The organism is Chitinophaga silvisoli, from assembly GCF_003412465.1.
Taxonomy (GTDB): domain Bacteria; phylum Bacteroidota; class Bacteroidia; order Chitinophagales; family Chitinophagaceae; genus Chitinophaga; species Chitinophaga silvisoli.
On the sequence record NZ_QTJV01000016.1, the window covers coordinates 57115 to 114300 of the forward strand.

58 protein-coding genes (2 of these 58 cut by a window edge) are annotated in these 57186 nt (G+C 45.8%); 17 read left to right on the top strand and 41 right to left on the bottom strand.

The window, feature by feature from the left end:
- From DXN04_RS30245 to DXN04_RS30270, 6 genes are all read right to left on the bottom strand, one after another.
- Positions 1-34: the 5' portion of an MFS transporter gene (locus DXN04_RS30245; RefSeq protein WP_116857163.1), read on the bottom strand. Its footprint begins 1319 nt before the window's first position; the window shows 34 of its 1353 coding nt (coding positions 1-34); it begins with the start codon at positions 32-34; the stop codon falls past the left edge of the window.
- A gap of 2 nt (positions 35-36) precedes the next feature.
- The gene (locus DXN04_RS30250; protein ID WP_116857164.1) at positions 37-606 is read right to left on the bottom strand and encodes a Crp/Fnr family transcriptional regulator; all 570 of its coding nucleotides are present in this window, start codon (positions 604-606) and stop codon (positions 37-39) included.
- A 136-nt stretch (positions 607-742) separates the two neighbouring features.
- Positions 743-1927, bottom strand: coding sequence for a tyrosine--tRNA ligase (tyrS, locus tag DXN04_RS30255; protein WP_116857165.1), 1185 nt, complete (start codon positions 1925-1927; stop codon positions 743-745).
- A gap of 219 nt (positions 1928-2146) precedes the next feature.
- Positions 2147-3394 carry a PQQ-dependent sugar dehydrogenase gene (locus DXN04_RS30260; protein WP_116857166.1) on the bottom strand — a complete coding sequence of 416 codons (1248 nt, stop codon included), beginning with the start codon at positions 3392-3394 and terminating at the stop codon, positions 2147-2149.
- Between the two features lie 206 nt (positions 3395-3600).
- Positions 3601-4323, bottom strand: coding sequence for an SDR family oxidoreductase (locus tag DXN04_RS30265; protein WP_116857167.1), 723 nt, complete (start codon positions 4321-4323; stop codon positions 3601-3603).
- A 30-nt stretch (positions 4324-4353) separates the two neighbouring features.
- Positions 4354-4875: a Crp/Fnr family transcriptional regulator gene (locus tag DXN04_RS30270; protein WP_158569238.1), complete on the bottom strand. Its 522-nt coding sequence runs from the start codon at positions 4873-4875 to the stop codon at positions 4354-4356.
- Between the two features lie 25 nt (positions 4876-4900).
- Between DXN04_RS30270 and DXN04_RS30275 the strand changes: the two genes are divergently transcribed.
- The 4 genes from DXN04_RS30275 to DXN04_RS30295 all read left to right on the top strand — a co-directional run bounded on the left by DXN04_RS30275 (position 4901) and on the right by DXN04_RS30295 (position 9831).
- Entirely contained in the window at positions 4901-5590 is a 690-nt protein-coding gene (locus DXN04_RS30275; RefSeq protein ID WP_116857169.1) for a DUF434 domain-containing protein, read from the top strand.
- Between the two features lie 215 nt (positions 5591-5805).
- Positions 5806-6384, top strand: coding sequence for a TMEM175 family protein (locus tag DXN04_RS30285; RefSeq protein WP_116857171.1), 579 nt, complete (start codon positions 5806-5808; stop codon positions 6382-6384).
- Positions 6385-6559: 175 nt separating this feature from the next.
- A complete protein-coding gene (locus tag DXN04_RS30290; protein WP_116857172.1) occupies positions 6560-8908 on the top strand; it encodes a TonB-dependent receptor in 2349 nt (782 codons plus the stop codon).
- A gap of 32 nt (positions 8909-8940) precedes the next feature.
- On the top strand, positions 8941-9831 hold the full coding sequence (locus DXN04_RS30295) for a dienelactone hydrolase family protein (protein WP_116857173.1): 891 nt from the start codon (positions 8941-8943) through the stop codon (positions 9829-9831).
- A 75-nt stretch (positions 9832-9906) separates the two neighbouring features.
- On the opposite strand, the gene DXN04_RS30300 is transcribed toward DXN04_RS30295, so the two are convergent.
- From DXN04_RS30300 to DXN04_RS30320, 5 genes are all read right to left on the bottom strand, one after another.
- Entirely contained in the window at positions 9907-10776 is an 870-nt protein-coding gene (locus DXN04_RS30300; protein WP_147320102.1) for a helix-turn-helix transcriptional regulator, read from the bottom strand.
- Between the two features lie 148 nt (positions 10777-10924).
- Positions 10925-11995 (bottom strand): L-dopachrome tautomerase-related protein, encoded by a 1071-nt coding sequence (locus tag DXN04_RS30305; protein WP_116857175.1) that lies wholly within the window; start codon positions 11993-11995, stop codon positions 10925-10927.
- A gap of 28 nt (positions 11996-12023) precedes the next feature.
- Entirely contained in the window at positions 12024-12602 is a 579-nt protein-coding gene (locus tag DXN04_RS30310; RefSeq protein ID WP_116857176.1) for a UbiX family flavin prenyltransferase, read from the bottom strand.
- A 165-nt stretch (positions 12603-12767) separates the two neighbouring features.
- Positions 12768-13487 (bottom strand): DUF554 domain-containing protein, encoded by a 720-nt coding sequence (locus DXN04_RS30315; RefSeq protein WP_116857261.1) that lies wholly within the window; start codon positions 13485-13487, stop codon positions 12768-12770.
- A 61-nt stretch (positions 13488-13548) separates the two neighbouring features.
- The gene (locus DXN04_RS30320) at positions 13549-15039 is read right to left on the bottom strand and encodes a UbiD family decarboxylase (RefSeq protein ID WP_116857177.1); all 1491 of its coding nucleotides are present in this window, start codon (positions 15037-15039) and stop codon (positions 13549-13551) included.
- Positions 15040-15207: 168 nt separating this feature from the next.
- Between DXN04_RS30320 and DXN04_RS30325 the strand changes: the two genes are divergently transcribed.
- Positions 15208-16104 carry an AraC family transcriptional regulator gene (locus tag DXN04_RS30325; RefSeq protein WP_116857178.1) on the top strand — a complete coding sequence of 299 codons (897 nt, stop codon included), beginning with the start codon at positions 15208-15210 and terminating at the stop codon, positions 16102-16104.
- A 37-nt stretch (positions 16105-16141) separates the two neighbouring features.
- Here DXN04_RS30325 and DXN04_RS30330 read toward each other — a convergent pair whose 3' ends face one another.
- From DXN04_RS30330 to DXN04_RS30365, 8 genes are all read right to left on the bottom strand, one after another.
- Positions 16142-17524, bottom strand: coding sequence for an alginate export family protein (locus DXN04_RS30330; protein ID WP_116857179.1), 1383 nt, complete (start codon positions 17522-17524; stop codon positions 16142-16144).
- 217 nt (positions 17525-17741) lie between these two features.
- On the bottom strand, positions 17742-19454 hold the full coding sequence (locus DXN04_RS30335) for a discoidin domain-containing protein (RefSeq protein ID WP_116857180.1): 1713 nt from the start codon (positions 19452-19454) through the stop codon (positions 17742-17744).
- Between the two features lie 100 nt (positions 19455-19554).
- The gene (locus DXN04_RS30340; protein ID WP_158569240.1) at positions 19555-22011 is read right to left on the bottom strand and encodes a WG repeat-containing protein; all 2457 of its coding nucleotides are present in this window, start codon (positions 22009-22011) and stop codon (positions 19555-19557) included.
- Between the two features lie 258 nt (positions 22012-22269).
- Positions 22270-23784: a family 43 glycosylhydrolase gene (locus tag DXN04_RS30345; RefSeq protein ID WP_116857182.1), complete on the bottom strand. Its 1515-nt coding sequence runs from the start codon at positions 23782-23784 to the stop codon at positions 22270-22272.
- A 112-nt stretch (positions 23785-23896) separates the two neighbouring features.
- Entirely contained in the window at positions 23897-24898 is a 1002-nt protein-coding gene (locus DXN04_RS30350) for an ABC transporter permease (RefSeq protein WP_233525724.1), read from the bottom strand.
- Complete coding sequence (locus DXN04_RS30355; RefSeq protein WP_199415174.1) at positions 24840-25853, bottom strand: ABC transporter ATP-binding protein; 1014 nt, start codon at positions 25851-25853, stop codon at positions 24840-24842. The genes DXN04_RS30350 and DXN04_RS30355 overlap by 59 nt, the downstream gene beginning before the upstream one ends.
- A 6-nt stretch (positions 25854-25859) precedes the next feature.
- Positions 25860-26699: a COG1470 family protein gene (locus DXN04_RS30360; protein WP_116857185.1), complete on the bottom strand. Its 840-nt coding sequence runs from the start codon at positions 26697-26699 to the stop codon at positions 25860-25862.
- Positions 26700-26834: 135 nt separating this feature from the next.
- The gene (locus tag DXN04_RS30365) at positions 26835-27182 is read right to left on the bottom strand and encodes a winged helix-turn-helix transcriptional regulator (protein WP_116857186.1); all 348 of its coding nucleotides are present in this window, start codon (positions 27180-27182) and stop codon (positions 26835-26837) included.
- Between the two features lie 104 nt (positions 27183-27286).
- Here DXN04_RS30365 and DXN04_RS30370 point away from each other — a divergent pair, with 104 nt between their 5' ends.
- Positions 27287-28291, top strand: coding sequence for a zinc-dependent alcohol dehydrogenase family protein (locus DXN04_RS30370; RefSeq protein ID WP_116857187.1), 1005 nt, complete (start codon positions 27287-27289; stop codon positions 28289-28291).
- 343 nt (positions 28292-28634) lie between these two features.
- Here DXN04_RS30370 and DXN04_RS30375 read toward each other — a convergent pair whose 3' ends face one another.
- The 7 genes from DXN04_RS30375 to DXN04_RS30405 all read right to left on the bottom strand — a co-directional run bounded on the left by DXN04_RS30375 (position 28635) and on the right by DXN04_RS30405 (position 33374).
- A complete protein-coding gene (locus DXN04_RS30375) occupies positions 28635-29612 on the bottom strand; it encodes a hypothetical protein (protein ID WP_116857188.1) in 978 nt (325 codons plus the stop codon).
- 73 nt (positions 29613-29685) lie between these two features.
- Positions 29686-30177 (bottom strand): hypothetical protein, encoded by a 492-nt coding sequence (locus DXN04_RS30380; protein ID WP_116857189.1) that lies wholly within the window; start codon positions 30175-30177, stop codon positions 29686-29688.
- A 9-nt stretch (positions 30178-30186) separates the two neighbouring features.
- Complete coding sequence (locus tag DXN04_RS30385; protein WP_199415175.1) at positions 30187-30507, bottom strand: antibiotic biosynthesis monooxygenase family protein; 321 nt, start codon at positions 30505-30507, stop codon at positions 30187-30189.
- 115 nt (positions 30508-30622) lie between these two features.
- Entirely contained in the window at positions 30623-31153 is a 531-nt protein-coding gene (locus DXN04_RS30390) for a hypothetical protein (protein ID WP_116857191.1), read from the bottom strand.
- A gap of 12 nt (positions 31154-31165) precedes the next feature.
- Positions 31166-31939 (bottom strand): exodeoxyribonuclease III, encoded by a 774-nt coding sequence (xth, locus tag DXN04_RS30395; protein ID WP_116857192.1) that lies wholly within the window; start codon positions 31937-31939, stop codon positions 31166-31168.
- On the bottom strand, positions 31936-32433 hold the full coding sequence (locus DXN04_RS30400) for an FUSC family protein (RefSeq protein ID WP_116857193.1): 498 nt from the start codon (positions 32431-32433) through the stop codon (positions 31936-31938). The genes xth and DXN04_RS30400 overlap by 4 nt, the downstream gene beginning before the upstream one ends.
- Before the next feature lie 14 nt (positions 32434-32447).
- Positions 32448-33374, bottom strand: a complete 927-nt coding sequence (locus DXN04_RS30405) for an alpha/beta hydrolase (RefSeq protein WP_116857194.1) — start codon at positions 33372-33374, stop codon at positions 32448-32450.
- Positions 33375-33447: 73 nt separating this feature from the next.
- Here DXN04_RS30405 and DXN04_RS30410 point away from each other — a divergent pair, with 73 nt between their 5' ends.
- On the top strand, positions 33448-34479 hold the full coding sequence (locus DXN04_RS30410; RefSeq protein WP_116857195.1) for a metallophosphoesterase: 1032 nt from the start codon (positions 33448-33450) through the stop codon (positions 34477-34479).
- On the opposite strand, the gene DXN04_RS30415 is transcribed toward DXN04_RS30410, so the two are convergent.
- Genes DXN04_RS30415 through DXN04_RS30425 form a run of 3 tightly spaced genes read right to left on the bottom strand, consistent with a single transcriptional unit; the run spans position 34426 to position 36495 of the window.
- Positions 34426-35646 (bottom strand): RNA polymerase sigma factor, encoded by a 1221-nt coding sequence (locus tag DXN04_RS30415; protein WP_116857196.1) that lies wholly within the window; start codon positions 35644-35646, stop codon positions 34426-34428. The two genes, DXN04_RS30410 and DXN04_RS30415, sit on opposite strands and share 54 nt — an antisense overlap.
- Entirely contained in the window at positions 35646-35996 is a 351-nt protein-coding gene (locus DXN04_RS30420; RefSeq protein WP_116857197.1) for a YciI family protein, read from the bottom strand. The genes DXN04_RS30415 and DXN04_RS30420 overlap by 1 nt, the downstream gene beginning before the upstream one ends.
- A 22-nt stretch (positions 35997-36018) precedes the next feature.
- Entirely contained in the window at positions 36019-36495 is a 477-nt protein-coding gene (locus tag DXN04_RS30425) for a carboxymuconolactone decarboxylase family protein (RefSeq protein WP_116857198.1), read from the bottom strand.
- A 95-nt stretch (positions 36496-36590) separates the two neighbouring features.
- On the opposite strand from DXN04_RS30425, the gene DXN04_RS30430 reads away from it, so the two are divergent.
- Positions 36591-37199 carry a hypothetical protein gene (locus DXN04_RS30430; RefSeq protein WP_116857199.1) on the top strand — a complete coding sequence of 203 codons (609 nt, stop codon included), beginning with the start codon at positions 36591-36593 and terminating at the stop codon, positions 37197-37199.
- A 91-nt stretch (positions 37200-37290) separates the two neighbouring features.
- On the opposite strand, the gene DXN04_RS30435 is transcribed toward DXN04_RS30430, so the two are convergent.
- Positions 37291-37677, bottom strand: coding sequence for a winged helix-turn-helix transcriptional regulator (locus DXN04_RS30435; RefSeq protein ID WP_116857262.1), 387 nt, complete (start codon positions 37675-37677; stop codon positions 37291-37293).
- Positions 37678-37802: 125 nt separating this feature from the next.
- Here DXN04_RS30435 and DXN04_RS30440 point away from each other — a divergent pair, with 125 nt between their 5' ends.
- Together DXN04_RS30440 and DXN04_RS30445 are read left to right on the top strand one after the other, a co-directional pair.
- Positions 37803-38597 (top strand): SDR family oxidoreductase, encoded by a 795-nt coding sequence (locus tag DXN04_RS30440; protein WP_116857200.1) that lies wholly within the window; start codon positions 37803-37805, stop codon positions 38595-38597.
- A gap of 18 nt (positions 38598-38615) precedes the next feature.
- Complete coding sequence (locus tag DXN04_RS30445; RefSeq protein WP_116857201.1) at positions 38616-38933, top strand: nuclear transport factor 2 family protein; 318 nt, start codon at positions 38616-38618, stop codon at positions 38931-38933.
- A gap of 208 nt (positions 38934-39141) precedes the next feature.
- Here the strand turns inward: DXN04_RS30445 and DXN04_RS30450 are convergent, their stop codons facing one another.
- Together DXN04_RS30450 and DXN04_RS30455 are read right to left on the bottom strand one after the other, a co-directional pair.
- Entirely contained in the window at positions 39142-39873 is a 732-nt protein-coding gene (locus DXN04_RS30450) for a LytR/AlgR family response regulator transcription factor (protein ID WP_116857202.1), read from the bottom strand.
- A 52-nt stretch (positions 39874-39925) separates the two neighbouring features.
- Positions 39926-41047, bottom strand: coding sequence for a sensor histidine kinase (locus DXN04_RS30455; protein ID WP_233525725.1), 1122 nt, complete (start codon positions 41045-41047; stop codon positions 39926-39928).
- A 197-nt stretch (positions 41048-41244) separates the two neighbouring features.
- On the opposite strand from DXN04_RS30455, the gene DXN04_RS30460 reads away from it, so the two are divergent.
- Both DXN04_RS30460 and DXN04_RS30465 read left to right on the top strand, forming a co-directional pair.
- A complete protein-coding gene (locus DXN04_RS30460; protein ID WP_116857204.1) occupies positions 41245-41631 on the top strand; it encodes an HPF/RaiA family ribosome-associated protein in 387 nt (128 codons plus the stop codon).
- A gap of 156 nt (positions 41632-41787) precedes the next feature.
- Positions 41788-42738, top strand: a complete 951-nt coding sequence (locus DXN04_RS30465) for a YeiH family protein (protein WP_116857205.1) — start codon at positions 41788-41790, stop codon at positions 42736-42738.
- A 39-nt stretch (positions 42739-42777) separates the two neighbouring features.
- Here DXN04_RS30465 and DXN04_RS30470 read toward each other — a convergent pair whose 3' ends face one another.
- Complete coding sequence (locus DXN04_RS30470) at positions 42778-44601, bottom strand: M2 family metallopeptidase (protein ID WP_116857206.1); 1824 nt, start codon at positions 44599-44601, stop codon at positions 42778-42780.
- 183 nt (positions 44602-44784) lie between these two features.
- Here DXN04_RS30470 and DXN04_RS30475 point away from each other — a divergent pair, with 183 nt between their 5' ends.
- Together DXN04_RS30475 and DXN04_RS30480 are read left to right on the top strand one after the other, a co-directional pair.
- Complete coding sequence (locus tag DXN04_RS30475; RefSeq protein WP_116857207.1) at positions 44785-45255, top strand: Panacea domain-containing protein; 471 nt, start codon at positions 44785-44787, stop codon at positions 45253-45255.
- 12 nt (positions 45256-45267) lie between these two features.
- Positions 45268-45624 (top strand): hypothetical protein, encoded by a 357-nt coding sequence (locus DXN04_RS30480; protein WP_147320103.1) that lies wholly within the window; start codon positions 45268-45270, stop codon positions 45622-45624.
- A 123-nt stretch (positions 45625-45747) separates the two neighbouring features.
- Here DXN04_RS30480 and DXN04_RS30485 read toward each other — a convergent pair whose 3' ends face one another.
- Positions 45748-47352: a Na+/H+ antiporter gene (locus DXN04_RS30485; RefSeq protein ID WP_116857209.1), complete on the bottom strand. Its 1605-nt coding sequence runs from the start codon at positions 47350-47352 to the stop codon at positions 45748-45750.
- Between the two features lie 121 nt (positions 47353-47473).
- On the opposite strand from DXN04_RS30485, the gene DXN04_RS30490 reads away from it, so the two are divergent.
- Together DXN04_RS30490 and DXN04_RS30495 are read left to right on the top strand one after the other, a co-directional pair.
- Positions 47474-47920 carry an ATP-binding protein gene (locus DXN04_RS30490; RefSeq protein WP_116857210.1) on the top strand — a complete coding sequence of 149 codons (447 nt, stop codon included), beginning with the start codon at positions 47474-47476 and terminating at the stop codon, positions 47918-47920.
- A gap of 32 nt (positions 47921-47952) precedes the next feature.
- Positions 47953-48720, top strand: a complete 768-nt coding sequence (locus tag DXN04_RS30495) for a tRNA(His) guanylyltransferase Thg1 family protein (protein ID WP_116857211.1) — start codon at positions 47953-47955, stop codon at positions 48718-48720.
- A 3-nt stretch (positions 48721-48723) separates the two neighbouring features.
- On the opposite strand, the gene DXN04_RS30500 is transcribed toward DXN04_RS30495, so the two are convergent.
- The gene (locus DXN04_RS30500; protein WP_116857212.1) at positions 48724-49320 is read right to left on the bottom strand and encodes a DNA-3-methyladenine glycosylase; all 597 of its coding nucleotides are present in this window, start codon (positions 49318-49320) and stop codon (positions 48724-48726) included.
- Positions 49321-49497: 177 nt separating this feature from the next.
- Positions 49498-50088, bottom strand: coding sequence for a carboxypeptidase-like regulatory domain-containing protein (locus DXN04_RS30505; protein ID WP_147320104.1), 591 nt, complete (start codon positions 50086-50088; stop codon positions 49498-49500).
- 181 nt (positions 50089-50269) lie between these two features.
- On the opposite strand from DXN04_RS30505, the gene DXN04_RS30510 reads away from it, so the two are divergent.
- Entirely contained in the window at positions 50270-51343 is a 1074-nt protein-coding gene (locus tag DXN04_RS30510) for an acyltransferase family protein (protein WP_116857214.1), read from the top strand.
- Positions 51344-51382: 39 nt separating this feature from the next.
- Here the strand turns inward: DXN04_RS30510 and DXN04_RS30515 are convergent, their stop codons facing one another.
- The 5 genes in view from DXN04_RS30515 to DXN04_RS30535 are tightly spaced (at most 26 nt apart) and all read right to left on the bottom strand, a layout consistent with a single transcriptional unit that may run on beyond the window.
- Complete coding sequence (locus DXN04_RS30515) at positions 51383-53107, bottom strand: cytochrome-c peroxidase (protein WP_116857215.1); 1725 nt, start codon at positions 53105-53107, stop codon at positions 51383-51385.
- Entirely contained in the window at positions 53104-54666 is a 1563-nt protein-coding gene (locus DXN04_RS30520; protein WP_116857216.1) for a purple acid phosphatase family protein, read from the bottom strand. Before DXN04_RS30520 ends, DXN04_RS30515 begins: the two co-directional genes overlap by 4 nt.
- 26 nt (positions 54667-54692) lie before the next feature.
- Positions 54693-55505: a glycerophosphodiester phosphodiesterase family protein gene (locus DXN04_RS30525; RefSeq protein WP_116857217.1), complete on the bottom strand. Its 813-nt coding sequence runs from the start codon at positions 55503-55505 to the stop codon at positions 54693-54695.
- Positions 55505-56188 (bottom strand): glycerophosphodiester phosphodiesterase family protein, encoded by a 684-nt coding sequence (locus DXN04_RS30530; protein WP_116857218.1) that lies wholly within the window; start codon positions 56186-56188, stop codon positions 55505-55507. Before DXN04_RS30530 ends, DXN04_RS30525 begins: the two co-directional genes overlap by 1 nt.
- 13 nt (positions 56189-56201) lie before the next feature.
- A protein-coding gene (locus tag DXN04_RS30535; protein WP_116857219.1) for a SusD/RagB family nutrient-binding outer membrane lipoprotein crosses the window boundary here: on the bottom strand, positions 56202-57186 show its 3' portion. It continues 473 nt past the right edge of the window; only the last 985 of its 1458 coding nucleotides appear in the window; the start codon falls outside the window, past its right edge; it ends in the stop codon at positions 56202-56204.

Consider the following 57186-nt stretch of genomic DNA (forward strand, 5'->3'; position numbering starts at 1 on the left):
TAACGGCGGTGATCCATCTAAAACTGGTGCTCATGGTTAAAGGAGAGATTTTCTGATGCGGCTTAATGACGAGGGTGTGATACCAAGATAAGAGGCAAGCATGGCCTGTGGCACCCTGTTCGCTAACCCAGGGTAGTATTCTATAAAATGTAAGTAACGGGACTGTGCATCCTGTACCAGCATATTGCTGGCGGCTTTCATCTTGTTTTCCAAAACGGAAGCGGTGATCCTGGCAAAGATATCTTTCCAGCCGGGAACCGCTTGATCGAGCGCGTTGAAGTTTTCTTTTGAAAATACGAGGAGGGTACAATCTGTCACGGCCTCGATGTATTCGGAGGCAGGAAGCGCATCGCGGAAACTGCTGAAGTCTGCCGCGAAGCGATCTTCGTATACGAAATACCGTGTGAAGCCCTCACCTGATTTGTTGTAATAACAGATCCGACAGACCCCTTCCGTGACGTACCCGATTTCTTCGGATACCTTGCCGGCTTCGGAGAAGCTGGTTCCTTTAGGGAGCTGCTTCCATTGTGCTTTATTTTTGATAAGGGCGATCTGTTGTTCAGTCAGGTACCCGAATTGCAGCAGGTACGTAATGAGTGCTTCCATTCCTGCAAAATTAAGGCAAGGAGGGATAACCTGTATTGTCAATTGACAAGTTATTATTTGGTCCGGAATCCGGGCGGATGCCGGCACTCCGAACGGCGGCTTCCCGTTGCCGGGGATGCATGTAGGTGCCTTCCTTCTAAGGCACCAATTCTACTAATAAGCGCTTGCCCAATTTCAGCTTTGTTCCTGCTGTCACCTTTATCACCTGATTGGGATCCATCATTTTCTCGTTATTCACCCAGACCCCTCCCCCGCTTATTAGTCTCCTGATATTACTTTTTGTTTCCTCTTTCTTCAACAGGTGACATAATTCCAGCAGGGTCATTTGCTCCTTAATAAGCCCCAAATCCCTTATTGCTACCGGCTCAAAATTCTTCTCATCAAAGACTTTGTTCTGGAACTGCTGTACAAAGAATTGTTCCGCTGCTTCAGCTGCCGCTGCATCATGGTACTGCTCAATGATATTCCTGGCGATTCGTTTTTTAAGATCCATGGGATGATTGATCTGCTTCACTTCTTCTATTTGCGCCAGGGTGAAGTTCGTTGCTAAAGTTAAAAACTCCGGTATCAATGCATCGGGTATTGACATTACTTTTCCAAACATCTCGTTTGGCGCATCGGTCAGACCGATGGTATTATTCAGCGACTTACTCATCTTCTCTTTCCCATCCAGTCCTTTCAACAAAGGCATACACATTACAACCTGTGCTTCCATGCCATGCGCTTCCTGCATTTGACGGCCCATGCTGCAGTTGAATAACTGGTCTGTACCTCCCATCTCAATATCCGCTTTAATTTGCATGGAGTCAAAGCCCTGTAAAATGGGGTACATTAATTCATGCATGGCGATGGGTGTATTCTCAGTAAAGCGTTTATTGAAATCATTCCTGTGCATGAGTTGTGCGACGGTGATTGTAGAAAGTAATTGAAGGATTTCTTTGAAAGTCAGGTCATCCAGCCAGTCGCCGTTAAAACGAACCTCGCATTTATGGATCTCAATTACCCTGGAGAGTTGTTGTATATAAGTATCTGCGTTTGCCAGTACTTCCTCTTTGCCCAGAGGTTTCCTGCTTTTATTCTTTCCTGTAGGATCGCCTATCTGAGCGGTAAAGCTCCCTACTATAATCACGATCTGATGACCGAGGTCCTGGAACTGCTTTAGCTTCTTTAATACGACTGCATGCCCCAGGTGCAGATCAGGAGCTGTAGGGTCAAAGCCTAATTTAATGACCAGAGGTCTGTTCAATGCCAGCTTTTGTTGCAGGCCGTCTTCAGGTAGCATGATCTCTACATGCTCCTTTAATAATGAAAGTGTTGTCATGATGATATAAATGAAAAAGCCCCGGACAAATGATTTGTCCGGGGCTCATATGAAGAATATGAAATGATACTTATACTGGATAGTACAGTGCATACGCCTCCCGGACAGGAATATTATAGTAATAATAATATGCTGTGAAGAATGGAAGACGTAATATGCTGTTTAAAGATTTCATTGCATGGCAAAGATAGGTTTTTTATCCGGATAAAGGTATATGAACTAATCATGCTTTATTCTCCATACCCTGTTTTCCTTATCATCTGTAATAAACAGCTCTCCCCTGCGGGTCACGGTTATACCGACGGGTCTACCGCGAACGGTGCCGGCTACGCTATCTTTGACAAAGCCAGTGAGAAAATCTTCGCCCGGTCCTGCTGGTTTACCATTCTTAAAAGGGATGAATATCACCTTATAACCAGATACCGGTTTTCTATTCCAGGAACCATGTTGCGTAATGAATGCACCATTCCGGTATTTTTCCGGGAAGCTTTTTTCTGTATAGAATGCCAGGCCAAGATTCGCACTATGCGCAGGCAATGGCAGATCAGGAACAATTGTTTTCTCCACCAGGCCGGGGGGGGCGGCTGGTACACGGGGATCGATGTGTTGTCCGAAGTAACTATAAGGCCAGCCATAAAACCCACCGCGTTTTACATGGGTAAAATAATCGGGAACGAGGTCATTGCCCAGTTCATCTCTCTCATTTACGATGGCCCACATATCTTCTGTACCGGGTGCCCATGCAATGGTTACAGGATTCCTGATACCGGAGGCATACACTTGCAGGCCACTACCATCCAGGTTCATTTCAAGAATGGCTGCCCGCAGTTGTTCTTTATCGATTCCTTTTTCGGCATGATCATCTCCTGATCCTACTGCTACATACAATTTTGTATGCGCCCGGTTTAACAGCATATTTCTCGTCCAGTGACGGTTCACTTTGCCGGCAGGCAGATCAGCGATTTTCACACCCGGCGCTGTAATAGCTGTAGCCCCCTCTTTGTAGGGAAATCGCCATATAGCGTCCGTATTTGCCACATAGAGCTGGTCGCCTATGAGGAGCATACCGAAGGGTTGATGTAAACCTGACAGGAAAATGTTTCGGGTTTCAGGGATGCCATCATGGTCAGCGTCCCTGAGCAGGGTGATGCGGTTGGCACTATTCTTTACGCTATTGGAATGGGTAGCACCAATGATGGCGGCACCTATCTTTTTAAAAAATCCAAAATGACTGTTGGACTCGGCTACCAGCAGATCTCCATTGGGCAATTCATAGATCCAGCGGGGATTCTGCAGGTCTTTCGCAAATAAGCTTACAGTAAAGCCTGCCGGTGCTACCGGTGTTTCATTCTCTCCCCAGCCTTTGACCTTGCTGTATTTCGTTACGGATTTCGTAGCATGCGGCGGCGGCAATTGCTGCGCATAATTCATAAGGGGCAAACACAGCAGCAACAATAATATTCTCATAACAGTACATTTCTTTCTGGCTGTTATGCAAAACATCTGCCGCAATAAGAGGATGCATCAAAAGTAAAATTTCCGGTGTTTAACCGGGATACCAGACGGAGAGAATTTTTGTTAACATTATTCTCAATGCCCTCAATTTACTTTTGATACATTCTTTAATTATCATTTCATCATCGCATCTGCCCTTATTGAAACAGCAGATTTATTTAGATCATCAGCGCACCTCCATCGACGGTTACTACTTCTCCGCTGCTATATGACTGTTTCATGAGGTAGATGTAAGTAAGAGCGATATCGTCAGGGTAGGCGACATATTTTACCGGCAATGCCTGGGCGAAGGTATCGAACAGCTGATCTTTTACAGCAGGGTCCATGCTATCCCAGAGATTTGACCTCACCAGACCCGGACGTACCAGGTTTACCCTCACAGGAGCCAATTCCAGGGCCATAACGCGGGTAAAACCTTCCATTGCGGCACAGATACTACTGCCGATACTCCAGCTGATATTGGGCTTTACAGCGGCAGTTCCGCTGGTCAGGGTAATTGAGCCCCCGGGATTGATAAGGGGAGCACCATATTTTACAGCGGCGACGGCACCCCAGTAGCGGATATCGAAGTATTTACGGCTATCGGCAAGGTCCATGTCTTTGATGACAGAGAGGGAGAGGTTTTCACCTGCGGTGTAGACGAGGTGATCGAAGTGGCCAAAGCCGGCGAAAAATGACCGGATCGCCTGTTCGTCACTGAGGTCAACGCTATGTGTACCTGCAGTGGGAGGCAACTGTTGCGCGGCTTCATTCAACCTGTTTTGATTGCTGGATACGATTGTTACGATAGCCCCTTCTGCGGCGGCGGCTTTTGCAGTAGCTAGTCCTAGTCCTGTGCTTCCTCCAAGAATGAGCACTTTTTTGTTTGCTAAATTTTCCATGAGGTAAAACTAGCCAGCCGCTCAGCCAATCTATTTACCATTTGGTAAATTCCTGCGGATGCGGCTCAGGGATTGCAGGGTAATGCCCAGGTAAGAAGCGATGTATCCTAATTGAACACGGGCAGCGATATCAGGGAGTCTTTCGAGGAACAGGCGGTAACGGGTACTGGCATTATGGCCATGCAGCATATTCTTGAACCGGATCTTCTGCAGTAAGCCCTGGGTGGTATACAGGTCAAAGGTCTTTTTGAAGGCAGCATCTTCCAGCATCAATTGGTTGAACTCATCTTTGCCAATGACCAGGACTTCTACATCAGTGGCAGCCTGTATGCCTTCCAGTGCAATGGTTTGTTCTAAAAAGCTACCTAGTATGGTACAGAAATAATTCTCTTTCAGGAAATAATGGGTAATGTCTTCACCCTTATCCGACACGGACATAATGCGTACTACACCCTGGTTGATATAATACAGGTGCCTGCAAATACCACCGGGAGCAAAGATAATTGCTCCTTCTTTGAAAAATTGCGTTTCAAACCGGCCTTTCCAATCCATGCTACAAATATAGTAACTTGCCTGCATGAGAACCAATGAACAGGATAATGCCTTATTTGAAGACGGGAATAAATTTAAACTGGCTGTAGCGGATATGTATTATTTGCTTTCGAGGGAGTATCCTGCCAAGGCGGCGCTGGCACTGGTAGGCAACCGGTATGAAATGGTGAAGAAACAACAGGCGGCGTTGCTGGGAATGGTTTGTTCTGAGCAGGAACTGCAAAACAGGCGGGCGAAAGAACTGGCTGCGGGGCAGTTAAAAGATAAGATCCTATACATTGATGGCTTTAATATATTGATCCTGTTAGAAACCCTGCTCGCCGGCGGTGTTGTTTTTAAAGGACTGGATGGCTGTTACAGGGATATTTCTTCTGTACATGGGACCTATAAACAGGTAGAGCAGACAGAGGCCGTGTTGTTATTAGCAGGCCGCACACTACAAGCCCTGGGATTGCAGCAGGTGGTATGGGTGTTTGACTCACCGGTATCTAATAGTGGGAAGTTAAAAAGCTATTGTTATGAGCTGGCCGCGAAGTATAACTTTCCCTGGGAGGTTGTGCTGCACCAGCACCCGGATCAGTACCTGATTGAAAATAAGGTATGGGCATGTAGTGCGGATGCATTTGTTTTGAATGAATGTAGGGCCTGGTTTAATTTAGCTGGGTATATCATTGCGCAGCATCAATTTGCAAAGCGGATTGTATCTGCCCAATAGACCATTTGTTTTGTTTTGAAATCTTCCATGGAGACATGGAGGTAAAATACTTTCTTCCTGGCAGGGATTCTTTTTTTTGTAAAGACAAAAAACAATAAGATGATAATTGGATAAAGCCAGAGCGCCCCTAACAGGATATAGAAATGCATGGTATATGGGAATAGATTATTTACGGGATAAATATATGTAAATTCGTATCAAATATTGCGCGCACAATGAACAAAAGCAGGCTCGAAGCTTTCAGCGATGGTGTACTTGCCATCATCATCACCATTATGGTACTGGAAATCAAAATTCCACACGGCACTGACCTCTCAGCCATCAAACCCCTTATCCCTGTTGCCCTCTCCTATTTATTCAGCTTTATTTATGTAGGTATTTACTGGAACAATCACCACCACCTCTTCCAGGTGGTGAAGGAAGTAAACGGGGCTATCCTCTGGGGTAATCTGCACCTGCTGTTCTGGATTTCGCTGCTTCCATTTGCGACCGGGTGGATAGATGAAAACCATTTTGCCTCGCTTCCTGTTGCCTTCTATGGCTTTATCCTTTTCATGTGTGGTGCCTCCTGGAAGTTACTGACGATTATTATTATCAAACATGAGGGAGAAAATTCCCGTCTCAAACAGGCGTATAAAAGTGATTATAAAACCTATGTGTCTATTGCGCTGTATATTTCCGGTATTTCAGTCGCATGGCTCTATCCCATTGTCAGCGTGCTCTTTTATGTCATGATTGCTGTGATCTGGTTCATTCCTGACAGGAGGATTGAACGCAATCTTAAAAGCCACTAATCAATTTTCCTAAATTTCATCGCTCAAAAGCGATTTATTCTAAGCCCTAATTTTTCCGGAATTCGTAAACCGGCTAGTTTCCTATTGCCTAATTTTGAGCCCGCCACTTTTGTATGCGTCTATTCGAACCAACCTATTATGTCCATTAAGCACATTCTAAACCAATATTTATATAATGCTTAAAAGCACGTCTATTCTGGCTGTACTAACCATTTGCAGCCTCGCCGTGATGGCCCAGCATGGCATCATTACAGGTGTAGTCAGCACTGCCGACGGCAAGCCCGCCCCTTTTGTTGACATCACCCTGCAACCCGGCAATACAGGCACCTCCGCTGACCGGCAGGGGCATTACCAGATCAATAATATCAAAGCCGGTAAATATACTGTTGTCGCCAGCTTTACAGGCTTGAAAGCACAGTTCCAACAGGTAGAAGTAGGAAATGATCAAACCGTGACAGTCAATTTCTCACTAAGTGAAGATAACCATACCTTACAGGAAGTTACTGTTTCATCCGGGTATAATAAGTTCGCGAAGAAGGAGACTGAAAACATTGCCCGTATGCCACTGAAGAACCTGGAGAATCCGCAGGTGTACAATGTGGTACCTAAGGAGTTGTTGCAGGACCAGGTGATTGTGAGTTATAATGACGTGCTGAAGAATGTAACCGGTGTGAGTCAGTCGCTGGTCAATGGTTCGAACTCCTGGAACCTAAGAGGATTTTCCACCTCCAGTTACCTGCGCAATGGTCTGCAGGACTATAAAGGTAACAGCATCGAAATTGCAAATATTGAGCGTATCGAAGTACTGAAAGGGCCTTCTGCTACTTTGTTCGGGAGTTCTCTCACCTCCTTTGGCGGTCTGCTGAACAGGGTGACGAAGAAGCCTTATGAAACATTCAACGGAGAAGTGAGTTATACGCTGGGGGGCTTTGGCCTGAGCAGGGTGACCGCTGATTTTAACACACCACTGAATAAGGAGAAAGACCTGCTGCTTCGTACCAACGTTGCTTACCATGATGAAGGTAGTTTCCAGGATGCAGGCTTTACTAAACGCTTCTTTATTGCCCCTTCTCTCTTATACAAGGTAAATGACAGGTTTACGGTGACGCTGGATGCAGAGGTGTATAGCCAAAAGGCCAATGACTTCAACCGCCTGTTTCCACAAGCCTCTTTTACTAAAACAAATCCACGCGACCTGAGTGTCAACTGGAAACGATCATACAGCAACAATGACCTGTACCTGACCACTCCCTCTGTAAGTTTGTATGGTGCGGCTACCTACAAGATCTCTGACCAGTGGACTTCACAAACCACTTTCTCTCATACCAATTCTTCCATCCAGGGGTATTATAGCTGGAACAGCATTCTGGGTGATACTGCAGTATCCCGCAACCCCGGTTATGAGCACGTACAATATAATTATACAGAAGTACAACAAAACTTCAATGGGGATTTCAAAATTGGTCAGCTCCGCAACCGTGTGGTATTAGGACTCGACTACCTGAATGGCAATAATAACAGTACGACTGTCAGCTACATTGGATTTGACCAGGTAAAGATTGCAGGTCATGACCCTAAATATAATGAACTGACCTTACCTGCCTTACAACAGGCGCTGGCGAATTTGCCATATGCCAAAACCCGGACTCAGCAAAGCGTGTATAGCGCCTATGTATCCGATGTATTGAATATCACCCCGGACCTGCTGGTAATGGCGAGTCTGCGTGTAGACCATTTTGTCAACAATGGTACCTACAATGCCAATCTCGATACCACTACCGGAAAATATAACCAGACTGCTCTTTCCCCTAAGTTAGGATTAGTATACCAGCTGGTACCGAAACACTTGTCCCTGTTTGGTAACTATATGAATGGCTTCAGTAATAATGCGCCGGCGCAACAACCGGATGGTCAGTTCAGGACCTTCAAACCGAGCCATGCCAACCAATGGGAAACGGGTGTAAAACTTGAGTTCTTCAATGGTAAACTGAATAGTACCCTGAGCTACTACCACATCAAGGTAGACGATGTGATCCATGCGAGCTTTGATCCAACACAGGTGGGTTACTCTGTACAGGATGGTGGCAAGCTGAGTAAAGGCTACGAAGCAGAAATTATTGCCAACCCTGTAAAAGGGTTGAACATCATTGCCGGCTATGCTTACAATGATATTTACACTATCAATACCAACCATGATGTGGATGGTCTTCATCAATGGACCGGCCCTGCACAGATGGCTAATCTGTGGATCAGTTACCACCTGTTCAACACTGCCCTGAAAGGTTTGGGATTGGGTATTGGTGGTAACTACAATGGTAAAGCATATATCACGCAGTCCCGCGCTGCAGGTGAATTCCACCTCCCTTCCTATACTGTACTGAATGCCGTACTGAGTTATGAACGTGCTGTATACCGGATCAGTATGAAAATGGATAACCTGACAAACGAAGTATACTGGGGTAGCTATGTGAGCCAGATGATGCCTCGTCGTTTTAGTACCACGGTGACCTTTAAGTTCAGATAATATCTTAAATTTAAAGGTAAACCTTCATCCATATGAGCAATAATATTAGGAAAGAGGATATTAAACAGGAAGTCTTTGATCTGTATGACGATTATGCCCATAATCGCCTGAGCAGACGCGACTTTATTGATAAACTCTCGATCTATGCCGTAGGCAGCATGACTGTGCCTGCGTTGATGAGCTTCCTGATGCCCAATTACGAGGATAATATCCAGGTTAAACCAGATGATCCCCGCCTGAAAACGGAGTATATCACCTATAATTCCCCGAAGGGTGGTGGGAGTATCAAAGCGCTTTTGTCTAAACCAGCTGATGCAAAGAAACCGCTGGGAGGTATCGTTGTCGTGCATGAGAACAGGGGATTGAATCCTTATATTGAAGATGTGGCGAGACGTGCAGCGCTCGCAGGGTTTATAACGATTGCTCCGGATGCATTGACTCCATTAGGAGGCTATCCGGGTTCAGATGATAAAGGGCGTGAGATGCAGGCGAAGCGGGATAAAAATGAGATGCTGGAAGATTTTATTGCCGCGTTTGAATATTTGAAGGGGAACAGGGATTGTAATGGGAAAGTGGGTGTGGTAGGTTTCTGCTTTGGCGGATGGATTGCTAATATGATGGCGGTGAAAGTGCCGGACCTGGCAGCGGCAGTACCTTTTTATGGATCACAGCCTTCGAGGGACCAGGTAGCGCAGATCAAGGCACCCCTGTTATTGCATTTTGGTGAGTTGGATACCCATGTGAATGAAGGATGGCCGGCTTATGAAGCGGCGCTGAAAGAGGAGAAGAAGGAGTATACAGCGTATGTATACCCGGGTGTTAATCATGGGTTTCATAATGACACTACACCGAGGTATGATAAGGCAGCGGCGGAGTTGGCGTGGAAGAGAACGATTGAGTTTTTTAAGGCGAAACTTGCGTAAATAACTGGATGGCCTGTAGCAGTAAGGAAGAAATTTTATAATGAGCGAATCGTGCTATTGAATAAAATTGCTTCCTTATTGCTGCAGGCTTTTGCTTTTTTTCCGGCTTTCCCTGGGCAATGTCCCAAAATACTTCTTGAATGCTGCCGTGAAGTGTGTGGCATGACAGAATCCTACCGTTTCCGCCACTTCTGAAACAGCAAGACCGGTACTGAGCAGGTATTGTGCACGTTGCATCCTGACCCTGTGCAGGTATTGAAACACACTCATTCCAAAGGTAAGTTTGAAATTATATTTTATATAGGTCTCGTTGCTGACAATATGCCGGGCCAGGTCTTTCAATGTATAAGTCTCTCCCACATGCTGCAGCAAAAAGTTCCGCAATGCATACATCTTGGTCATCACACCTGGCTTCAGCGGTTCGAAATGTTTTCTTTCCGCTACAGGATTCCCTGCATGCAGGTACTGTGCTACCTGTGATACCTGTGGTAGCTGGGCCACCTGTGATACCGGTGTTGCTTGTGATACCGGTGTTGCTTGTGTTGCTTGTAGTACCTGTGATACCTGTGCCACCTGTGCTACCTGTGCCACCTGTGATACTGGTGTTGCTTGTGTTGCCGGTGTTGCTTGTGTTGCTTGTAGTACCTGTGATACCTGTGCCACCTGTGCCAGCGGCTCCTGAATGCGGCCTTTAATAATCTTTCCGGCCAGGAGGTCTTCCCTGGGTGAGTGACGTTGAAAATATTGATCAAGGGGAATATTTACCAGCTTCGTTCCGGAGTCTATGGTGTCCTCTCCTTGTAGCTCCGGTGCAGATCCAGGCAATACGAGGTACATAGCAAAGTCGCCCTCTTCCAGGGTAAACATACAATCGTTGAACGAACAATGTAGCCGTGTTCCTTTCAATAGAAACAACAACTGTATAAAAGGCTGATCGTAGCGCATTACAGGTTAAATGACAGGTTGCAAATTTAAGCCCTGCCACATGGGTGCGTTTACGGATTCAGGAAAATGATTTACTGAAGACGGAAAAAAAATAGCTTATACCTGCAAGAGGCATAAGCTATCAGGTGGAGAGTGGGAAAATACTATGCTATAATTTTAACCTGAATATTTTATACGGTAGTACCGGTGGGTAAGAGATCTGGGAGCAGGATATATACAGGTATCCATCTGCAGAAATACTGTAACTATCCGGCCACATCAATTTTGTTTTATCCTGTGCGATATAATGCATTTGTAAATCAGGCGTAATCTTCACGATCGCATTCTTCTCCAGGTCGCCCATGTACAGGTTCCCTGCATGGTCACAGATCATACCGTCTGTAGTGACGAACCGGCCCAGGTCCTGTACGCTATCCTGCAGGGTGCGCATGGATGTCTTAAAGTTCCGCAGCAGCTCCGTATTGATACGATACAGCTTATTATCAGTAAGGGGTTTATAATACAACCATTGCTGATCTGCCGTCAGGGCAATACCATCAGAATTTACTTTCATCGTCCGGCCATTCTTCTCAAACTGGTAATGGGGATCTGACTTCACGGAATAATGATCATGCAATACCAGCCTGGATGCTCCTGTTTTGATATTCAGTACCACGATGCCCCCATTGGTAGAAGTGGTCATATAGGCAAAACCATTTACATTGTCAATCCTGATGTCGTTCAGGTAGCTATCCTTGCCAGCTACTGTTTCCGGGAAATGATAGATCCTGTCGATCTGGTTCGTAGCGAGGTTGATTTTTAGTACCTTGTTGGCTGCCTGGTACACCGGGCCTAAGCTGATGCCGGCAGCATCTACCACCCACAGGAATCCCTGGTCATCTGCTACTACAGATTGCACACATACAAATTTATTTTGCCCATCATCGCCTTTCTGAAAACTATTCCAGGTGCTGTCAGGATACGGAACAGGCTTCCCATTTATCACTTCCACGACAGAATAAGCGTGTTTATCCGCCCAGTAAGGGTAATTGGTAAATAAGCGTCCATCCCTGGTAACCGCCACCCCGGTAAGCTGGTAAGCGCTGTCTGCGAATACCTCTTCCAGTTGTGGTACGGCAGTGGATGTAGCAATTGAATCGTTTGTATTTTTATTGGTCTGTCCACTATTGTTGCACGCGGCTAAGAAAATCCCCAGCACAAATAAATTCAATTTCGACATATGTTCTGCATTTGTTGATGCAGCAAATTTAAGGAAGTTGTGCTTTATGATCGTGATTCCATCTTGGCACATCAATATCGAATCCAAAAAGGTCCAGTGCTCTTGCTACTGTATGGGTTACAATTTCATCGACCGATTGTGGCCGCAGATAAAAGGCCGGCACAGGGGGCATAATGATTCCGCCCATTTCTGTCACCTGCGTCATACTTCTCAGGTGGCCCAGGTGTAAAGGTGTTTCCCGGAATAACAATACCAGTCTTCTTCTTTCTTTCAGCACCACATCGGCTGCCCGGGATAAGAGAGAGCTGGTAATACCGCTGGCGATCTCTGACATCGTCTTTACAGAACAGGGGGCGATCAGCATACCCAGGGTCTTGAATGAGCCGCTGGCAATGGCTGCTCCGACATCCGCAGTAGGATAAATAACATCTGCCATGGACATGAGTTCTTCATGCTTCATATCGGTTTCGTAGGTCCTTACCAGTTCCGACGCTTTGCTCACTACCAGGTGTGTTTCCACATCCTGTTCTTTCAGCAGTTCCAGGGCACGGATACCGTATTGGAGGCCGGTAGCGCCACTGATCCCTATTATGATCCTCTTTTTCATGATGCTTCTTTACTTAATTATGATGAAACGCTGCAGGATCGTGTGTTGATCGCTCCGATTCCTGCGCTCGCGCTGACATATTTCAAAGAGGTTGTATCAAAAATAAACCGGGAGGTTTAATCCCGATGTTAGTCTATTATTTTTGATACAACCTCATAAATAAAACTAATGGAAGAGTAACCTCCAGTAATGTGAGAATATCATTACCAGCAATAATGCAGGCAACATATTAGCTATAGGGAATTTCTTAATACCTGTGATCCTGAAACCTGTTACGAACATGATAATGCCGCCGCAGGCAGAAAAATCAGCAATCAACTGTGGTGTCGTCAGCGGCAGGATTACCCCTGCCAGTAAGTATAATCCGCATAGGATTATAAATTGCGGGATGACTGTCGTAGCCACAATAAAGCCCAGGGAAGTAGCAAATATGGCGGAGGTAAAGAAATCCAGCATCGCTTTGGAGATCAGCACCGTCGGATCATGTGTGATACCTTCATTCAAGGCCCCAAAGATCCCTGTACCACTTGCACTGAAGAGTACCAGTACGGCAACGAAATTCTGCAGGAAAGCCTGCGGATCTTCATCTGTTTTTTTGCCCGGGAAGATCTTCTGGATTGGTCCGTTGACACGGATAGCCGCCCACTCAATACCTTTTTCAATTTTCAGCAGTTCACCCACTGCACTACCTACCAGCAATGCCAGGATCACCGGGGGCAACATGCTCACCTTTACGACTGAGTTGATACCCAGTGCCATGGAGGCAGCACCAAATGTAAGCGGGAGTGCAAGACGGAGACGTTCAGGAATCTTGTTTCCCATAGTAGCCCCGATGATGGAGCCTGCAAGTGTAGCGACGGAATTTATAATTGGTCCGGTTAGCATATGATTGTTTTTTTGAGCTGGCCAAAGGAGCTCCTTCAGCCAGCCGTTTTTTTTCATCCGTTTATTTAAACCACTCAGGTAAATAAGGAGTTGGATCTACCTGTTTGAACTGTGCACGCTGGAATTTCGCTTTCAGGTTCCATGGCACTGTACAATCAAAGATAGTTTTGGTAGAAATACCTTTGCCCAGGATCTTAGGATCGAATGAAGGGTCCTGTGAAGGATCCAGTGGATGGCAACGAACACCGGGAATAAAGATGGTACTGATATCGCCCTGGTAACGGGTCGTCATCGCCCAGAAGATATCGTTGCTGTCGAAGATATCTACATCTTCATCTACAAGGATCACCTGTTTCAGCTCATAATAAGCTGCAAAGGCGACCAACGCTGCCTGCCTTTCACGACCCTGGTCAGCAGGTTTGGTTTTATGAATCTGCAGGATGCTCAGGAATTTTCCACCACCAGCGGTATGCGCATATACGTTTTTCAGCAGACCAGGTAGTGCAGCTTCTACTGCATTGTAAATGCTCGCTTCTGTGGGGATACCTGCCAGGCTGGTATGTTCTTCACCAGGACCGATCAGGGTCTGTAAAATAGGGTTTTTACGGGTAGTAATCGCAGTTACCCTTATCAGTGGCAGGGATTGGTTTGCCGGACCGTTATAGCCCGGGAATTCAGGCATTGCGTGGCCTGTGTTGGTATTCTGATCTTCTACCACTCTTACATTTGGCAGGATCTCACCTTCGATTACGATTTCGGCCTTCGCAATAGCGTGTTGGTTGATGGTAAGGGATTTGACCAGTTCTACCGGTTTCTTACGCAGACCACCGGCGATTGACAGTTCATCAAAGCCCAATGGAGTGGTAGGCGCTTCAAAACAGGAGCCGATCATGATAGCAGGATCAAGTCCCATGTTGATGGTAACAGGAAGTGGTTTGCCCGCTTTCTCTGCTTTTTCACGAAAGGCATCAATGTGCCTGCCTGGAGCAAAATAGATAGAGATGGAATCTTTTCCCTGTACGCAGAGGCGGTGAATCGTTACATCGCTGTGGCCGGTTTCAGGATCTGAACCTAATACCAGTCCTTCGCAGAAATATGGACCCGCATCTTCAGGCGTATTGGTAGGCGCAGGCAGGATTTTTCTCAGGTCAAAGTCCTTGTCTGTCGCTTTGTATACGACTTCCTGGCAGGGCGCACCTGCGTTAGGAACTACTACCGGGGCGATGTAATTCTTAACAGCCTGCCCCATATATTTACCCAGTTCGGCACCTGGCGCACCCAGCATAGCAGCTACCCTGTCCCTGCTTGCCAGCAGGCCCACCAGTACTTTCGAACCCGGATATCCTTTTACATTATTAAACATCATGGCAGGGCCCAGGCGGGTAGGGCGCTGTACGGTACCACCTGCACCAATCTGTTTATATACCCCTGCCAGATCAGCATTCGGATCAATCAATACATCTGTTTCATGATATTGTTGCGGAATTGTTTTCAATAATTCCAATGCACTCCGCAAGTCATCGATTACTATTGGTTTGTTTTCCTGACTCATTGTGTTATTGTTTTATGCAACAAAGGTCAGGCTTTGCAGGTGGCCGAACTTGCACTATTGACTTATTAAATAGGACAATTCGAACCGGATTAAAATCAGTCCATTGACTGCCCGTAGTCAGAATGGAAGGGAAAGTGGGCGCTTAATTTTGAGCGATAAACGTATGCTATGCACGCGAACAGCATCCAGCACCATGAGTTCATCAATTACTCTGGTCTATATAGAGAAAAGAACACGCACAAAGAAAATTATATCTATTGCGAGACAATAGAAAGCAGGAGTAAGGAATTCAACTGGGAAGTAGATGCACATTTCCACAGTTCATTATACCAGGTCTTTTTTGTTGAAAGTGGGTATGCTACTTTTTATACCGCCGATGAGCAAGTCTGTCTTGAAGCACCTTTTATGTGTTTCATTCCCCCACTGAGCATTCATGGGTTTCATTTCGGTGCGCATGTAGATGGCCGCATTCTTACTTTCTCTGATTTTTATACGGAGACACTACATGAGCGCTATCCGAATATCCTGCATTCACTGGAGACGGTGTTTGTATTGAAGGGAGAGAGCCTGCACTCATTCCGGGAATCATTCAATGCCATTCATACTGAATTCCATGAGGCCAAAGTAGGGAAAGAAATTATGCTGGAGCACATGCTTTACTTATTAGTTTTGCAGTTTTATCGCTACTCCAATGAACAACCTGCACAGAAATCCGGGCATAATAACAACCTTTATTATTTTAAAAAATTCCAGCACCTCATTAAGATCTCCAAGAGTCCCTTCACCAGTTTACAGGTGTATGCCGATCACCTGCATATTACTGCGAAACACCTGAACAGGATCTGCCGCTCGCTCAAACAAATGTCTGCACTGCAGGTAGTACAGGTAGAGCTCATCCTGAAAGCAAAGGCACATTTGTATCATTTCAATTCCAATATTTCTGAGATTGCGTATGAGTTGGGGTTTGATGATCCTTCTTATTTCACCCGGCTCTTTAAGAAACATACCGGATTAACACCTAATGAGTATCGCAAACAAATTCCGCTCGCTAAAATAGAAGAATGATCCGAAGCAGGGTGCTCCGGATCATTGAAAGGTTAAATTAGAATCTGAAAACGCTGTAGAAGTGCGCGTAGACCATGTTCTGGCTACTACCTGCCTGCTCTAAGTATTTACCTTTGAAAGTTTCATTTACATAAGCACCAAACATCAGGAAGGGATTCAGCTGGTATTCTGCTTTTGCTACACAACGTGTACCAATCACACTGGATGTACCTGCATCTGCACGTCTGAGCTGTACGCCGGACATGGCATAGATACCATCTTCCGTGGATGTGCGCCAGAGCTCCTGCACAGTGAAGTCAACACTCAGTTTCCTGGTTGGCTTACAACCGAAGACCGGTCCTACTGCTGCAATGTTGGTATAGCCCAGGTCAGATATCCAGCTCATACCTTTTGACCAGAGGTAGTCATAGCTATTACTTTTTTTGTCGGTAGAGTCTTTATCACCAGAGGCGATATCGATACGGGTACCTACAAATGGTTTCCATTTTGGTTTGAAGGTATACCAGCTTTCCGTTGCCACATACCACGCATGGATATTTTGCCCTGCCACATTTTCACCTCGCTGGCCTACCAGCTCCAGGTCGTAGTTCCAGCCGCCTTCTACACCGCCGATGCGTGCGGACAAGGTACTCTTTGTACCGTTGTACAAATTATTCGCAGCACTCTTTTTGTCAACATAGATATACAATAATTCTACGGTGGAATGTGGTAGTGCTTTTCCTAATGTACGGGATACATATGCAGATCCAAATTTAAGATTTTTGTTGGACGGGTCATTGAAATACCCTGCTTTGTCCTGCACTTCTTCCCCACCGATCACACCAAAGTTCCAGTCACCCGCCTTCACATTGATACGACCTGCATCAAAGGAGTGACGGTTGTTGGGTGGCTGTCTTACATCGAACAATCTCGCTTTATTGAAGAGAATTTCCTGGCGGCCAGCTCTGAAATACATCTTATTACCTTTGCCTAAGTGCAGGGTATATTCAGCAAATGCCTGGTGGAGTTCGCCGGGATTATAATCTGCCAGGGAAGGATTGTAATCCAGTTCATAGGTAGTACCTGATTGTACTTCGCCAAATACACGCAGGTTTGGCAGGATATGAATATCGGCCCATAAACGGGAACGTTGTTGCCAGTCGAAGCCCTGGTCTTCATTGCCTTTGCCATATTTAAGGTGCTCCCTGTATTCCCCCCTGGGACGGATTTCAGCACCGATCGTAATGTATCCGTTCTTCCATAATGGGATGTATTTAAGTTTTGCCCATAAGCCAGTCCTTAGCTGTTTGTCGGAGAGATATTGGTAATCTTCTTCATAATTCAGTGGTAAGAATTTCGGTGTAGGCCGTTTTTTAATGGTATCCTGCGCATAGGTGAGTAGTGGAAATAAAGCGAGGATACACAAGAAGGCTCGTTTCATCTTCAATTGTGTTTTTTAACAATGCAAAGATGAAAATCATAAGGGAGTAAGGCTTGTAATAAATGGCGTATTAATAGGATAATCGGTCCAAAATAATTAACGGCAGTTTGTGAAAGATAATTGACTGCCGGACCAGTGGGTGTTACCCCTTCACCCGGGGCTTATTAAAAGTCATGCGGACTAACAAGATCGCAATCGCTTTCATAAGTAAGAATGATTATTCGACTTTCTGAATTTCAGTCTTGTCCGATACCCCGTTTTCGTTCATTGCTTCTATGGTAAAATAATAAATCTTTTCTTTATCCAATGTTTTTAACCAATATTCATTGGCATTGTACACCATAATATTTGTGTACAACTTATCAGGTGCCGTACCATAGTAAATATTATAAGCATAGGCATCTGCCGCCGGTTTCCATTTCAGCCATGCACTGCGCTTGTCTTTTTCTGTACGCAGCACGATCAGGTTTTCAGGCTTTGCAGGTTTGTTGCCATTCGCCATACCGAACACCCTGAGACCACTGATCGCGAACTTCCCGGAAGGCATATGCACATTTTCCAGGCGGATATATCTTGCTTTTATTGGTTTAGGAAAAGTTACATAATCATGCGGCACATCCGTCTTATTATTACTTTTGTCTACTAATGACTGCCACTTTTTCCCATCCATTGAATACAGTAGTTTATACTGGTGGTAAATATTTGTCTGCTTACCTAAGAAAGTGGCATCCTGGTCGGCATAATTAATTTGCACGGCATGCACCTCCGATACATTTCCCAGGTCTGTTTGCAGCCACTCTCCTGCATTGCCACTGGCGGCACTCCAATAAGTCTTGATATCCTCATCCACAGCATTGTTTGCGGTATATGCGCCCAGTGTGGAGGACACCGTCACCGGCTTATTATAATTCAATAACATCCAGCCTGTAAAATCTCCATTTGTATAATGCGGGTAATCGCCAAACGCCGTGTTACAATACATCACATCATCCTTATCAAAGCCTGCAGGCCAGATGCCGATCCTGCGTTCAAAATTATTCTTTACGCTAATCCCCATCGTGCTCACATGCCAGTAAGCACCCTTGTTATCCGTAAAGGTAGCCCCATGCCCTGCTCCCCTCGCAAAGCCGCCGGGTTTGAATGACAGAGGATCTGATTGGGGTGTAAAATTATTACCTAATGGTGAGGGGCCTACTATTACACCATCCGCATATCCACTCATCTCTGTTCCCGGTGCACCATATTGCAGGTAATATTTTCCATGATGCTTTGTCATCCAGGCACCTTCTATAAACGGATCGAGAAATGTATTGTCCATATGTTCCCCGAATCTTTGCCAGCCATATCTCCAGGGTTCCAGCAGGTACATTTCCTGGCGTGTTCGCACAGGTTTGAATGTAGTACGATCCAGTTCTACGCCATACAAAGGATAACGATTGCTACTACCATTATACATATAAAAACGGCCATCATCATCTGTAAAGAATGCAGGATCCCAGCCACCAATTTCAAATGAATCGACTAAGGGTTTCCAGATATTTTCTTTGGGAGAAGTGCTCATCCATAATGTAAAATTGCGGGTATAAGTGGAACCAAATACAATCATGGTATCCCCCACTATTCCCACTGCTGGTGCACACAATTCATCATAGCCTTCATTCCAGGGACGGAGGAACTTCCGGGATACAAAGGTCCAGTTTACGAGATCTGCACTATACCAATAGCCCCATTGATTGGTTGAAAACAAATAATAATCTCCTTTATAATTCACGATGACAGGGTCGGCCGTAGCCCTGTGTTTACCCCATGCCGCGAAGTCAGGAATAGGGGTATAGCCATAGTCAACATTGATTGGATTGCAATAGGTTGGCTGCTGGGCATGCCCCACTATAGCGATGAGTAAGCAGCAGGAAAGGAGGATTTTTTTCATAACAAATCACTTTTTCATAACGGCTCAAAGGTAAACGAAAAAGCAGGGATAATGGCCCTATTTAGCCATCTCCCTGCTATGTCCCCGTTTAATGTGTTCACTAATTTCCTTCCGCGGGTAAGGGCACTGGTGGTGGAGGTACTTCCACGGGAACTCCAGCTGGTGCTCCCCAGTCCAGCGTGCTAAAGTCTATATATTCAGCTACGCTCACGCCTATTGATTTACCACGCTCATCTAAATAGGTCCAGTCTGCATTCTCTTGTTTCATCATGACAGGGAAATTATACCCTACCCTGCCATCATAGCCTTCTATATCATCCAGCATGATACGATCATAGACCGGTTTTACTATTTCACGGCCATTCACATCCAGTAAACCAAATTTCTCATCCAGCGTTACCAGGTAGCCCCTGCCATGTTTTTCCGGGGAGATCCGGTCGAAGTTCACAGGTACTATAATTCTCCCGTTCAAACCTGCAATACCTTTTTTACCATTGTTCTTCATCAATGTCAGTATTTCTGAATCATCGTCCCCAAAGAAAGCTTCTTCTGAATATTTCTGTACAAGCTCCTGTGGTACATCGTAGATGACCGGCACGATTTCCTTACCTGTTGAATCAATATAACCATAACGATAAATGCGGGCTGCGGTATCCAGGCATTCATACACCGCTGCTACTCCCTTGTGGAAACTGGAGATGTAATCATACTTAGGCTGCACTACATAATTCCCTTTTCCATCTATGTACCCAAACTTCTGGTTCTTTACCACGATCGCACGGTGATTGGAGAAGTAACCCATGTATTCAGGGAATCCACCCTTTGAATAGTCACCTTCTACCCGCTGTTTTTTATCGATGTCATAGAGGAAACTTTTACCCTGCTGCCATACCAGCATCAGGCGGCCTTCATAGGCTACGAATGCAGTATCAAAAGGCAGTTTGTACAGTACATGGGTACGCTTATTCAGGATCTCTGCCTTGCCGGTATCCTTTGGCTGTAATAAAGTATACAGGCTATCAAAAGGAACTACATCCCTATATTTTACCGGTGCCAGCATCTTACCATTGAAATCATAGACACCGCTTAACCCGTTCTTCGTGACCATCATCACAGTGCTGTCATCGTAGGTAGAGATGTAATCGTACACTACAGGGAGTATGACCTTCTGCTGCTTTATATCGAACAAACCTATTTTGTCTTTCAGGCTTATTTTTACCAGCTGCTCATTCCGGGGAACCGCATGCAGGTCCACATAGTCATAGATAGGTGGTACTACGGTATTACCGTCTTTGTCGATATAGCCATATTTGTCGCCCATACCTACGTTCAGGAATTTCGGGTCGCCATAATAACTGAGGGAGGTATATTTAGGAGGTACGATCTTGCCCGTAGCGGGGTTATAAAAGCCGTATAACTTGCCCTGGATGATGGCAAGCATCCTGGAGCCATTTTCCATCACCATTTCGTGAAAGCCGCTATATTGTGCCAGGATCTGCTTCCCGTTTTTATCAAAGATCACCTCCTTCCCGTTTTTTTCGGATTGGAATACCTCATTGCCACACATGGGTTCAAACCAGGACCCAAAGGCCAGGGGTACTACAATCCTGCCCGTAGTATCCGCCAGGCCATATTTTTCATTCCGGACAATGCCTATCAATGCAGTGCTGTCATTGTAATAATTGATATCATCATATACATGATCCAGGATCAGCTTACCGGCTTTATTCACCAGGCCCCATTTACCATTTCTGCGCTGACCGGTGAACGGCCCCAGTTGTGTATCCAGACTTGACACATCTTCTCCCGGCAGGCATTCACAGGTATCAATCTCTACCTTCTTCGTTTTGAGATTGATGCTCATCTTCTGGTTATTCTTGTAGAGCGATTCGATCCACTCGTCACTCCGCATATTCATATGCTCGTGGTCATATTCAAAAGGCACTAAAACTTCGTTTTGGAAGCTCACTACTCCCCATTTGCCATTTTTCTGTGCAAAGATGTAATTGCCCCTGGTAGTACAACCATAGCAATAATCGATGTCTTCGTACGTATAAGGGATGATCAGCTCATCCTTATTCTTGTTGTACAGGCCCCATTTTCCCTTTTCTTTTACGGCGAAGGTGATGGAGTCCAGCTGATTGCTGTCTTCAAAACGGAATGGGAGGAGAAAGCCTTTGGGGGTATACAAACTGACTTTATGATCTTTTTTTACTATCCATTGTTCGGGCGAGTGGGTGTCAATGGTATCATATTCGGGGAGTAAGATCCATTTTCCTAAGACGGTCATCACCCCTTGTTTGCCTTTCAGACCTACCTGCAGGATATCCTGTGGCAGGTATATGGAGTCGGTGTCTGCCCAGGTGTCGGACAGGCTCCTGTCATTATAAACGGTGTCAAAGGCTATTTTGCCGGTGCTGTCGATATAACTTGATTGTCCCTGGTTTACGACTCTTGCAAATCCCTGCACATAACGGGAGCCGGCTTCGAACTTGCGCTGGGCGGATGCGCTCAGGCTAAGGAGTAAGAAGCAGCTGGCTAGTAATCGGTATTTCATATAAAGAATTTGTAGGCACAAATGTCCGGGTGCAAACATATCTTTCCAAAAAACCCTGGTCACCGGGGGACTACAGGGGCGACTACAAAACGACTACAGGATTTGTAAATTGTTATTATTCAATTATAAAGACATTAATATTTAATTCGGTCAAGCAAGGGCTGCTTAAATTTCCAGTCGGCACAGGAGCCTTATAATCATCTTCCTAAAATAGGGAAGCCTGCCAAAACAGGCAGGCTTCCCTTCTAAAAACTTCCATTAAGGTATGATCTGCCACAACTCCGCATCATACTGATTCTCATACCACTGTTCCAGTTTCGTACCCGGGGTCTGGTTACTATACGGCACATTCAGCGCCAGCAAACTCCGCTGGTTAATGAGCTTGTAATACCCACCACCCATATCCTGCACTCTCCAGTGCTGCGCCACATTCCCATTGTCCGTCCACTGGATCAGGATATTGCCTGCAGCCGTTGAACCGCCCGCGTTATCCAGGTTCAGACCAGATGCCACACTTGTAATGGTATAATACCCATTACCCAATGATGTAAAGATCCACTTCTGGGCATTCGTACCATTGTCCGTATACTCCTGGATCTGTAAGCCGGCAGTAGATGCCGCATTGGGTACATCCACACACTGTGAGGTCACTTTAGACTTAATCCTGTACGTGCCGTTTGCAATCGGCATCGCATAGCCTGGGCCAATGGAAGGTGCCGGCACCGGGATCCCTTTCTCTATCGGGTACCCAAAGAAAGGCACATCGCCGATCCAGCTAAATTGCTGTGCCATCACTCGCCTGTCCCATCCACTGCCATCACTGTTGGCAGCATGGTACACGATCCAGTTCTGCAGGTTATCGGGTGACTTCACAAAAGAAGCATGGCCCGGACCATACACATTACCAAACCTGGAAAATACAGCTGTTGAATTCTTGGTCCAGGATGCCTTGGACAACAGGTTGCCATTTGTGCAGGTAATCCTTCCCAGGCAGTAATCATTCGTCCAGCTGCCACTCGCTGAATAAATGATGTTCACCGTATTGCCGCTGATCAGGGAAGTAGGCCCTTCATTCACGGTAGGAGAACCTACCTTTTCCCAGTCATAATCAGGTCTGGAGATTTCCACCCTTTCCCCGTCGATGGTATAAGGGTTACTCATCTTCGCGATGTAGAGGTACTGCGATACGTTCGTAGTGCCTTCCCATCCTGACCATACAAAATACAGCTGGCTGTTGTAGACAAACGGATGCCCGTCTATTGCCCAACGGTCTGTAGTGGCACTCAGCTTTGTCTTGTAGCTGTAGGTGCCATTGAGGGGGTTGCCGGCATCTGTACCACCTTCCAGTACGTGCATACGGTGGTTGTCATTATTACCATCGTCCGCAGCAAAATACACGTACCACCTGCCGTTCAGGTAATGCAGCTCAGGTGCCCAGAGGTTGCCACTGTAAAGGGTGCCTGATGGTGGGGTGAAAATGTAAGTCTTTGTCTGCTGTAAAAGATTTTCAAGTGTGGCCGACTTTGTAATCCATAAACGGCCGCCATCGGAGCCACAATAATAGAAATACCCGCCGATGTTGATCACCCATGGATCGTAGTAACTACCATTGTCGAGTGAGGGTAAAGGATTTGTAAAGATGACCGAAGTGCTGGCGGCGGTGACAGCTTTTAACGTGGATGAACCTGACAATTTTTGCTCAGATTCCGGCTTTGTGCAGCCGTGCAGGAGTGCGAGCACGGGCAAGCCAAGTAGCAGAAGGGTTCTTTTCATGCCGGTTAATTTTGAGAGATAATGAATAATAGCTATTCAAGTGAATATACAATAAAAAAAATGCTTCTATCCTATAGACAGAAGCATTTTTTTTATTGCATGTGACCAATAATTATGTCCGGATTTCCCTGCGCATAAACAGCCAGTAAGAGATTGCAAAGCAGGCTACTGTAGCTGCTATCAGACCGCTTACCTGTGGCCAGGTGATCAACAGGCTCTCTCTCAGTGGCAAAGGTGAAGGTACTGCCATTGCCATCTGCTCCATCGTCAATGGCCCCATGCTCCTGACCACCGGCATCAGCAAGGTGGTTGTACCATCTGCATACATCTGACCCGGCATCACCACCAGGAAGTTGTGACGGATCTGGTTGTAAATCACCAGTTGATCCGGACTCAGGTCATTCGGATCCGGCAAAATTCCCTTTAGGATGATCTGGACCAGGATAGGATAAAACACGGTGATGAATAACCAGATGGCAATCGCCGTCAATGCCGAAGTAGCCGTCTGCCGGAACTTTACGGACAATAATATTGACAGGTTCAGCCAGAATGCCACATAGATGATACTCAGTCCTACAAAGCAAAGGATCCTTATAAACTCTGCCACTTCTATTCGTACCCCGGTGATCAACATCCCTCCTCCTACCATGAGCATATTCAGTGAGAAGAAAAGAATGCTGATCACAATCAATGAGCCGGTGAACTTTGCATTCAGTAAGGAATCCCTGTACACAGGTTGGGCCATCAGGCGGATCAGTGTACCATTGCTCTGCTCAGAATTGATGGCATCAAAGCCCAGTGCAATGCCTAACAATGGCCCCAGAAAGCCAATGAATACATGAAAGGGAGGCAATGAACGGTCTGTGATCGTCAGTAATTTCAGGTAAAAATACAAGGTATCATGATCCCTTACATTTTCCATTGCCGACCTGATATTGGACATCGATACATACATCGATCCTAACCAGGTGAGCAGGATCAACAGGGCCATAATGATGAACCGCCAGCTATGAATCTGGTCAGCCACCTCCTTCTTTACCATGGTCCAGAAAGGACTAACGCTTTTTGAACCTGCTAAGGAATGATCTTTGGAATAAGCCAGTAGACTGTTCATTATGTACTTCTTTGTCCTTTAAATTATTTTCAAAATAACGTTGATAAATCTCGTCCAGACCATAAGTCCGTTTCTGCACGCCTGTTACATCACATCCCTTATGTACAAAGTAGCGCACGATCTCAGGGGTGATATCCTGTTGTCCGGAGATTTCTACGCTGGCATCAGCGATGCTGACCTTTGTAACGCCGGGCAATTGCAGCAATTCTTCGCTGGATGCTTTAAATGCATTGCGCAGCGTGACCTGCACTACATGTGGATCTGCCTGGAACAGGTTAGCGGCCAGGGTTTCCACACTGCCTTCGGCAAGTAATCGTCCACCAACGAAGATGCCCACACGACTACACACCTGCTGTACCTGGTGCAGGTGATGTGATGATAAAAGAATGGTAATACCCTGTTCCTGGTTCAGTTGCCTGATCAGCTCCAGGAAATCACGCACACCGGCAGGATCAATACCCAAAGTAGGCTCATCGAGAATGATCACCTCGGGGCGTTTGATCAGTACATCTGCCAGGCCCAGTCGCTGTTTCATACCACGGGAAAAGGTGCCTGCTTTCTTATGTATTGCGGACTCCAGTCCTACGGAGATGAGCATTTCCCTGGCCGTATTTTCCACTTCATTTTCCGGAATGCCATTCAGGCGGCCGATGTACTTCAGGTTTTCCAGGGCGGAGAGCTCATTGTAAAAGCCTACGTTGTCTGGCATATAACCGACCTTACGTTTTACCGGAATCGGGTTGCGGGAAGCATCCAGACCGCAGATGTGTGCAGTGCCTGCCGTGGGTTCCGTAAGCCCCAGCAGCATTAATATAGTAGTGGATTTTCCCGCACCATTGGGTCCAAGTAGTCCGAAGATTTCCCCCTGCCGGATAGTCAGGTTCAGGTTGTCAACGGCTTTCAAAGACCCATAGGTTTTGGACAACCCATGTATCGCTATGATTGCTTGTTCCATAATGTACTATCGCCTGCCATATTTACGAATAAGGAAATAAACAGCGCCCAGGGCGATCAGGATGATGACCAGACCCAGCCAGCCTGTCAATACAGAAGTCTTGACGGTGATGCGAAAATCTGCTTTCGCATTGGTGTTGTTATTCCTTACAGTTACATTGGTCATGTAGTCGCCAGCCAGTGTTTTGTCCGGCACCTGCAGGGTAGCGAGGATAGTTGTATCTGCACCCGCTTCAAGATGAAGAACCTTGGTAGGTGCAAAGGTGAGTTGCCATTGAGAAGGCGTTTGTGCATTCAGTTCCAGGTTGTCAAGTGGAATGGTACCTGTGTTTTTAATCACCAGCTGAAGTTCTTTCGTGCTTCCTTCTGTTACGTCTTCACTCAGTTTTCCGCTGGGCGTAGACAGGGATACACCATAGGTACCTTTGATCACTGCTTCCAGCTGTAGTTTCAGGGAATCGTTGCCTACCAGCGCTGTCACCGGTATATTGTATTTCCCTTTTTTAGTATCCAGCGTAGGGGTGAATTCAATGTTGATGTCAGCAGTCCTGCCGGAATCAATGTTCACGGAGGTGACTGACATACCATCTACTTTGAAACTCACATTCCATCCTGCCGGCAATGCTGCTGAAAGCTGGAACACACGGGATACGGGAGCAGTGTTCTTTAGTTTAGTGCTGTAGTTGAACGTGGTGTTGGCTGCTGCCTCGATGTTCATGAGGCGGGCTGTAAATGGAGGAGATGATTGTGCCCGGACCGTGTTGCTGAATAATAAAACGAATAACAGAACCAATAAATAAGGACTGCGCGTCATAATGCGCTGATGCTTAGTTGTAGTAGCTGACATTGCCATTTCGAGATTAATAAATAATTATTATATACTTTGAAATAATTGTTATTTACCTATCAGTTAAAATGAAAACGGCTGCCAATATAGTAAAGTCGCCACAAACAATTGTAAAAAAAATGTGAAAATTAGGAACTACGCGGTCCGCTTATTTTCAAGGTGAGGCTGGTACTTCCTCCCCCACTGCTCCATCATCAATACGACTGGTAACAGCTCTCTCCCATACTCTGTGAGGTAGTATTCCGTCCGTACCGGTACTTCGGCATATACATTTTTTGTTATGATGTCGTGGTCTTCCAGCTCTTTCAGCTGCTGACTTATCACCCGTTTACTGGCACCGTTGATCATTTTCAGTAATTCACTGGGGCGTTTCGGACCATGCTGCAGGTAACAGATGATAAATGGCTTCCACTTACCGCCCATTACTTCCATTGTCACTTCCAGCGAACAATTATATAAACGGGGGATTTTCCTTGTATACATGTTTTGGACCTTAAAAGGTGATTAAATTATCACCTGGTGATTAAATTCCCGGTACTTGACTTTCGTTTCGTACGGGTTCAACTTTGCATTACAAAAATAAGGATATGCAAAACAGAATCGTACAATTGGACAAAACAGGTATAGATGCTATCAGGATAGGCACTACGGAAATCCCCCGGGCCGCTGCGCATGAGGTAGTGGTAAATATCAAAGCAGTATCACTCAATTTCCTGGACCTCATGATTGTGAAAGGAGACTTCCCCACCGGGCTCCCTTTCCCATATACTCCTGGTTGCGATGGCGCGGGAATAGTAACAGCGGTAGGCGACAAGGTGAGTGAGTGGAAGCCTGGCGACAGGGTAGCGCTGACTTATGTACAGAATTTCCTGAGTGGAGAGGGTTTTCCCTTAAAAGATGCCGTACGCATAGGCTGGCAGACCCAGGGTGTAATGGCTGATTATGTAAAAGTACCTGCATATGGCCTGGTAAAATTGCCTGATTCCCTTTCCTTTGAAGAGGCGGCCACCATGCCGGTAGCCGGGGTGACAGCCTGGGAAGGGCTCATTAATATTGCCAAAATACAATTGGGGCATACAGTATTGGTACAAGGCACTGGTGGTGTGTCTATGTTTGCCCTCCAGATTGCCCGCCAGGCAGGTGCCAGGGTGATAGCTACCACCAGTTCAGATAACAAGGCAGCTAAATTAAAGGCATTGGGTGCCGATGAGGTGATCAATTACAAAACCAATCCGCAATGGCAGGATGAGGTACTCCGCCTGACGGGAGGTATAGGTGCAGATGTGACCCTGGATGTAGGTGGCAAGGATACCATCCGCCAATCATTGCAGGCAGTGAAAGTAAACGGACTCGTATGTACGGCAGGTGGTCTGACCGGGTCACAGATTACGCTGGATGTGTATGGAGATCTGAACCTGAACTTTAAAAGAATTACAGGTTTTGCAGTAGGCAGCAGGGATAGTTTCAATGCTTTGCTGAAAGCCGGCATAAAACCGGTGATTGATAAGGTATATGCCGTGGAAGATGTGCAGACTGCTTTCAGGGAACTGGAAAGCGGGGGCCATTTTGGTAAACTGGTAGTAAAGCTCTAAAAAAAGAAGGAGGAAGCTTTCGCTCCCTCCTCTTTGCATTCCCCCAAAAAGTCAGCATTCATTATTTAAGGCTTTAGCTTCGTCGTTTGTTATCGTGAGGAACAATCCCGGGGGCCTTCAGCACCCCGGTGTGTTCCAATTGGAAAAAAGATTGATTATTTCTCATTCTCTGGATAGGATATTGCCAATTGAATGCCAAGGCCCAAAAAGAATATCAAATCACTGTAAATCAATAATTTAACAAACAACAATGCCCGCTATTCTTTCCAAATCCTGGAAAATTATCTCCTTTGTGGACCTAAAAGAAAACAGCGCGTAATTTTCTCTTGCCAGGCGGGCCTATTTAAAGTCCTGTAGATAAGCTCTCTTTAATCTGCGCCAAAAACTCCTTCACTGTCTTTGCCGTCCCTGATGTAGGATCCGTCACCGCACAATTATTCTTTACAAAACTCTTCACATCCGCCATCTGCCAGATACTTGCCCCGCTCATCTGTGGATAATCTGCTTTAAAACGCTTCATCTCACTCTTTATCTCATCCACCGTCTTACTATTATGTGAACTGGCACAGGTACTAAATGCGCCCCTGCACATAAAGATCGGATATACGGGCTGCACGGCACCCATAGCCGTCTTCCAGGTGCCCGGATTCGCTCTTGTACCACCATCATAACATTGCAGGTAAATCGCATCCACGACCTTCGGATCCGTATGCTGCAGCACCGTTTTCCAGAAATCATTTATCCTGAACGGACACAGGGTCATATGCATTTTGAGGCGGGCAGCAATCTTGCTCATCTCAATCACTGAATGACTATCATATACTGACTCGTCATCTATACAAAATGCATCTGCACCCACTACTTCTTTCAAAACTTTGCAGATCTTAAACAGGGTACCCTCCTCTCCGGTACCGGTTACCACGCCCGGAACCTGTTTGGTAGCATCCACCCAGTCTCTCATGAAATCAAAGGTATTCGGCGGCTGGTTATACCACCTGCCTTCCAGCAGGATCTCGATTCTCGCTACCTTTTTCAGGGCAGCTACCCGGCGCAGGTAGGCAGTATCACCTACCCATTTGCCATCATGGATAATGGGATGCTTATTATCATCGCCGGAATACAGATCTCCATCTGCATGAATATAAAAACTGGATAACAAAACGGTATTAAAACCCGCGCCCTGCAGCAATGCATAGGTGGTATCATCTCCGGGATAGGTACCCCTTCCGAAAATACTCAGGTTTTTTGCAGGCAAAGGTGCCTGTGCGGTACAAAACAAAGAAAAGGCTGTCAGGTAAGAAAGCAGCAATAAGACCTTCATAGTATAGTAATATTTATGAAGCCAAATTAAGCACTTATCTCAAGGCCTGCTGACCACTCATATAGTTATATGACTAGCCATCTACTTCCTGTGCTTCCAGGAGCTTTTGGAGGAGCAGGCGGCTACCGATTGTCTCTAACTGGTATTTTCTCAGTACCTGGAAGAAAGCAAACAGGAGCCACACCAGTCCTGTTACCTTAAACAGGAAAGGAGCAGCTAAATATGGAATGAACAAACCCGGAATTAAGACAATACCCACTGCTGCCCCAAAGAGGATCAGGGTCGTTTTGGGCAAATCTACCGATACATGTATTTCGGTCCGGCCCAGGTAATAATCAAATTTGCCACTTAGTACCGGTGTCTGCAGGTTCATCCGGTTGAGTAATCTGTAGAACTCAAAGCCCTCCCCATTTAACTGACCGCCAAACGGTTTGCCATTCATGCTCCTCGCGCCATAAATTGCGCTGTTTAATGAAATAGAAGGATCACATTGCTCCGACAATCTTTGTTTAATTTCTTCCACAGGCAGTCGGGTACTCAGTGTAAAATGGGATTTAATATTCATAACAATTCTTTATTCTTTTTCAAAACCATAGTCTCTCTCCACCAGGCAAATTCTCGTCTTATATTGCGCATACCATTTCTCTCTTCCCAGTTTTTGTGCGATGAGGTGGTCTGCCTGCTGCTTCCAGTTACGGATGGCTTCCAGGCTTTCCCAGTAAGAAACGGTAATGCCTACGCCATCTCTTGCGGATTCTACTCCCAGGTATCCGGGCTGTGTCTCTGCCAGTTCTACCATCAGCGTAGCAGTGTCTTTGTAACCATCTTCGACATCTGTTCTGAGCGATGTAAAGATAACTGCGTAATAAGGAGGTGCAGGTGTATGGGCGATCATGATTATTTATAATTTATCTGCTTGAGGATTTATCTGCTTCAGGTAAAGTACTTAAATATCTTTTGCTTTCTTTATTCTGCTGCCATTATAAGCAGCAGAAAGAATAAATTCCACATCAGGATACTTTTACCTCAGTTGCATCCAGCAGCTTTACCAGGAACTCTTTTGCCTTCTTTGCCTCTATTTTATAAGGAACCGTAAATAATAAACTTCCAAATATCAGCATGGCAAATGGGATCAATAATGCAGGCTCAAACCCTTCCCGGATTGCTACCCCTGTGACTATCACACAACCGAGCAATACCATCAGCATCCAGAACCCGGAAAATACCAGCACGGCTATATGCGGACTACTCTTCACCCTGATTTCTGTCTGCCCCAGGAAATGACTCACCTCTCCTTTCACCACCGGCAGAAAAGAGTTCTTATAATTAATCACCCTTACTATTTCAAACTGCTGCCCGGTGATGTTGCCTGCATAAGGTTTTTCAGACGAATCTTTCTTTTGCCCATAGCGATTTACCACCAGCATAGATGATAGCTTTTTAGGAGATACATTTGCTTCCAGTCTACCCATCACTTCCGGTACTTTCAAAAAAGTGACCAGGGTATAGGTATCGAACGGTAGCACGGATTTGATATTCATACGCTAAAAATACTAGTCTTTTATGGTAATCCACACCGGACAGTGATCACTCGTCTTCTCCCAACCTCTCACTTCTTTATCTACGCCACCGGCTATCAATCGCTTATCTACATCCGGACTCACTAAAAAATGATCGATTCTTAAGCCGGCATTCCTACCGTAGGCATTGCGGAAATAATCGTAAAATGTATAGATCGTTTCATCAGGATACATTTTCCGCAGGGCATCTGTCCAGCCCTGTGCCTTCAGGGTTTCAAATGCTTCGCGCGTCTGCGGCAGAAAGAGGGCATCATTCACCCAGCTGGCAGGTTTATATACATCCTTTTCGGTGGGAATCACGTTATAATCACCCAGGATGATAACAGGTTTACCACTGTCCATCAGTTCCTGTGCATGTGCATGCAGACGCTTAAACCAGCCTAACTTATAATCGTACTTCGGACCCGGTGCCGGGTTACCGTTGGGCAAATACAAACATGCAATGGTAATACCATTGATTACGGCTTCTATATAGCGGCTATGCAGGTCTTCAGGATCACCCGGCAATGCCCTTCTCACTTCTTCAGGTTTGCCGATGCGTGACAGGATCGCCACACCGTTCCAGCTCTTTTGTCCATGCCAGATAGCGGTATACCCTGCTTCGAGGATCGCCGCTTCGGGAAACTTTTCCTGGGGCGCTTTTAGTTCCTGCAGGCAGGCCACATCAGGGGCCGATTCTTTTAACCAACGGAGTAATACTTCCAGATGGCCATTCACGCCATTGACGTTATAAGTAGCTATTTTCATTTTCCTATTTTTCTGATGGCTTTTTTAGACCTGATAATGATTGCATGAAAACTCCAGGTGATCAGCATGCCGATTACACAACCTGCCAGTACTCCACCAGCCCGCTCCAGCGCCACATTCCAGAAGTGTTTGCCCGATTCATGCATGGTAATGATCAATACAGCAATCGCAGCAGAACGGGTAGCAGGTTGAAGTTTTAACAACTCGCAGGCAATGATGGACGAGGTAATTCCAATACAAATCATCAGCAGATTCACGGGGTGAATAAAGAAGATGATCAATCCGATGACAGCGCCAACCAGGTTTGCTTTGATACGGGTTTTCGCCAGTGTCATCGCATCTTTCCGGTCAGGGGCCAACACCAGTATAATTGAAATGAGACACCAGGCACCAATAGTCGGATATACGCTGTATATGTAAAATCCAATCGCCGTGCCTGCTACACATTCTGCAATGTAGAGTAGTAAACTCCTTTGACGCTGCGTCATCTCCATACCTGCAAAGGTAATTAATAGTATAAAAACACCCGCATGCCCGAAAGGAAATGGCCCTGCTGGTCATTGTACAAATAATGCGCGGCATCCTGCATGTATAAAATATGCTTATTTCCTATGACTGCCTTTATGGAAGCGATCTGCTCCGGTGCATACAATCCATCATCTTTGCCATACATTGCAAATACAGGCACTCCACCCTTTACGATCTCTTTTATCACTGGGAGGTTATTGATAGTAGAATACTTTTCATGTTTCCAGAATTCATTGCTGGGGGTATCATTGTTCAGGTTTGCATAATGCAGGTACAAGGTATCCGCATCCAGTTTTTTATAAATGGCCTGTGCATCCGCTGTCCGGTTTGGCGTAGCAAAGAACCCGTTCTTAGAGGCCTGTTTAAAACATCCTCTCCTGAAATCAATAGAAGCATGGTCCAGTTTTTCTAAATTGTCAAGGTCTTTCAATCCACTGGTATCCTTCTTTTCAGTATATATCTTCCTGCATGAACGGATGATAGTACGATAGGTCTCCTGCAAATTCACCAGGGCGCTCACCAGTACAAGTGCACTTACCTGCTCAGGATACCTGGCAGTATAGCCTGTGGCCACGATGCCACCGAAACTAAACCCGATCAGACTGGCTTTTTTAAGTTTATATTGTTTATAGATGCTGTTCAGGTCATCGTAAGACTGCTGGAAAGTATATTTTGCATCCGGGTCAGCGGAGCGGCCTTCTCCCCTCCTGTCGTAGGTAATCACGTAAAATCCCTGCTCAGCGAGTTGTGCGGCGGTAGTGGATTCAAAATTAATGGCATTACTGCCCGGGCCTCCATGCAAAAAGATGACAGCTGGTTTGGATGCATCTCCAAATGCATGGGATACAATGGTTTGGGCCTGTGTACCCAGGGTACACACCAGCAATAGTAAAAATAAAGATCTCATCCGGTAGAAAAAGTTATTCCGCAAATTAAGAAATACGCAGAAAGACTACGCTATTGCCTGATAATATTGGGGCATGAAACGAACAATAGTTGTGGGGGACATCCACGGCTGCTACAATGAGCTGTTGACCCTCCTGGATAAAACCGGCCTCCGGCCAGATGATCTCCTGATCTCCGTGGGTGACCTCGTAGACCGTGGTAATATGTCCCGGGAAGTATGGCAATACTTTATGACACGCCCTAATACCATTACACTCATGGGCAACCATGAACGAAAACACCTGCAGGGCACTCTTAATTACGCACAGGAAATCGTGAAAGTTCAAATGGGAGATGACTATCCGCATTTCCTGGCCTGGGCCATGACACTGCCTTATTACATCGAGACAGCAGATGCCATTGTTGTACACGCTGCGATGGAACACGACATTCCCTTGCATGAGCAACGCCAGGATGTACTGTGTGGTACGACTGCCGGCGAACGATTCCTGGAAAAGAAATATGGAGGGAACAGTAATGGCGATAAGCTACAAAATTCCTGGACAGATCATTATACAGGTGAGAAACCAGTCATCTACGGCCACTCTGTCAGCGGCCATCTGCCACGCATCGTGAATAACACCTATGGCATCGATACCGGTGCCTGCCATGGTGGCTACCTTACAGCTATCGAGCTGCCAGGTTTCATTATTCACCAGGTAAAAGTAGCACGCGACCACTGGAAGGAACAACGGGTACAATGGCAAATACCTGTATTGGAAAGCAAGGACTGGGATAACATGGAGATTGCCGCTATCCACAGGGAAATTGAAAGCCTGGCATATATAGAAACACCGGCAGTAAAGCAATACCTGCAGGAGCAAAAATCTTCCCTGGCACTCCTGGATGGCTCACTCCCGGAAATAAAAGCGCAGCTGGATCTTTTCGCCATTGCTCACCATGACCGACTGCACACCTATCCTTTCAAAGCATTCCTGTACAAAAGCAGGTCCGGCAACCTGAAAGTAGAAGACCTGCGAAAGTCGCTCAACACACCGGCTAAGATAAAACAGCTACAGCATCTGTTTTCTGATAGCCTCCTTGTCGGCCGCAGTCACCGCCAGTGACAAGGCTTTCCGGAAATGCACCATGGCCTGTGTACGGTCCAGTGGTGTATACAGGTGCCCTAACAAGGCGTAATAAAAATGATTATCCTGTAATGGCAATAATGCAGCAGCTTCAATCGCGGCTGCATTACCCATTACCTTCGCCAGGGCGAAAATCCTGTTCAGCGCAGCTATCGGTGAAGACTCCAATACCAGCAGCTGATCGTATAAATGTAAGATCTGTTCCCACTTTTCCCTGCTATCCTCCTTATGCGTATGCCAGTAAGCAATGCCTGCTTCCAGGTGATACTTCGTCAACACAGTACCCCGCGCCGCTTCATTCAGGTAATAAGTACCCTTTGAAATTAACTCCTGGTCCCACAGCTTCGTATCCTGGTCACTGTACAGGATCATTGCGCCCTGCTGATCGGCCCTGGCCGCAAATCGCGATGCATGGAAACACATGAGTGACAACAATGCATTTACTGCAGGCAAAGCAGCAGGCGGATGTGAGACTAATAAATAAGTGAGACGCATGGCCTCCAGGCAAAGATCTTTTCTTAAAGTCGTATCCTGCGAAGTAGAATAATACCCTTCGCTGAATAAGAGATAGAGAGTAGTCAATACCGTATCTAAACGGCTATTCACCGCTCCGGCAGAAGGAGGAATGATGGGGATCTGGTCTGCTTTCAGCTTTTCCTTGGCTCTTTGCAGGCGTTTGTAAATTACATCTTTCTTAGTCAGGAATGCATCCGCTATTTCCTGTGCACCAAAACCACAAAGCAGGTTCAATGCCAGTGCCACCTGCGACTCCTCAGGGATACCGGGATTACATACCGTAAAGATCATGGCCAGCTGACTATCATGAATGCCCTGGTCAGAAAGATCGATATCCATTTCCGTTATTTCATGACTGGATTTTTTGATCTCCGGACTTATCTTCTTCGCAAATAACTGGTCTCTCTTCAAATGGTTCAGGGTCTTGCGCTTCGCCACCGTATACAGCCATGCAGCCGGGTTGGGAGGAATACCCTGCTGGCTCCACAATTCAGTGGCAGAAAGAAAGGTATCACTCACAATATCCTCTGCCGTTTCGATGTGTGCAATACCAAAAAGCTGACAGAGTACAGCAATGATCTTCCTGTACTCTGTCCTGAATAAATATGGGAGTAGTTCCTGATCTTCCATTAGGCTTCTTTCATTAACATACGCACTTCTACCGTCCCGTTCCAGGGTGCACTTAAAACCGGGCAATCTTTTCCTATCTCAGTCGCAGCCGCTAAATCTACCGCCCTGATGATCACAAAACCACCTATGGATTCTTTGATATCCGGGTAAGGGCCATCTGTTACCACCTTGCCTGCTTTGATCACAGTACCTTCGGGTCTGAGGCGGTTGCCATGACTTACCAGGGCACCTTCGGCCTGTAGTTTGCCCAGCCATTCCTGCCAGGGCTTAATGCTGTCCTGTAATTCTGAAGGAGAAGGTTGTGCTTCTTTTGAATTATCTTTTCTGAAGATCAATAAGAACTCATTCATATTGTTAGATTTTTCCGGGTTATTAATGCTTAGCTGCAAACATGCCCACCTTGTAAGCACCTACAGGCAAGGGTGAACCAAAAGCAATATTCAGTCGGTTATAACTGTTAATAGCCACAATTGCGATGACCAGGTCTATCAGCTCACCTTCCGAAAACCGGGCAGCTGCTGCATCATACACCTCGTCTGGTACATGGCCCAGGTTTACCCTGGTTAATGCCTCCGCAAATGCCAGTGCTGCACGCTCTCTTTCAGAATAAAAAGGCGCTTCCCTCCATGCATCCATTACATACAGGCGGTGTTCTTCCTCACCCATGGCACGTAATTCCTTCGTATGCATATCCAGACAAAAAGCACAGCCATTGATCTGGGATACCCGAAAATAAACCAGTTCTAATAAGGATTTGTCAAGTGGAGATTTGGCCAGGTAAGGAGCGAAACCGCTTAAAGCCTGCATAGCATTGTTGGCATGTTGGAAGTAATTCAGTCTTGTTTTCATGATTTTGAGATTTTGCCCTTATAACAAGTGGGCTTTTACCAATTGGACAAAATCAATAGATATTTATTTTATACATTTGTAAGTCAATATACCCTATGAAAAAAAGTCTGTTTATTGCCTTTATCTGCCTATGTGCCTTTTTTAGCTCCCAGGCCCAGCATTTTACCAACGGAGCAGGCATCAGCCTGATACATGATGAAACCAAATACTCAAGGGAAAATCCCTACATGGCCATTGCCTATACGCCAGGGGTGACGTTTAAAGAAAACAGGGAATATGCGTATTCTATCAATGCCCCGATCAGGATAGGCTATTCGAAATACTATTATAATCAAACCTATGGGAACGCATCCGTGACTGACGACTGGAAAAGTTACATTGTCCAGGTGCCCCTGATGTTTAACTTTAACTATGGTGCGGGTTCTTCCCAGAAAGCACGTGGCAGGGTCGGATTTTTTGGAGGTGCTGGGTATGCGGCGCAATACCGGGCTTATGACGAAGTATATACTGACACTTATAATGAGATCAGGATTTCAGGCAATACCTCTGAGTTCAGCACCAATATTGCCCTCAATGCGGGAATCCGTTTTGCTGTAGGCAGGTCATACAGGAGAAAGAACCTGGAGCTGGGTGTTGGGTATTTTGTGGGCGTAACGGGTGAAACGCATCAGCTCTTAAATTTTCATTTTCTCTTTAACTTTTAATATCCGGGCATTCCGAAGATGTGTAAAAGAAAAAATCAAGTCCATCCTCATCTGCATGTCATTTCTTTAGGACCCGATTCTGATAAACAGTTTAACTAACTGGAACGTCGTCCAGGTCTAACTTTCCATTTGTTTTTAGAATAACCCTTCGAAGGCGCTCCTGGTGCTCGTCACCCCAAAGGCCAATAGATTGAATCAAGGGAATAAGTGTTTTGCCAAATTCTGTAAGACGGTATTCTACTTTTGGGGGCAAAACGGGATAGATTGTTTTAGTCACCAATTCATGGTCTTCAAGTTCCTTCAATTGGACATTCAGCACCCGCCTGGTTACGTCCGGGATTTTTCGCTGAAGTTCACTTGGCCGTACGTTGCCATTGTGGATGAACCAAAGGATGCGGATTTTCCATTTGCCATACAGCACTTCTCCAACCAGGTCAAGTCCACAATTGAGTGTCGGAGTAGTTTTTTTTATGTACATAAATACGAATATACGGCAAACCCTAATAGCCACCAATACGGATAAATTTATCCCTATCTGATTCGTAAGCCCGTAATTGTTTGCTATCCGCATACTATCGAATTTTGTCCTACAAACAAAAACATATGGAACAGCAATTCAACTACAGCAACGAATTATCCGGTAAGATAGCCTTAGTAACAGGTGGAACCAAGGGTGCCGGAAAAGCAATCGCAGAGCGCTTAAAAGTTGCTGGTGCAACTGTGCTTATTACCGCGAGGAACAAACCTGAACAGGCAGATGAAGATCTACATTTTATTCCTGCTGACCTGAGCAAGGCAGAAGATGCGCAAAAAGTGATCAGCGAAGTGTTGTCTACCTATGGCAGGCTGGATATTCTGGTAAACAACCTTGGTGGTTCATCAACACCCGCCGGTGGTTTTTCCGTGTTGAATGATGAGGATTGGATATCTACCTTACAAGCTAATTTACTTGCTCCAGTCAGGCTTGACAGGGGATTCCTACCGCAAATGATCGATCGTAAAAGTGGTGTTATTATTCACATCGCTTCCATCCAGGGCAAATTGCCGCTATACGACTCTACCTTGCCTTACGCAGCTGCAAAAGCAGGATTAATCAACTACAGTAAAAGTTTATCAAATGAAGTTACACCAAAAGGTGTTCGTGTGCTAACTGTTTCCCCAGGATGGATCAATACAACAGCATCGGTAGCCTGGTTGGGTGAGATTGCAAGAAATGCAAATATTACTGTAGAAGCAGCCCAGCAAAGTGTCATGGATGCATTGGGTGGAATACCTTACGGCAGGCCCGCTGAACCGGGAGAAGTAGCTGAATTGATTGGCTTTTTAGTTTCACCAAGGGCCAATTACTTAACAGGAACAAATTTCGTCATTGACGGAGGAACGGTACCAACAATTTAAAAACTTAATCATATCACCATGGAATTACCACAATTAGTAGCAAAATTTGTAGAGGCGCAGAACACTTACGACAGCGGGGCTTACCTGACCTGTTTCACGGAAACCGCCATCGTACATGATGAAGGCAAGACGTACACAGGTAAAGAAGAGATCCGGCATTGGATCGAAGAGGCAAATGAAAAATATAGCGCTGCCGTGAAACCACTTCAATATGAAGAGTCGGGTTCGAAGGGCTTGTTAACTGCAGAGGTATCAGGCACATTCCCAGGCAGCCCGATCGTGCTGCGGTTCCATTTAGGGCTGAAGGATGGTCTGATCGATACATTACATCATTAAAAGGCATATCACATAGTTGTGCTTATATAGATTGAGGAAACCGCTGTTTAAATACAGTGGTTTTCTTTTGCCGCGACCAGTCTTTTGCCTGACGATATGACTTCCATTGCCGGAATGAAAAAGTAGGTTGAATTCACCCGGAGCGGACTAGTATGATAGGTTTTGAAATTGGTTCCCAGGTATGTAGCTGTTCCCGGTAAGCGTATGATTATGAAAACCGGATTTTATCCCAGAGTTTATTGGACACTACCTGTTCAATCACCTGCTCCCTATAGTTCCTGCTGATAGGAATGCGGTGTTGCTGGATAAAGATCTCATTGCCTTCGATCGCTTCGATTTTATCGATCGCAACAATGTAGGATTTGTGCACCCTGATAAAGGCGTGGCTATCGAGATTCTGTTCCAGGTTTTTCAGGTAAAGCAATGTTACGTACTTCCCTTTCAGGGTGTAGATGGTGATGTAGTTTTGCATACCTTCTACATAGAGGATGTCTTCAAAATGAATCTTTTCGTATTTGCTGCCGCACTTGATGAAAAAGTAGTCGGTGGCAGCCTCGGCTTTCTGTATGGTAGCACGGTTGACGAGCTGGTGGTATTCGCGTGCTTTGCTGACAGCTTTGAAAAAGCGATCGAAAGTGATGGGTTTCAGGAGGTAGTCCATGACGTTTAGCTGGAAGCCTTCGAGGGCATAGCTGGGGTAAGCTGTGGTGATAATCACCATAGGGGGTTTCTGGATGATCTTCAGGAAATCGATGCCGTTCATTTTGGGCATCTGGATGTCCAGGAAGATGAGGTCGATGGGATGCTGATCCATGAGTTTCATGAGGGCAACCGGGTTCTCGCAGGTGTCGACCAGGTGGAGGAAGTCGATTTCTTTCACATAATCAGCCATTCCTTCGCGGGCCAGCGGTTCATCATCTATGATTACACAGTTTAACATTGTTGCTGTTTAATATTTTTATCCGGAACAAATGTATTCCAGCTTTTATGTACTATGCAATTTTGTGCATCAGCGGCACACCCTGCAAAACGGAGAGCTGTAAAGTCAATAATATAGAAAAAGATGAACTATTACTATTCACTGCCAGTTCATACTGCCCCGGGTACATCAGGTCCAGTCGCCGTCTTACATTCTTCAACCCAATTCCTCCATACCGTAGCACCTCTTCACCGGCCTCCTCTTCCACCGATACGCTGTTAGCTACCAGGAACCTTAATTCCTGCCCGGCTACCTGCAACTCAATCTGCACCCAATTTGTCTGATCTGCCTGCCTGGACACATGTTTAAATGCATTTTCCACAAAGGTCATCAGTATAAAAGGGGCAATGCCCAGCCTGGCATCATATAATGCAGGCAATTGAATATCGACCTCTACATTGGTATTCTGCCTGAGCCGCTCCAGTTCAATCCCATTTTCAAGGTAAGCAATTTCTTTATTCAGCAGGATCTGCTTGTCATTGCATTCATACAGCTGGTGCCTGAGCAAATCGGAGAATTTGGCCAGGGAAGCGGAAGCCATATCCGGGTTTTTATGAATAAGGAAGAAGATGGAATTAATGGTATTAAACAGGAAATGGGGATTAAACTGGTACTTCAGGTAATTCAGCTCCGTCTCTAGCTTCTCCTTTTCCAGCATTTGCTCTTTGTTCTTCGTTTGCAGCCAGCTCCTGCCCATTTTTATGCTCATGGCAAGGGTCATTGCCGCAATAGCACTCGGCAGTGAATTGGCCAGTACTATGCTCAGGAAACTATCTGTATGAAACAGCTCTTTCACAGTTGTTCCTGCCAGGGAAGCGGTAAGGTAATACCCCGGTACAATACAACAGGCAGTAATCAGGGTGGTAGCGACCAAGAGCAGCACATAGGTCGTATATTTTCCCTTTTCGAAATACCTGGGCAGCAAAAAGTACAGGTTAAACCAGACCCCTAATGTCTCCCAGAAAACATAGGTAAAATACTTGGGAAACATGGTAGTGGTAAAGATAATACCCGCCGCTTTGATGGGATTGCCCACGGCCACCGTCCACCAAATGAACTGGTAGAACATCCAGAAAGGGATGTGATAGAGCTTGTATTTGTAAAACCACCTGGGCATCATTCTGAAGTTACGCAAAAGGCGGGGGATTTCCCGGCTCCGTTATGTGAACGACCTGAAATAATTGACGAACTGCATGAAGTGGATAAAGACTGTAATAACCATGGCCATCGACTCATTAAAAAAATCTGTTAAGAAAAACTAACCATCATCAGTTTACTCACTGATATCGTCTGGCACAATTCCTGTACTATCTGTATTAAAAATATAGAACTATGGATATTATTATTCAATCCCTCGGATTTAAAGCCAGTAATGCACTTGAGTCATATATCCGTGAAAAGCTGAACACGTTAAAAACAGATAAAATTGTACGTGCAAACGTTACATTATATAAGGGGCCAGACAGCACTCCTGAAAATAATTATTGTGAAATCCGGCTGGAAGTACCCGGTCAGGATCATTTTGTAAAGAAAGTGAGTCCTCATTTTGAACCTGCTGTCAATGAATGTGTAGATGTTCTGCAAGCCCAGATCGTAAAGGTCAGGGGTAGAAAAGAGGACGGCAACAGGCACCAGGATAAGTTAAATATCCAGGATGTACTGATGCAGGAGGACAGTGATAACAATGAAGATGTAGAATTGGAAGATGTAGTGAAATAGTGTGTTTTTTAAAATGATGAAGGGGGTGATAAAAAGAATCTTTTTATCACCCTTTTTGTTTGTATTGATATTAATTATAGGCATAACTAAAGGTTATCATCCATTACCTTTTACAATTTCCGTTTGCGGCCGCAACATTAGAAATTTGTGGGCATTATGGAAACAATAAACAAAACTTTTTTAGACCGGACAGTAAGTCTAACCACCAGGGAAGTCATCTTTTTATTAGCTTTCGTATTTTGCCTTACACCACTGATCACGCCTCCTGTGGCATTATTGATGGGCCTAGTCATAGCCCAGTTTGTAGGGCATCCTTATTTACATTTAAATCATAAGGCCACTCATTTGTTATTACAAATTTCAGTCGTAGGACTGGGCTTTGGTATGAACGTGACGAGTGCTTTGCATGCGGGCAGCCAGGGTTTCCTATTTACCGTAGCATCTATTGTTGGTACCTTATTCTTCGGTTTTCTTTTCGGGAAACTCTTAAAAATAGACAGGAAAACTTCTTATTTAATATCTGCGGGAACGGCAATTTGTGGCGGTAGTGCCATAGCGGCAATCTCTCCTGTTATTAAGGCAGAAGAAAAACAGATTTCTGTAGCACTGGGTACGATCTTTATCCTCAACTCTTTAGCACTCTTTATCTTTCCTGCTGTTGGACATTTGTTAAATCTTACACAAACGCAGTTTGGATTATGGAGTGCAATTGCAATTCATGATACAAGTTCAGTAGTAGGGGCTGCCAGTAAGTATGGTGCAGAGGCGTTGCAGGTAGCCACTACAGTGAAACTGGCGAGAGCATTGTGGATTATCCCGCTTTCTTTGCTGAGTAGTGTTGATAAAAAGAAAGTTAAAATTCCCTTGTTTATTGGGTTCTTTATAATAGCAATGGTATTGAATTCATATGTACCATTTGTACAAAAATATGGTCATTATGTGGTGGATGTTTCCAGGGCTGGCTTAACACTGACCTTGTTTTTGATAGGGTGTGGGCTGAATGCAAAGGTGTTGAAGGCGGTTGGTATAAGGCCGTTTGTACAAGGCGTGTTTTTATGGATCATCATCGCAGGTGCGGCATTATGGTCTATCATTTCTTTGGTATAATTTGTTGCCCCTGAGGGGCAACAAATCATACTAATAATATTATTCAAAAACTGGTTGCTCCGGCAAGGTATACTTCTTCCCTGCATTCACCTTCTTCAAATAATCCATCAACACACTAAAATATGCTACCATTGGTTTCGCACTCATATCTGTATGCAAATCGTCCTTCAGCTGTTGTCTCCAGTCAATACTGGCTCCCGGACTCATCACCTTCTTCAGAAAATCTCCCACCGCTTTATTTCCCCAATAATTTGTAGCATGTGGATCCTGGTGCAGGATGCTATCTGCAATATGCTTATGGAACTGGAACACCAGTACACTCGCTATAGAATAATCATAGTACTGTGCAGGATCATCATTGATATGTGTCTTGGTAGCCGCATCACAATACTCCTCTCCTCTTTCTACAGGCGGTACAATCCCCTGGAACTGTTTCACCAGCTTCCACCATGCCTGGTTATACTGGTCCTTCGGCAATTTCTTCGCATACAGGTTGTATTCAAATTCCGTCATTACCCCGCTGCTCCAGGGCAAACTTACTACATAACTCAACGCTTCTTTTAATAATTTCAGTGTATCATTGGTAGTTGTATTCTTTGGAATAAGATTCAGATTTTCAAGGAAAGGTTTTTGCAGGGAAGCCAATCCCATCATGGTACCGAAGGCTTCATGGAAGCCCCTGTTAGCACCACTCCGCAGGATCACCGGGATCTCCGGACGGCTATAAGACATATAATAATAGATGTGTCCAAATTCATGCAATACCGTACTCCAGTAATCGGTAGTTGGTGTGATACTTTCCAGGGAACGCACATCATTTGCCAGGTCCATATGCCATGCAGAAGCATGGTTATTCTTGGTAAACGGACTATCGGCAGGTACCGGGTAGAGGCTACTCTTTTCCCAGAATACCGGTGGCAGCGGATCAAAGCCCAGGCTCTTATAGAATTCCTCACTTTGGTGAGCCATCCATTCAGCACCATGTACTTTAAGTACAGAGTCGATACTCAGGCCCTTTACATCTACCAGGGAAGACCAATCCTGCCCCCAGCGGTTGGGTAGCCAGTCAGCAGGAATATAATCAGGTACGGGTTGTTTATATCTCTCCGCCAGGGTGTAACGCGCCCAGGTATGCAGTTCCCTGTACAATGGCCATATCTCAGTTACAAACTGACGTGTCAGTTTGATCACCTCATCTTCGCCCATTCCATATTCGCGGGCATTGTAATCAAAGTAGTCCTTATAGCCCAGGGGTGTGACAGAAGCATTGCGGAGGTATTGCAAAGAATCAAGACCATCTTTGAGGGTTTTACCCACTTCTTTGCTGGCGGTCCATGCTTTTCTTCTTTCCTGGAGATTATCGGAAGATTCAAGGATTTCATCGATGTGACCGGTGGTAACGGGTTTGCCATCGAGGGTGAACTTGAATCCGTAAAGAGCGGATAATTGCTTGTTGGTAGCGCTGATACGGCGGGTAACGATGTCCCCTGCAGTAGCGGGGTTATTACCTGCGTTGAAGAGGATCACTTCGAACTGCCTTAGCTGTAAGGGAGTAAGTTGATCTTTTAATTGCAGGTATTTTTGTGCGGAATCGATGTTTGCTTTACTGCCGGTGTATTCAGCAAGTACTTTATCGGCGGCATCTGCCAGTTGCTGACTGAGGGTGTCGCCTTTTACGATGCGGGTATTGAGTGTCCATTGGGCCAGGTTGTCTTTGTATATAAGGTCCTGGTAGGTTTTATTATAGCTGTCCAGGTAGGTTTGCGCCTGTTGCCGGGTGAGCTGGTTTTTATTGTTGTCGGATGATTGACAGGCTGCCAGTGAGAGCAGGGTGCCTGTAGCGACAAGGGTGAAACGATTCATAAAGTTTAGATTTTGCGGGGTGAATTTAGGGAAAAATAATTTGTTGGGGGGAAGGGGGAAATGGAAGAATGAACAAAATGAACAGAAAAGAAGGAAGTAAATTTGGAAAGGTGGAGGAGTTAAATGTTAAAAGACGACACCTTTAATAAATTAAGCAATTAAAAGACTAAACTTTGAAAAACTATGGCCTATAATCCAACTACAATTGCCAATTATTTTATTACCACGTATGGGACAATACAAGCACCACTTGATGTAGAAGCAGTCGTTAGTTTAACCTACTTCGCATATGGCTGGTATCTTGCATTCTCTGATTGTAAAACTACCTTAATTAAAGAACCGCTGATTTGCAGAAGAGACCACGCTACTTTCGGTTCCTTATTTGAGAATATGATTGAATCAAGAGTAACCTATTATTATAAAAAGCTGCCCAACCCACAGGGGAACCAACCTATTTCAAAGGAAGATCAACAGTTTCTGGACCGGGTATGGAATACCTTCGGGCACCTTGAAGGTCTTTTTGACGTTGCTTTTTATAATGGTGATACGCCCTGGAAAAAAACAGTTGTAACGGGTCAACTTATAATTCCAATCCACGAGGTATATCAATATTTTAAAAACAGACTAGTTAAAGCAACTGACAATGCCGCATAAATAAGATCACATATGAATATAAAACTCATCCATGGTTCGGACCCGGAATTTTCAATGGGCAATAATTTGCCTAAATTTTTGAGTGCCAGTACTCTTCCAAGGAACAGGATACGCGATTATGGCTCCGAGCAGCTCAGAAGGTTTGCCACTGACACTGATCTCCGGAAGCATATTACCTATTCCTTTATCATCAATATCACATTCTGGTTGTCGGCTGTAATCAGCGTGCTTTATTTTAATAATTACCTGTTAAAACTACAACTGTCAGATGCGGTGTTGATCACGCTACTGACTACCTCTTCCCTGAATGTAATTGGTATGATGATGATCATTTTAAAGAACCTGTTTCCCATAGAGGATGTATCATAAGTAAAATTAAGACCCTTAGAATGGCTTAAACGAAAACGTTCTCCATCAGGTATATGAATAAATAGGGGCGGTTCCGAAGTTTTGAGTTCGCCCCTATTTATTCCTGATTAAAAGCAAATCCTATCAAAACCGTTGCACCAAATACTCCTCCTCTAAATCCAACTGCGCCAAATGCTTCCTGATAATCTCCTCATCTATACTATCCTTCTTATTCATCTTCCTCAAAATCCCCCGCTGCTCATTGATCAAATCCGTCAACACCACCTTATACCGCTCTATCTTATGCGACACCAGCTCATTTCCCTCCTCCGACGCAATATAACTCTCCGCAAATGTCACATCCCCCTCCAACCTCGCCTTCAACGACTTCAACAAATCATTCCCCGCTATCTCCTCCCCGTATTTATTATTCAACAAGGCCAACCCATAAGATGCCATCTTCTTTCTCATGATCGCCTCCTGCTCATGCTCCGGCATAAAAAACCGGTCCTCCCCTAAATTTACCCACTTCACCACCAATGGTAATGTCAAACCCTGAAATACCAGCGTAATCAAAATTACCATAAACGTGATAAACAAAATCAAATCCCGCATCGGGAATACATGCTGCTTATCCAGCATCAGGGGAATCGACAACGCCGATGCCAATGACACCACACCCCTCATCCCTGCCCATCCAAACACCACCGGCAATCTCCACCCCGGGTTATTATCCGCCGTCTTTATATACCTGCTCACCACCTTCGTAAATAAGGCCGCCCCCATCGTACACATCATCCTCATCACTATCACCACGAATGTTATAATCAACCCATACTTAATCGCATTCCACAAAGACACCTCGCCCAACTGCTGTACAATCACCGGCAGCTCCAGGCCTATCAGCAAAAAGATAATTCCATTCAATACAAACCCTATGGTGGACCATACATTCACCCCCCTGATCCTGCTCAGGTGGGTTAAAAAATGATGACTCTTGTTCGACATAAACAATCCCCCCGCTACTACCGCCAGGACCCCGGAAAAGTCCAGGCTCTCCGCCGTTATATACATCACATAGGGAGCTACAAAGGTCAACACCGTATCCATACTTGCATTCGTAGGCAACCAGCGGTGAATCGCATAGAAGACCATCCCTATTGCCAGCCCCACCACAATCCCCATCGTGATCACCAGGAAGAAACTGGTCACCGCTTCATGAAAGACAAACTTCCCCGTCGTTATCGCTATCAGCGCAAACCGGAATACAATCAAACTGGATGCATCATTCAGCAAACTCTCCCCCTCCAAGATATTCACCAGGGACTTCGGCACTTTCACCTCTTTTAGTACCGTCGTTGCCGCCACCGCATCCGGCGGAGAAATAATTCCCCCTAATAAAAAGCCCAGCGCCAGCGTAAAGCCGGGAATCAGCTTACTGGATACCAGCGCAATCACCCCCGAAGTCAGGATCACGATCAGAAAAGCAAATGAACTGACGATCCGCCGCCAGCGCCACAGCTCTTTCCAGCTGGTTTGCCAGGCCGCTTCATATAATAAAGGAGGGAGGAAGATCAGGAAGATCAGTTCCGGATCAATGCTGATCTGGGGCAAACCGGGGATAAAGCTAAGCGCTAAGCCACCGATCACCAGTACGATTGGATAGGAGATCTTTAATCGCCCGGCGATCATGACTAAAAACAGGATGACTAATAATATTCCGATATAGACCGTGAAGGTAAAATGCATATGGGCCGTAGATTATAGATTTTGGTATAAAAGTTTTCAATAAACAAAAGGTTGGGTGAGCGATTGTTTTTTCTGCTCCCGCATTATAAACAAACTTCTTTAATTCCTATCTTTATCGCTCATGGAAGCAATTATCTTCTGCGGGCTGCAAGCCAGCGGTAAATCCACATTCTATAAGGAACATTTTTTCAATTCACATGCCAGAATATCCCTGGACCTCCTTCATACAAGGAACCGCGAAGACATTTTTCTTCACGCCTGTCTCAGCTCCCACATGCCTTTCGTGGTAGACAACACCAACCCTACCCGCAATGAACGACAGAAATACATCGTCCTGGCAAAACATAAACACTATACTATCAAATGTTATTATTTCCAGACATCCCTCCAGGATGCACTTACCCGAAACAACACCCGGCAGGGCAAGGCCCTCATTCCCCATGTTGGGATCAAAGCTACCCTGCGGAGATTCCAAATGCCTGAACTGTTCGAAGGTTTTGATGCTATTCAATATGTAAAACTGGAAAACAGTATCTATCTCACGCAGGATCATCCACATGAAATCTGATACGATCTAACATAACAAGCAAACTAATACCCATGAAATTTGACGACCTGGACAGCAAAATGCGTGTATACGAAACCGCTCATGATACCATCGTCCTCCCCAACATCTTTATGGTCGCCCGCATTGACGGGCGTGGCTTTACCCGCCTCACCAAAGAACTCAATGACTTCGAAAAACCCTTCGACATCCGCTTTCGTGACATTATGGTCGAAACGGTCAAACACCTCATGCAATGCGGCTTCAACATCCTCTATGCTTACTCTGAAAGCGATGAGATCTCCCTTCTCTTTGATCTCCACGAAAATGCCTTCGCCAGGAAGACCAGGAAATATACATCCATCCTCGCCGGCGAAGCCAGTGCCAAGTTCTCCTTACAACTAGGGCAGATAGCCGTCTTCGACTGCCGCATCAGTGAATTGCCTAACGCGCAACTCGTAGTCGATTATTTCCGGTGGAGAAATGAGGATGCCCACCGCAATGCCCTCAGCGCACACTGCTACTGGGTGCTGAGGAAAACCGGGAAGTCTGCCAGCGAAGCAACTAAGGTGATCAACCACTTGTCTACTGCCCAAAAGAATGAATTGCTCTTCACCCACGGCATTAACTTCAATGACCTGCCTGGTTGGCAGAAAAGAGGCATTGGAATCTATTGGGGCGAATCCGAAAAAGAAGGCACAAACCCGGTCACAGGAAAAACTGTCATTATGCAGCGAAGAACACTCATTGTCAATGATATGCTCCCAATGAAGGATGAGTATAGTGCGTTCATTGAAAAAATACTAAACAAACAGGGGTACTAGCACCTACCGCTTCCCACTCACATACCTGTTCCCCTCCACGAAAAACCGATAATCCAACAAGGCATCCGCCCCTGCATAATCCACTCCTATGCGGGGCGTTGCCACCACCTTATCAGCCACATACCCATCATCCGCCAGGTAAAACTCTTCAGAATTTAAGCTATACCCTGTATGCGCCTTATCTATCCCCAATGCCTTACTCACATTCCCCGGCCCCCGCGTCAATGTAAAATCCGCCTTTGCCTTCCCCGTCCGCCTCAGCATCACATCAATTCCCTCCAGGGGCTCCGCTGCCCTGATCAACACCGCCTCCGGTATATCCTTTTTATTCGTTACTATATTAAATAAGTAATGAATCCCATAACAAAGATATACATACGCACTCCCCGCCATCCCAAACATCACCTCCGTTCGCTGCGTACGCCTGCCTCCATAAGCGTGACTTGCCTTGTCTACCACGCCCCTGTACGCCTCTGTCTCCACAATCCGCGCTGTCGTCAGTTCACCATCAAACCTGGTCACTATGATTTTGCCTAATAGCTCCCGCGCGATCGTCAGTACATCAGGCCGGTTATAAAATTTTGCTGTCAGTTTTTTCATCTGTATGAATATAAACAAAAAATCGCCTTCCCCTATGGGAAGGCGATCAATAACAATACCAGACCAAATTCAGGTGCAGGATCCAGTCAAATTCAAATTCACCTGGTGCAACTTATACTGGTGCCGCTTCACCAAATTCAAATTCACCTGGTGCTACTTATCCTGGTGCAGCTTCACCTAATGCAACTTCACCTTCACTATCTCCCCGTCTTCCTTCACGTCCACAAAGTCCTCCGCCCGCTCACTATGATCTACATAATAATCCTGCGGCGTATAATAATCCGTTCTTCCATAACTATTATACCCACTACCCGAATACACATTTTGTGTATACCTCGTAGAATACCCGATGATCACCTGCAGGAAATACCTGCCCGGCAACATCTTATCGAAAGTAAACCGCCCCTCCTCATCCGTCCTGGCCTCCAACCTCCAACGATACGCCTCGTCAGACATATACACCGTCGTTTTCTTCCCTTCCTTCTTCTTCCTCAGCGCATACCACGCATCAAAATAAGGAGTCACCGGCAGCAAAATCACCGTTGAATTAGAAGCATAAATCTTATTGGCCAATGGTGCCTTAAAACCGTATCCATTACGGGGCTTTGTATACGCCCGTCCTTCGATTGTCCCCTTCCCGATTCCCAAAGCCTTCTTCGCTTGTGTTGAATCAAAATAAACTTCAGGGTAGATAATATTCTTTTTCTTTTGGGCATTGCTGGCAAGAACACTGAGTATCAAGACAAACAACATGACGATTCTTCTCATAAAGTACATTAGGTTTTTCAGATTAACACAAAGAGCCTGCAAAATAATTATTGAAAGAGGATTATGCAAGTATCAAACCAAAGCCAGCATTGATCAGAAAAAATATTTTACTGTAAACGTATAATTCCAGCTACAGGTGATCTAAAAAAAACTATTTTGCAATCCTTTCCTTTTACTTACTATGCAACATCATCCCATCACCCGCAAGCTCCACGGGCTTGACCATCTTCGCGCATTCGCAATCACCTTTGTCTTCCTGTTCCATTACAACATCTTCGGCCACCCTGCGTGGATTTCAACAATCGGTAGTTTCGGCTGGACAGGTGTTGACCTCTTCTTCGTTCTCAGCGGCTTCCTCATCGCAGGTCAGCTATTCAACGAAGATCCTATCTCCCTTAAGACCTTTTATACCAAAAGAGTCTTCCGCATCTTCCCTGCCTACTTCCTCATCGTAGCCCTGTACTTCCTCTTTCCGTACCTGCGGGAACGTGATACCCTTCCCCCATTGTGGAAATTCCTCACCTTCACACAAAACCTCGGTCTCGATCTCAAACACACCGGTGCCTTCTCACACGCCTGGTCTCTCTGTATCGAAGAGCAGTTCTACCTGCTCCTCCCTATCCTGATCATCTTTTTCAGAACCTATGACTTAAACCAGATAGCGCCATGGTTCATCGCCTCCCTCTTCCTTGCAGGCTTTGGCGTACGCTTTTATTGCTGGAATCACTTCTACCTGCCCGCCACTGAAGATAACTGGATGGTATGGTACAAATGGATCTATTACCCTACCTTCAGCCGTCTCGATGGCTTACTTGTAGGCATCAGCCTCGCTGCCATCAAAGAAAGATTATACAAATACAGTACCCCCCTGCTCATTGCAGGCCTCCTCATCCTGGCAGCTGCCTACATTATGTGCGATAGTGAAGACCTCTTCAATGAAAGTATTTATGGTTTTCCTCTGATTGCCATCGGCTATGGTTGCATCGTAGCAGCTGCTGCCAGTCCTGATTGCTTCCTGTATAAACATGGCAATGCACTCACCCGCTCACTGGCAGCCCTCTCCTATGCACTCTACCTGAGCCATAAGATAGTCATCAACGTGACCCAGAAAATAGTCTCGGCATGGGGAATTGATACGAAGAGTTCTATGATGTTTGTAATTTGTACCCTCACCTGCCTGGCGGCCGCATGGCTGTTGAGATTTTTAATTGAAAAACCCTTTTTAAGATGGAGAGATAAGGTGCTCTTAAGATAATATTCCTGGTTACCACTCAGCAATGGTACCTCCGTGAACTCAATCCACCAAGGCATCCAAAAAGGAAATAAGCGCCTGCTGCTCTGCCTTATTCAGTCCAAGGGTATCGGTGGATAAGGTCTGATGCATAACCGGTGTAACTCCGCCCTGGTTGTAGAAGTCTATTACCTGCTGCATGGTACTGAAGTTGCCGTGATGCATGAAAGGTGCTGTCACAGCCGCATTTCTTAGTGTTGGTGTTTTGAACGCTCCTTCATAAAAGGTAACGGGAAACACCGTTATCCTGCCCCTGTCTGTATCAGCTACAGGATGTTGCAGATCGGCTGTCAGGGGTACACCTAATATTTCAAATTCCGTCCTGTTAAACAATGGAGGCGTTAAACCATTGAACAGGGGGGCAAAATGACAACTCCCGCAACGGGCCTTGCCCATAAAAATATTGAAGCCATGCTGCTGCTGCGCTGTCATGGCTGATCTATTGCCCGCTAAATAATGATCGAATGCGGAATTAAATGGAGTCAATGTACGTATATAAGCTGCCAGGGCGCGGATGATCTTTTCCTTTGGCATTTGCATACGCGCCGTAATGCTGTCATCTGTGCCCCCCATCTCCGCAGGACTATGCAATACCACATCTACCTGCTCTTCCAGGCTCCTGGCACGGCCGTCCCAGAATTGCGCATACTGGTAGGTGGAATATAATAAGGAAGGCGTATGCCTGGGTAAAAAACCTCCCAACAAAGATTTATTCTGTGGCATGCCATCTGTAAAATGCTTTTCCGGCACATGACAGGTTGCACAACTACGCTGCATATTTCCCGATAAGCGCTTCTCGAAAAATAGTTGCCGGCCCAGGGCGGTATCATACCCGATCTTCGGCGCACTATTATCTCCATTCCTTAACACATCTCCCCGGCCATCGACCGTAATATCCGCCCCCTGTGTAAAGGTCTCTTTCTTAAACGGGTCCCGCGAACCAAAAATCGCTGTCGTATTCAATGCCCTTACCGTATGCGTAGCTTCCATGGCTGACAGCATACGCTGTACCGGCATCGCATAATCAGTAATAAATGTCAGACGATCAAAGCTGTTGAAGTCCTCATGCTCATGCAAAAAAGTCCATGCCAATGTCATCGCTGTACGGATACTATCTACTCCCACCACATTCCGTAAGGCATCCATCGCCGCTGCAGCCTCCGGCACTCCACTTTGCAACGAAGGTGCATCATACCCCGTAATATATAAACTCTGGATGCGGATCAGTTCCAACTGGATGCTCTCCATCACCTGCGCATCCGTAGCCTTAAAATTATATAACAAAGCAGGCAGACCTGCCGCTGTTTCCGCGACGATGTCTGCCTGCTGCATCAATGCTGCTTTCGATGCACCACTGTATAATAATGCTTCTATCTGCTGCAATCCTACCGGCTCCTCATATTCTATATAAGGTTCTTCCACCTCATACTTCGCCGGCGTATTGAACACATAAGCTTCACTCACGAAGAAATATTCAAGGAAGAATGAAATGCGCTTATATGCAATCCTGCATTCCTTCAATGCGTGCTTTGCCTGCTCCACCGTAGCCGGGTCCTTCACATCGTATTTTGAAATCGCCAGCTGCAGGGCCTTTGTACTGGCTGCAAAAACTGCCTGCTGCTCCCTGAAATACCTGATCGTCTGTTCCGGGTACTCCTTCGGTGCTTCGCCTGCCATCCCCAGACACAATAACAAACACAAGCCCGTAAGCACCTTTATTTTCTTCATCGCGCAGTAATTGTAAATGTATCTTTTATACAACCTTCCTTATCTTCTACCGTCACTGTCGTAGTGCCTTTTGCCGGCCTGAGGGTAATGGATTTCGAGGTCTGATTCTTCTCACTCCATTTATAATTACCCACAAATGAAGCCGTCAGTGTCAATGCCTTACCTGCCTTTGCTGTAATCACGTTGTGCTTATTCACTTCTTTCATCATTGTAAAATGGTCCCTGATCACCCCATCCGCACAGATCCATTTCAGGTCCAGGCGGTTGTTCTCAATCTCGAGCAGGGATGCGCCACCATTCATATCATTTGCATACTGCATCGCCTTGTGCGGATAAATTTTTTGCCGGCCACCCAGTTTGCCTGCCGAACCACTTACCACATATACCGTCCCTGCATTCAGTGAATCCTTTACGTACGGACAACTATTCTCACTGCCGTCATACAAACCTGATGAACGACTCAGGTTATGCACCGCAGGATCAAATGAATCCATCATTCCATAATGTCCTTTCATGAGGCGGGAACGCTCGTAGTCATGACTATGGCCGCACAGGATTAAATCAACACCATTGCGCTCCAGGATGCGGATAAAATTCTCACGGATGCGGATCAGCTCATCTGCTTCATCTGAGTTATGAGAACCCATGGTATAGGGAGGATGATGCCAGTATGCCACTACCCACTGCTTATTGTTGTTTGCTGCCAGGTCGCGCTTCACCCACTGTACCTGTGGACCCAGTGTATCATACAAACGATATTGTTCTGCCTCCTTACCATAGCTATCCAGTGAGATGAAGTGCACATTGCCGATATCAAATGAGAAGAACGCCTGTGTATGTGAAGGTACCCCACCATCTTCCGCCTCTGTAGGCATAGAGAAGTTCTGGTAATAGGCTGTCTTGTGTGTACGAACGGCTACCTCTACCGCACCCGGAAAATCATGGTCATTATAATCATGGTTGCCGGGAGTCGGGTACATAGGATGCTGCTTTAACAGGTCATCTTTATAGACATTAAAAAATTTGGTCTGGAATTCCTGGTCCGTACCACTGCCATAGGCATTGTCGCCCAGCAGGATCCAGGCATCCATATAATTGTTACCGAGATAGTTCAGCACAGATTGCTTTACATTCCGCTGGTTCGCTGAGTTATTGCCACAATCGCCGAACGCACCGATCCTGATCAGGTCTTTGCTTCCCACTTCAGGCAATGTATAGAAGTAGTTGTTCGCATCTCCCTGCAAGGTATCAGCAAATGTACCTACGGTATAATAGTACCGTGTATGCGGTTTTAAACCGGTAATACGTACTATGTGTTCTGTGGTGATAGCAGAGTCATCTTTCAGCTGATCCCATTTATTTACCGTAGTACCAAAACGCACCCGGCTGCGTGTAGCCACATTTGTACGCCAGCGAATCGTCATACCGGTAGGTGAGCCTACCTGCAGGTAGGGACCACGGATCACTGTGACCGGATCTTCATCCCCATCACTGTTCTGCGCACGCACTGTCAAAAACGAAAAGAAAAATAAACAAAGGAGCAACCATCCCTGCTTCATCTTGCTATATGATTTTTATGTTAACTTTATCTGTGTAGTCCCTTTTTGCGTAAGTAAGCCAGCAATTCTTCCGGCTTGTCCGTCTGGATCACATTGACCTGTTTCTTCTGTAACAGTGAATCAAATCCCTGCTCCCCCAGCTCATCGTAGTCCCCGAGCGCATTTATCCACACTCTCATATTTGCTTTGCGTACCACCTGCATCAGGCTATCCGTATAGCAGGCATCATCTGCATGCAAGATAGGATAACATCCCTGTTTTAGCACCGCCATCGTCTCTGCTGCATTGTGTACCCTCGGCATCACAGGCAGATCCGGATCGATTGCCCTTACAAGGGCTGCATCTTTATAATCATATACAAAGAAGAGCACCTGCTGCTCCATGCCCATCTCCTTCACCAGTTTGCAGGTAGACACCATCGCACTTCTTGTATCGGCTTTGAAATCGATATCGATCATGATCCTGCCCCTGGCCAGTTCCAGGGCATCCCGGAAGGAAGGGATCCGTTCTGTGGTTACTACGCCCTCTTTCTTTAAGTGCAGTGACTGTAGTTCAGCATAAGTCATATCGGCTACCTTACCATGACCATCCGTTTTTTTATCTATGCTTTCATCGTGCATTAACACCAATACCCCGTCCTTTGTTTCCCGGACATCTATTTCGATGATATCAATTCCCTTGTCAATGGCAGTCCGGATAGCAGGCAGGGAATTCTCCGCATACACTTCATGGTCTGCACGGTGAGCAGCCACCAGGATATATTGGTGATGATGATAAAAATCCTTGATTATTTTATCCACCGGCATCATTACTAACAGTAAAAATAATAGCTTATTCATTACCTGTTTCGATTTTGTTTAAGATAATTGATCAATGCCCCCGGATGATCGGTTTGTAAGCCCTGCACGGGGGTATCCAGTGCTTTCTGCCAGCTGAGAGGACCTTCATCCTTTGCCTGCACATCCAGCCATACGGCTATATTCCGCCGCTTAAAAAGGGCCAGCATTGCCGGCGTATACTGCCCGATGCTGCCATCAACGACAGCAACCGGGTACCGGTCAAAAAAAGCATCCAGTTCTTTCACATCTCCAGGTATACTGGTCATCAATGGCATTTGCGGGGCTACCCTGTGCCATGCATCCACCTGCTCCAGCGTATTGCAGTACACCACCATATGCCGTTCCATGCGCGCCTTCTTAATCAATGGATAGACCCGCTCCGGATCTGCCTCCTTAAAATCAAGATAGATATTTACCTTCCTCTTACACAGCTTTAACACCTCATCAAAAGCGGGTAAGCTGCTATTTAGTTCCGTCAGTGCACCATGACTGATATATAAGCGTCCATCCTTAAACGTTCTCAGGTCTACCTCTACATAATCTACCCCATCCTCTATGGCGCGCTGGTATGCCGCCAATGTGTTCTCCGGTAAAACAGTGTGATCGCCCCTATGGGCGATCACTACATGTTTATGCTTTACAACCGGGAGCAAGGCAATCATCAGCATTAAGTAAAATTGCATAGCTAACTGTTTATCATTTTAAATACCACATCTTCGTTGTTATTTCATCCGCACCCTGCCTGGTTACTGCTGCGTTATACTGATCCAGGTTGTAAGACTGCTCCGTAGTAGGATACTTATACCTGGAAGGAATTTCAGAAATGGCCGCCAGCGGACCAGTTACAAATACAGGATAACCTGTTCTTCTCTGGTCAAACCAGCCCTCTGCCCCTTTCAGGAAATTCGCAATCCACTTCTGTGTGATCAGCTGCGCCAATGTACCATTGTACTGTACAGAAGCCTGGGCCAGGTAAGCCGCCTTAGCAGTGGCAGAGATGCCATAAGCATCCAGTGATGCTGCAATGCCTTTGTTATACAATGAAGCCGCGGTTTCACCACTCACTGTTACCTTTCCCGCCTGTACTACTTCTGCCAGTATAAAACACTGCTCTGCATAGGTCATCATACTTGCTTTCAGCAGGTCACTCTGGTTCGCATAGAAGATAGGTGCCATCTTTGAAATGTGTGTCTCACCACCATTATAATCATAAGGAGATGAAATCGCATTGGGTACTCCTACATACAGGTTGGCATCTACTGTATAACCTGTAGTGCTGGACACGGGTGCTGCCCATACCGGTAATCTTGGATCATTCAAACGCAGCAGGGTATCCACGATCTCCTTGGATGGCTTGTACTTGTCGATCTCTGTCGCCTTGCTGTTCAGGTTCCCACCCGGCCAGCTATCGATCGCATTCACGCCTAAATATCTTAGTCCTGCATCGTCACTGTTGCTTTCGAACAAAGGAAATTTGCCTGGATTGTTCAGCATATGCTGCATCTCAGTATATGCTGTTGCAGATTTCTTTGACATACGCAGCAGCAGGCGTAAATGCAGTGCGTTGGCAAACTTACGCCAGTTCAACGCCACACCACCATACAGGAGATCATAATCCGCATCAATGGTCTGTGTGTTGGCAGCCAGTGTATCATTGGCAGCTGTAAGTGTGGCCAGCAGC

What these genes read in the sequence shown, in the direction of transcription:
- DXN04_RS30250 (WP_116857164.1), bottom strand. Translation starts at nt 606, where the DNA reads ATGGAAGCACTCATTACGTACCTGCTGCAATTCGGGTACCTGACTGAA.
- tyrS (WP_116857165.1), bottom strand. Translation starts at nt 1,927, where the DNA reads ATGACAACACTTTCATTATTAAAGGAGCATGTAGAGATCATGCTACCT.
- DXN04_RS30260 (WP_116857166.1), bottom strand. Translation starts at nt 3,394, where the DNA reads ATGAGAATATTATTGTTGCTGCTGTGTTTGCCCCTTATGAATTATGCG.
- DXN04_RS30265 (WP_116857167.1), bottom strand. Translation starts at nt 4,323, where the DNA reads ATGGAAAATTTAGCAAACAAAAAAGTGCTCATTCTTGGAGGAAGCACA.
- DXN04_RS30270 (WP_158569238.1), bottom strand. Translation starts at nt 4,875, where the DNA reads ATGGATTGGAAAGGCCGGTTTGAAACGCAATTTTTCAAAGAAGGAGCA.
- DXN04_RS30275 (WP_116857169.1), top strand. Translation starts at nt 4,901, where the DNA reads ATGAGAACCAATGAACAGGATAATGCCTTATTTGAAGACGGGAATAAA.
- DXN04_RS30285 (WP_116857171.1), top strand. Translation starts at nt 5,806, where the DNA reads ATGAACAAAAGCAGGCTCGAAGCTTTCAGCGATGGTGTACTTGCCATC.
- DXN04_RS30290 (WP_116857172.1), top strand. Translation starts at nt 6,560, where the DNA reads ATGCTTAAAAGCACGTCTATTCTGGCTGTACTAACCATTTGCAGCCTC.
- DXN04_RS30295 (WP_116857173.1), top strand. Translation starts at nt 8,941, where the DNA reads ATGAGCAATAATATTAGGAAAGAGGATATTAAACAGGAAGTCTTTGAT.
- DXN04_RS30300 (WP_147320102.1), bottom strand. Translation starts at nt 10,776, where the DNA reads ATGCGCTACGATCAGCCTTTTATACAGTTGTTGTTTCTATTGAAAGGA.
- DXN04_RS30305 (WP_116857175.1), bottom strand. Translation starts at nt 11,995, where the DNA reads ATGTCGAAATTGAATTTATTTGTGCTGGGGATTTTCTTAGCCGCGTGC.
- DXN04_RS30310 (WP_116857176.1), bottom strand. Translation starts at nt 12,602, where the DNA reads ATGAAAAAGAGGATCATAATAGGGATCAGTGGCGCTACCGGCCTCCAA.
- DXN04_RS30315 (WP_116857261.1), bottom strand. Translation starts at nt 13,487, where the DNA reads ATGCTAACCGGACCAATTATAAATTCCGTCGCTACACTTGCAGGCTCC.
- DXN04_RS30320 (WP_116857177.1), bottom strand. Translation starts at nt 15,039, where the DNA reads ATGAGTCAGGAAAACAAACCAATAGTAATCGATGACTTGCGGAGTGCA.
- DXN04_RS30325 (WP_116857178.1), top strand. Translation starts at nt 15,208, where the DNA reads ATGCACGCGAACAGCATCCAGCACCATGAGTTCATCAATTACTCTGGT.
- DXN04_RS30330 (WP_116857179.1), bottom strand. Translation starts at nt 17,524, where the DNA reads ATGAAACGAGCCTTCTTGTGTATCCTCGCTTTATTTCCACTACTCACC.
- DXN04_RS30335 (WP_116857180.1), bottom strand. Translation starts at nt 19,454, where the DNA reads ATGAAAAAAATCCTCCTTTCCTGCTGCTTACTCATCGCTATAGTGGGG.
- DXN04_RS30340 (WP_158569240.1), bottom strand. Translation starts at nt 22,011, where the DNA reads ATGAAATACCGATTACTAGCCAGCTGCTTCTTACTCCTTAGCCTGAGC.
- DXN04_RS30345 (WP_116857182.1), bottom strand. Translation starts at nt 23,784, where the DNA reads ATGAAAAGAACCCTTCTGCTACTTGGCTTGCCCGTGCTCGCACTCCTG.
- DXN04_RS30350 (WP_233525724.1), bottom strand. Translation starts at nt 24,898, where the DNA reads ATGAACAGTCTACTGGCTTATTCCAAAGATCATTCCTTAGCAGGTTCA.
- DXN04_RS30355 (WP_199415174.1), bottom strand. Translation starts at nt 25,853, where the DNA reads ATGGAACAAGCAATCATAGCGATACATGGGTTGTCCAAAACCTATGGG.
- DXN04_RS30360 (WP_116857185.1), bottom strand. Translation starts at nt 26,699, where the DNA reads ATGTCAGCTACTACAACTAAGCATCAGCGCATTATGACGCGCAGTCCT.
- DXN04_RS30365 (WP_116857186.1), bottom strand. Translation starts at nt 27,182, where the DNA reads ATGTATACAAGGAAAATCCCCCGTTTATATAATTGTTCGCTGGAAGTG.
- DXN04_RS30370 (WP_116857187.1), top strand. Translation starts at nt 27,287, where the DNA reads ATGCAAAACAGAATCGTACAATTGGACAAAACAGGTATAGATGCTATC.
- DXN04_RS30375 (WP_116857188.1), bottom strand. Translation starts at nt 29,612, where the DNA reads ATGAAGGTCTTATTGCTGCTTTCTTACCTGACAGCCTTTTCTTTGTTT.
- DXN04_RS30380 (WP_116857189.1), bottom strand. Translation starts at nt 30,177, where the DNA reads ATGAATATTAAATCCCATTTTACACTGAGTACCCGACTGCCTGTGGAA.
- DXN04_RS30385 (WP_199415175.1), bottom strand. Translation starts at nt 30,507, where the DNA reads ATGATCGCCCATACACCTGCACCTCCTTATTACGCAGTTATCTTTACA.
- DXN04_RS30390 (WP_116857191.1), bottom strand. Translation starts at nt 31,153, where the DNA reads ATGAATATCAAATCCGTGCTACCGTTCGATACCTATACCCTGGTCACT.
- xth (WP_116857192.1), bottom strand. Translation starts at nt 31,939, where the DNA reads ATGAAAATAGCTACTTATAACGTCAATGGCGTGAATGGCCATCTGGAA.
- DXN04_RS30400 (WP_116857193.1), bottom strand. Translation starts at nt 32,433, where the DNA reads ATGGAGATGACGCAGCGTCAAAGGAGTTTACTACTCTACATTGCAGAA.
- DXN04_RS30405 (WP_116857194.1), bottom strand. Translation starts at nt 33,374, where the DNA reads ATGAGATCTTTATTTTTACTATTGCTGGTGTGTACCCTGGGTACACAG.
- DXN04_RS30410 (WP_116857195.1), top strand. Translation starts at nt 33,448, where the DNA reads ATGAAACGAACAATAGTTGTGGGGGACATCCACGGCTGCTACAATGAG.
- DXN04_RS30415 (WP_116857196.1), bottom strand. Translation starts at nt 35,646, where the DNA reads ATGGAAGATCAGGAACTACTCCCATATTTATTCAGGACAGAGTACAGG.
- DXN04_RS30420 (WP_116857197.1), bottom strand. Translation starts at nt 35,996, where the DNA reads ATGAATGAGTTCTTATTGATCTTCAGAAAAGATAATTCAAAAGAAGCA.
- DXN04_RS30425 (WP_116857198.1), bottom strand. Translation starts at nt 36,495, where the DNA reads ATGAAAACAAGACTGAATTACTTCCAACATGCCAACAATGCTATGCAG.
- DXN04_RS30430 (WP_116857199.1), top strand. Translation starts at nt 36,591, where the DNA reads ATGAAAAAAAGTCTGTTTATTGCCTTTATCTGCCTATGTGCCTTTTTT.
- DXN04_RS30435 (WP_116857262.1), bottom strand. Translation starts at nt 37,677, where the DNA reads ATGTACATAAAAAAAACTACTCCGACACTCAATTGTGGACTTGACCTG.
- DXN04_RS30440 (WP_116857200.1), top strand. Translation starts at nt 37,803, where the DNA reads ATGGAACAGCAATTCAACTACAGCAACGAATTATCCGGTAAGATAGCC.
- DXN04_RS30445 (WP_116857201.1), top strand. Translation starts at nt 38,616, where the DNA reads ATGGAATTACCACAATTAGTAGCAAAATTTGTAGAGGCGCAGAACACT.
- DXN04_RS30450 (WP_116857202.1), bottom strand. Translation starts at nt 39,873, where the DNA reads ATGTTAAACTGTGTAATCATAGATGATGAACCGCTGGCCCGCGAAGGA.
- DXN04_RS30460 (WP_116857204.1), top strand. Translation starts at nt 41,245, where the DNA reads ATGGATATTATTATTCAATCCCTCGGATTTAAAGCCAGTAATGCACTT.
- DXN04_RS30465 (WP_116857205.1), top strand. Translation starts at nt 41,788, where the DNA reads ATGGAAACAATAAACAAAACTTTTTTAGACCGGACAGTAAGTCTAACC.
- DXN04_RS30470 (WP_116857206.1), bottom strand. Translation starts at nt 44,601, where the DNA reads ATGAATCGTTTCACCCTTGTCGCTACAGGCACCCTGCTCTCACTGGCA.
- DXN04_RS30475 (WP_116857207.1), top strand. Translation starts at nt 44,785, where the DNA reads ATGGCCTATAATCCAACTACAATTGCCAATTATTTTATTACCACGTAT.
- DXN04_RS30480 (WP_147320103.1), top strand. Translation starts at nt 45,268, where the DNA reads ATGAATATAAAACTCATCCATGGTTCGGACCCGGAATTTTCAATGGGC.
- DXN04_RS30485 (WP_116857209.1), bottom strand. Translation starts at nt 47,352, where the DNA reads ATGCATTTTACCTTCACGGTCTATATCGGAATATTATTAGTCATCCTG.
- DXN04_RS30490 (WP_116857210.1), top strand. Translation starts at nt 47,474, where the DNA reads ATGGAAGCAATTATCTTCTGCGGGCTGCAAGCCAGCGGTAAATCCACA.
- DXN04_RS30495 (WP_116857211.1), top strand. Translation starts at nt 47,953, where the DNA reads ATGAAATTTGACGACCTGGACAGCAAAATGCGTGTATACGAAACCGCT.
- DXN04_RS30500 (WP_116857212.1), bottom strand. Translation starts at nt 49,320, where the DNA reads ATGAAAAAACTGACAGCAAAATTTTATAACCGGCCTGATGTACTGACG.
- DXN04_RS30505 (WP_147320104.1), bottom strand. Translation starts at nt 50,088, where the DNA reads ATGAGAAGAATCGTCATGTTGTTTGTCTTGATACTCAGTGTTCTTGCC.
- DXN04_RS30510 (WP_116857214.1), top strand. Translation starts at nt 50,270, where the DNA reads ATGCAACATCATCCCATCACCCGCAAGCTCCACGGGCTTGACCATCTT.
- DXN04_RS30515 (WP_116857215.1), bottom strand. Translation starts at nt 53,107, where the DNA reads ATGAAGAAAATAAAGGTGCTTACGGGCTTGTGTTTGTTATTGTGTCTG.
- DXN04_RS30520 (WP_116857216.1), bottom strand. Translation starts at nt 54,666, where the DNA reads ATGAAGCAGGGATGGTTGCTCCTTTGTTTATTTTTCTTTTCGTTTTTG.
- DXN04_RS30525 (WP_116857217.1), bottom strand. Translation starts at nt 55,505, where the DNA reads ATGAATAAGCTATTATTTTTACTGTTAGTAATGATGCCGGTGGATAAA.
- DXN04_RS30530 (WP_116857218.1), bottom strand. Translation starts at nt 56,188, where the DNA reads ATGCAATTTTACTTAATGCTGATGATTGCCTTGCTCCCGGTTGTAAAG.